General features: G+C 34.8%; 62 protein-coding genes (1 of these 62 cut by a window edge). 38 read left to right on the top strand and 24 right to left on the bottom strand.

Features of this window, described 5'->3' with window-relative positions:
• Positions 1–129 precede the first annotated feature (129 nt).
• The 12 genes from C1638_RS19835 to C1638_RS19780 all read left to right on the top strand — a co-directional run bounded on the left by C1638_RS19835 (position 130) and on the right by C1638_RS19780 (position 13,392).
• The gene (locus C1638_RS19835; protein WP_109623672.1) at positions 130–750 is read left to right on the top strand and encodes a DUF5715 family protein; all 621 of its coding nucleotides are present in this window, start codon (positions 130–132) and stop codon (positions 748–750) included.
• 63 nt (positions 751–813) lie between these two features.
• Positions 814–1,584 (top strand): hypothetical protein, encoded by a 771-nt coding sequence (locus C1638_RS19830; protein WP_228428228.1) that lies wholly within the window; start codon positions 814–816, stop codon positions 1,582–1,584.
• Between the two features lie 16 nt (positions 1,585–1,600).
• Positions 1,601–2,224 (top strand): hypothetical protein, encoded by a 624-nt coding sequence (locus tag C1638_RS19825; RefSeq protein ID WP_109623670.1) that lies wholly within the window; start codon positions 1,601–1,603, stop codon positions 2,222–2,224.
• 17 nt (positions 2,225–2,241) lie between these two features.
• Positions 2,242–3,006, top strand: coding sequence for a sensor histidine kinase (locus C1638_RS19820; protein WP_228428226.1), 765 nt, complete (start codon positions 2,242–2,244; stop codon positions 3,004–3,006).
• Positions 2,975–3,652: a response regulator transcription factor gene (locus tag C1638_RS19815; protein ID WP_109623669.1), complete on the top strand. Its 678-nt coding sequence runs from the start codon at positions 2,975–2,977 to the stop codon at positions 3,650–3,652. The genes C1638_RS19820 and C1638_RS19815 overlap by 32 nt, the downstream gene beginning before the upstream one ends.
• A 155-nt stretch (positions 3,653–3,807) precedes the next feature.
• Complete coding sequence (locus C1638_RS19810; RefSeq protein ID WP_109623694.1) at positions 3,808–5,154, top strand: phospholipase effector Tle1 domain-containing protein; 1,347 nt, start codon at positions 3,808–3,810, stop codon at positions 5,152–5,154.
• A 187-nt stretch (positions 5,155–5,341) separates the two neighbouring features.
• Positions 5,342–7,273, top strand: a complete 1,932-nt coding sequence (locus tag C1638_RS19805; protein ID WP_109623668.1) for an ABC-F family ATP-binding cassette domain-containing protein — start codon at positions 5,342–5,344, stop codon at positions 7,271–7,273.
• Positions 7,274–7,418: 145 nt separating this feature from the next.
• On the top strand, positions 7,419–7,775 hold the full coding sequence (locus tag C1638_RS19800; RefSeq protein ID WP_162926059.1) for a hypothetical protein: 357 nt from the start codon (positions 7,419–7,421) through the stop codon (positions 7,773–7,775).
• Positions 7,776–8,026: 251 nt separating this feature from the next.
• A complete protein-coding gene (locus C1638_RS19795; RefSeq protein ID WP_109623667.1) occupies positions 8,027–10,411 on the top strand; it encodes a TonB-dependent receptor in 2,385 nt (794 codons plus the stop codon).
• Between the two features lie 26 nt (positions 10,412–10,437).
• A complete protein-coding gene (locus C1638_RS19790) occupies positions 10,438–10,992 on the top strand; it encodes a hypothetical protein (protein WP_109623666.1) in 555 nt (184 codons plus the stop codon).
• 175 nt (positions 10,993–11,167) lie between these two features.
• The gene (locus tag C1638_RS19785) at positions 11,168–12,502 is read left to right on the top strand and encodes a trigger factor (RefSeq protein WP_109623665.1); all 1,335 of its coding nucleotides are present in this window, start codon (positions 11,168–11,170) and stop codon (positions 12,500–12,502) included.
• A gap of 203 nt (positions 12,503–12,705) precedes the next feature.
• A complete protein-coding gene (locus tag C1638_RS19780; RefSeq protein ID WP_109623664.1) occupies positions 12,706–13,392 on the top strand; it encodes a hypothetical protein in 687 nt (228 codons plus the stop codon).
• Positions 13,393–13,464: 72 nt separating this feature from the next.
• Here C1638_RS19780 and C1638_RS19775 read toward each other — a convergent pair whose 3' ends face one another.
• Both C1638_RS19775 and C1638_RS19770 read right to left on the bottom strand, forming a co-directional pair.
• Positions 13,465–14,049, bottom strand: coding sequence for a DUF3109 family protein (locus C1638_RS19775; protein WP_109623663.1), 585 nt, complete (start codon positions 14,047–14,049; stop codon positions 13,465–13,467).
• A 6-nt stretch (positions 14,050–14,055) separates the two neighbouring features.
• Positions 14,056–14,961 carry a DUF6427 family protein gene (locus tag C1638_RS19770; RefSeq protein ID WP_109623662.1) on the bottom strand — a complete coding sequence of 302 codons (906 nt, stop codon included), beginning with the start codon at positions 14,959–14,961 and terminating at the stop codon, positions 14,056–14,058.
• A gap of 42 nt (positions 14,962–15,003) precedes the next feature.
• On the opposite strand from C1638_RS19770, the gene C1638_RS19765 reads away from it, so the two are divergent.
• On the top strand, positions 15,004–15,237 hold the full coding sequence (locus tag C1638_RS19765) for a DUF6341 family protein (protein WP_109623661.1): 234 nt from the start codon (positions 15,004–15,006) through the stop codon (positions 15,235–15,237).
• An 83-nt stretch (positions 15,238–15,320) separates the two neighbouring features.
• Here the strand turns inward: C1638_RS19765 and C1638_RS19760 are convergent, their stop codons facing one another.
• The 5 genes from C1638_RS19760 to C1638_RS19740 all read right to left on the bottom strand — a co-directional run bounded on the left by C1638_RS19760 (position 15,321) and on the right by C1638_RS19740 (position 18,479).
• Positions 15,321–15,758, bottom strand: coding sequence for a universal stress protein (locus C1638_RS19760; RefSeq protein ID WP_109623660.1), 438 nt, complete (start codon positions 15,756–15,758; stop codon positions 15,321–15,323).
• Positions 15,759–15,817: 59 nt separating this feature from the next.
• Positions 15,818–16,423: a fumarylacetoacetate hydrolase family protein gene (locus C1638_RS19755; RefSeq protein WP_109623659.1), complete on the bottom strand. Its 606-nt coding sequence runs from the start codon at positions 16,421–16,423 to the stop codon at positions 15,818–15,820.
• A 93-nt stretch (positions 16,424–16,516) separates the two neighbouring features.
• Positions 16,517–16,915: a putative signal transducing protein gene (locus C1638_RS19750; protein WP_109623658.1), complete on the bottom strand. Its 399-nt coding sequence runs from the start codon at positions 16,913–16,915 to the stop codon at positions 16,517–16,519.
• A gap of 2 nt (positions 16,916–16,917) precedes the next feature.
• Entirely contained in the window at positions 16,918–17,682 is a 765-nt protein-coding gene (locus C1638_RS19745) for a 3'-5' exonuclease (RefSeq protein ID WP_109623657.1), read from the bottom strand.
• 83 nt (positions 17,683–17,765) lie between these two features.
• Positions 17,766–18,479, bottom strand: a complete 714-nt coding sequence (locus C1638_RS19740; protein ID WP_109623656.1) for a CDP-alcohol phosphatidyltransferase family protein — start codon at positions 18,477–18,479, stop codon at positions 17,766–17,768.
• A gap of 89 nt (positions 18,480–18,568) precedes the next feature.
• Here C1638_RS19740 and C1638_RS19735 point away from each other — a divergent pair, with 89 nt between their 5' ends.
• The 9 genes from C1638_RS19735 (at position 18,569) to C1638_RS19695 (ending at position 29,573) form a co-directional block, all read left to right on the top strand.
• Positions 18,569–20,497, top strand: a complete 1,929-nt coding sequence (locus tag C1638_RS19735; protein ID WP_109623655.1) for an LTA synthase family protein — start codon at positions 18,569–18,571, stop codon at positions 20,495–20,497.
• Positions 20,498–20,694: 197 nt separating this feature from the next.
• Positions 20,695–21,114, top strand: coding sequence for a DUF2147 domain-containing protein (locus tag C1638_RS19730; RefSeq protein WP_109623654.1), 420 nt, complete (start codon positions 20,695–20,697; stop codon positions 21,112–21,114).
• A 328-nt stretch (positions 21,115–21,442) separates the two neighbouring features.
• Positions 21,443–22,423 (top strand): pyruvate dehydrogenase complex E1 component subunit beta, encoded by a 981-nt coding sequence (locus C1638_RS19725; protein WP_109623653.1) that lies wholly within the window; start codon positions 21,443–21,445, stop codon positions 22,421–22,423.
• A gap of 114 nt (positions 22,424–22,537) precedes the next feature.
• Positions 22,538–24,532, top strand: a complete 1,995-nt coding sequence (locus C1638_RS19720) for a KUP/HAK/KT family potassium transporter (RefSeq protein ID WP_109623652.1) — start codon at positions 22,538–22,540, stop codon at positions 24,530–24,532.
• A 67-nt stretch (positions 24,533–24,599) separates the two neighbouring features.
• Positions 24,600–25,073 carry a Fur family transcriptional regulator gene (locus tag C1638_RS19715; protein ID WP_109623651.1) on the top strand — a complete coding sequence of 158 codons (474 nt, stop codon included), beginning with the start codon at positions 24,600–24,602 and terminating at the stop codon, positions 25,071–25,073.
• A 3-nt stretch (positions 25,074–25,076) separates the two neighbouring features.
• On the top strand, positions 25,077–26,819 hold the full coding sequence (locus C1638_RS19710) for an OstA-like protein (RefSeq protein WP_109623650.1): 1,743 nt from the start codon (positions 25,077–25,079) through the stop codon (positions 26,817–26,819).
• Positions 26,820–26,926: 107 nt separating this feature from the next.
• Positions 26,927–28,102, top strand: a complete 1,176-nt coding sequence (locus C1638_RS19705; protein WP_109623693.1) for an aspartate aminotransferase family protein — start codon at positions 26,927–26,929, stop codon at positions 28,100–28,102.
• A gap of 190 nt (positions 28,103–28,292) precedes the next feature.
• The gene (locus C1638_RS19700; RefSeq protein WP_076352676.1) at positions 28,293–28,679 is read left to right on the top strand and encodes an START-like domain-containing protein; all 387 of its coding nucleotides are present in this window, start codon (positions 28,293–28,295) and stop codon (positions 28,677–28,679) included.
• A gap of 78 nt (positions 28,680–28,757) precedes the next feature.
• Entirely contained in the window at positions 28,758–29,573 is an 816-nt protein-coding gene (locus C1638_RS19695) for an aminotransferase class IV (RefSeq protein WP_109623649.1), read from the top strand.
• 83 nt (positions 29,574–29,656) lie between these two features.
• Here the strand turns inward: C1638_RS19695 and C1638_RS19690 are convergent, their stop codons facing one another.
• Together C1638_RS19690 and C1638_RS19685 are read right to left on the bottom strand one after the other, a co-directional pair.
• The gene (locus C1638_RS19690; RefSeq protein ID WP_109623648.1) at positions 29,657–30,238 is read right to left on the bottom strand and encodes an N-acetylmuramoyl-L-alanine amidase family protein; all 582 of its coding nucleotides are present in this window, start codon (positions 30,236–30,238) and stop codon (positions 29,657–29,659) included.
• Positions 30,239–30,341: 103 nt separating this feature from the next.
• A complete protein-coding gene (locus C1638_RS19685; protein ID WP_076352673.1) occupies positions 30,342–30,890 on the bottom strand; it encodes a YqgE/AlgH family protein in 549 nt (182 codons plus the stop codon).
• A gap of 24 nt (positions 30,891–30,914) precedes the next feature.
• On the opposite strand from C1638_RS19685, the gene pdxH reads away from it, so the two are divergent.
• A complete protein-coding gene (gene pdxH, locus C1638_RS19680; RefSeq protein WP_109623647.1) occupies positions 30,915–31,556 on the top strand; it encodes a pyridoxamine 5'-phosphate oxidase in 642 nt (213 codons plus the stop codon).
• Between the two features lie 205 nt (positions 31,557–31,761).
• Here the strand turns inward: pdxH and C1638_RS19675 are convergent, their stop codons facing one another.
• Positions 31,762–32,052 carry an HU family DNA-binding protein gene (locus tag C1638_RS19675; protein ID WP_076352671.1) on the bottom strand — a complete coding sequence of 97 codons (291 nt, stop codon included), beginning with the start codon at positions 32,050–32,052 and terminating at the stop codon, positions 31,762–31,764.
• Positions 32,053–32,451: 399 nt separating this feature from the next.
• Here C1638_RS19675 and panD point away from each other — a divergent pair, with 399 nt between their 5' ends.
• From panD to C1638_RS19635, 8 genes are all read left to right on the top strand, one after another.
• Positions 32,452–32,802, top strand: coding sequence for an aspartate 1-decarboxylase (gene panD, locus C1638_RS19670; protein WP_029294648.1), 351 nt, complete (start codon positions 32,452–32,454; stop codon positions 32,800–32,802).
• A gap of 3 nt (positions 32,803–32,805) precedes the next feature.
• A complete protein-coding gene (locus tag C1638_RS19665; RefSeq protein WP_109623646.1) occupies positions 32,806–33,828 on the top strand; it encodes a lysylphosphatidylglycerol synthase transmembrane domain-containing protein in 1,023 nt (340 codons plus the stop codon).
• Between the two features lie 184 nt (positions 33,829–34,012).
• Positions 34,013–34,588 (top strand): TerD family protein, encoded by a 576-nt coding sequence (locus C1638_RS19660; protein WP_109623645.1) that lies wholly within the window; start codon positions 34,013–34,015, stop codon positions 34,586–34,588.
• 26 nt (positions 34,589–34,614) lie between these two features.
• Positions 34,615–35,289 carry a TerD family protein gene (locus C1638_RS19655; RefSeq protein ID WP_109623644.1) on the top strand — a complete coding sequence of 225 codons (675 nt, stop codon included), beginning with the start codon at positions 34,615–34,617 and terminating at the stop codon, positions 35,287–35,289.
• Positions 35,290–35,370: 81 nt separating this feature from the next.
• Positions 35,371–36,009 carry a vWA domain-containing protein gene (locus C1638_RS19650; RefSeq protein WP_109623643.1) on the top strand — a complete coding sequence of 213 codons (639 nt, stop codon included), beginning with the start codon at positions 35,371–35,373 and terminating at the stop codon, positions 36,007–36,009.
• Between the two features lie 18 nt (positions 36,010–36,027).
• Positions 36,028–37,071, top strand: a complete 1,044-nt coding sequence (locus C1638_RS19645; protein WP_109623642.1) for a TerY-C metal binding domain-containing protein — start codon at positions 36,028–36,030, stop codon at positions 37,069–37,071.
• Between the two features lie 11 nt (positions 37,072–37,082).
• Complete coding sequence (locus C1638_RS19640) at positions 37,083–38,351, top strand: PP2C family serine/threonine-protein phosphatase (protein WP_109623641.1); 1,269 nt, start codon at positions 37,083–37,085, stop codon at positions 38,349–38,351.
• A 5-nt stretch (positions 38,352–38,356) separates the two neighbouring features.
• The gene (locus C1638_RS19635) at positions 38,357–39,868 is read left to right on the top strand and encodes a helix-hairpin-helix domain-containing protein (protein ID WP_109623640.1); all 1,512 of its coding nucleotides are present in this window, start codon (positions 38,357–38,359) and stop codon (positions 39,866–39,868) included.
• Positions 39,869–39,906: 38 nt separating this feature from the next.
• Here the strand turns inward: C1638_RS19635 and C1638_RS19630 are convergent, their stop codons facing one another.
• The 5 genes from C1638_RS19630 to C1638_RS19610 form a co-directional block, all read right to left on the bottom strand.
• Positions 39,907–40,347, bottom strand: a complete 441-nt coding sequence (locus C1638_RS19630; RefSeq protein ID WP_109623639.1) for a GNAT family N-acetyltransferase — start codon at positions 40,345–40,347, stop codon at positions 39,907–39,909.
• 74 nt (positions 40,348–40,421) lie between these two features.
• Entirely contained in the window at positions 40,422–40,970 is a 549-nt protein-coding gene (locus tag C1638_RS19625; RefSeq protein WP_109623638.1) for a hypothetical protein, read from the bottom strand.
• A gap of 139 nt (positions 40,971–41,109) precedes the next feature.
• Positions 41,110–42,309, bottom strand: coding sequence for a tyrosine--tRNA ligase (gene tyrS, locus C1638_RS19620; RefSeq protein WP_109623637.1), 1,200 nt, complete (start codon positions 42,307–42,309; stop codon positions 41,110–41,112).
• Between the two features lie 384 nt (positions 42,310–42,693).
• A complete protein-coding gene (locus tag C1638_RS19615; protein WP_109623636.1) occupies positions 42,694–43,191 on the bottom strand; it encodes a GNAT family N-acetyltransferase in 498 nt (165 codons plus the stop codon).
• On the bottom strand, positions 43,169–43,789 hold the full coding sequence (locus C1638_RS19610) for a TetR/AcrR family transcriptional regulator (RefSeq protein ID WP_109623635.1): 621 nt from the start codon (positions 43,787–43,789) through the stop codon (positions 43,169–43,171). The genes C1638_RS19615 and C1638_RS19610 overlap by 23 nt, the downstream gene beginning before the upstream one ends.
• A gap of 99 nt (positions 43,790–43,888) precedes the next feature.
• On the opposite strand from C1638_RS19610, the gene C1638_RS22715 reads away from it, so the two are divergent.
• Both C1638_RS22715 and C1638_RS19605 read left to right on the top strand, forming a co-directional pair.
• A complete protein-coding gene (locus tag C1638_RS22715; RefSeq protein WP_262509813.1) occupies positions 43,889–44,023 on the top strand; it encodes a hypothetical protein in 135 nt (44 codons plus the stop codon).
• Positions 44,023–44,397 (top strand): hypothetical protein, encoded by a 375-nt coding sequence (locus C1638_RS19605; protein ID WP_109623634.1) that lies wholly within the window; start codon positions 44,023–44,025, stop codon positions 44,395–44,397. The genes C1638_RS22715 and C1638_RS19605 overlap by 1 nt, the downstream gene beginning before the upstream one ends.
• Positions 44,398–44,488: 91 nt before the next feature.
• Here C1638_RS19605 and C1638_RS19600 read toward each other — a convergent pair whose 3' ends face one another.
• Complete coding sequence (locus C1638_RS19600) at positions 44,489–46,861, bottom strand: TonB-dependent receptor domain-containing protein (RefSeq protein ID WP_109623633.1); 2,373 nt, start codon at positions 46,859–46,861, stop codon at positions 44,489–44,491.
• 129 nt (positions 46,862–46,990) lie between these two features.
• On the opposite strand from C1638_RS19600, the gene C1638_RS19595 reads away from it, so the two are divergent.
• Positions 46,991–47,566, top strand: coding sequence for a Crp/Fnr family transcriptional regulator (locus C1638_RS19595; RefSeq protein WP_109623692.1), 576 nt, complete (start codon positions 46,991–46,993; stop codon positions 47,564–47,566).
• A gap of 59 nt (positions 47,567–47,625) precedes the next feature.
• Positions 47,626–48,645, top strand: a complete 1,020-nt coding sequence (locus C1638_RS19590) for an NAD-dependent epimerase/dehydratase family protein (RefSeq protein WP_109623632.1) — start codon at positions 47,626–47,628, stop codon at positions 48,643–48,645.
• An 8-nt stretch (positions 48,646–48,653) separates the two neighbouring features.
• On the opposite strand, the gene C1638_RS19585 is transcribed toward C1638_RS19590, so the two are convergent.
• The 3 genes from C1638_RS19585 to C1638_RS19575 all read right to left on the bottom strand — a co-directional run bounded on the left by C1638_RS19585 (position 48,654) and on the right by C1638_RS19575 (position 50,484).
• Positions 48,654–49,268 (bottom strand): hypothetical protein, encoded by a 615-nt coding sequence (locus C1638_RS19585; RefSeq protein ID WP_076352654.1) that lies wholly within the window; start codon positions 49,266–49,268, stop codon positions 48,654–48,656.
• Between the two features lie 138 nt (positions 49,269–49,406).
• Entirely contained in the window at positions 49,407–49,784 is a 378-nt protein-coding gene (locus tag C1638_RS19580; protein ID WP_109623631.1) for a VOC family protein, read from the bottom strand.
• 34 nt (positions 49,785–49,818) lie between these two features.
• Complete coding sequence (locus C1638_RS19575; RefSeq protein WP_109623630.1) at positions 49,819–50,484, bottom strand: hypothetical protein; 666 nt, start codon at positions 50,482–50,484, stop codon at positions 49,819–49,821.
• Positions 50,485–50,600: 116 nt separating this feature from the next.
• Between C1638_RS19575 and C1638_RS19570 the strand changes: the two genes are divergently transcribed.
• A complete protein-coding gene (locus C1638_RS19570; RefSeq protein ID WP_109623629.1) occupies positions 50,601–51,164 on the top strand; it encodes a TetR/AcrR family transcriptional regulator in 564 nt (187 codons plus the stop codon).
• Positions 51,165–51,203: 39 nt separating this feature from the next.
• Positions 51,204–52,604, top strand: a complete 1,401-nt coding sequence (locus C1638_RS19565; protein WP_109623628.1) for an MFS transporter — start codon at positions 51,204–51,206, stop codon at positions 52,602–52,604.
• Between the two features lie 183 nt (positions 52,605–52,787).
• Here the strand turns inward: C1638_RS19565 and C1638_RS19555 are convergent, their stop codons facing one another.
• The 5 genes from C1638_RS19555 to C1638_RS19535 all read right to left on the bottom strand — a co-directional run bounded on the left by C1638_RS19555 (position 52,788) and on the right by C1638_RS19535 (position 56,991).
• Positions 52,788–53,519: a class I SAM-dependent methyltransferase gene (locus tag C1638_RS19555; protein WP_109623691.1), complete on the bottom strand. Its 732-nt coding sequence runs from the start codon at positions 53,517–53,519 to the stop codon at positions 52,788–52,790.
• Between the two features lie 147 nt (positions 53,520–53,666).
• The gene (locus tag C1638_RS19550) at positions 53,667–53,867 is read right to left on the bottom strand and encodes a YqaE/Pmp3 family membrane protein (RefSeq protein ID WP_076352648.1); all 201 of its coding nucleotides are present in this window, start codon (positions 53,865–53,867) and stop codon (positions 53,667–53,669) included.
• A gap of 189 nt (positions 53,868–54,056) precedes the next feature.
• Positions 54,057–54,473: an immunity protein PIM1 family protein gene (locus C1638_RS19545; RefSeq protein WP_109623627.1), complete on the bottom strand. Its 417-nt coding sequence runs from the start codon at positions 54,471–54,473 to the stop codon at positions 54,057–54,059.
• 86 nt (positions 54,474–54,559) lie between these two features.
• On the bottom strand, positions 54,560–54,943 hold the full coding sequence (locus tag C1638_RS19540; RefSeq protein ID WP_109623626.1) for a tetratricopeptide repeat protein: 384 nt from the start codon (positions 54,941–54,943) through the stop codon (positions 54,560–54,562).
• A 29-nt stretch (positions 54,944–54,972) separates the two neighbouring features.
• On the bottom strand, positions 54,973–56,991 hold the full coding sequence (locus C1638_RS19535) for a M3 family metallopeptidase (RefSeq protein ID WP_109623625.1): 2,019 nt from the start codon (positions 56,989–56,991) through the stop codon (positions 54,973–54,975).
• A 212-nt stretch (positions 56,992–57,203) separates the two neighbouring features.
• On the opposite strand from C1638_RS19535, the gene C1638_RS19530 reads away from it, so the two are divergent.
• Positions 57,204–57,341: the start of an SRPBCC family protein gene (locus C1638_RS19530; protein WP_109623624.1), read on the top strand. Its footprint extends 387 nt past the window's final position; the window shows 138 of its 525 coding nt (coding positions 1–138); its start codon is at positions 57,204–57,206; its stop codon lies off the right edge, out of view.

The raw sequence follows: 57,341 nt of genomic DNA, 5'->3' as shown, positions 1-57,341 counted from the left end.
AACAAAAATTATAAATTCAATAATTTGGTTTAAAGTTTGTTTGGGATTTATTTGAATACTATTAGAGTCATAGTTGAAAGATATAACATAAACGATTTATCTTTTGTTAGTAATTTAAAGCGGTGGTTAATGAGAAAGTTTCTTTGTGTGGTCTTCGTACCTTTTATTTATAGTTTACATTATTCGCAGGCAGCCAAAAAAGCTCTTCCCTGCTATGATCTTACGACTGTTCTGAAAGTGGAGCCTACTGCACTTTACAAACCCCATTTGGATGCTTCGAAGAGTTTTGGTGTCCAATTACTCAAAGATTCTAAAACAGTACAGAAATACATCAGTAAAGGGAAATTTCATAAAATAAAGAAATCAGGAAAAGGATATAATGTTCAAAAGCTTGATTATAGTAAAGGATATATGGTTTCCAAAGCAAAAACTACCCTGGAGAATATGGGGGCTAAATTCAGTAAAGCTACAAAAGGTGGAACATTTACTGTTTCATCCATTACAAGAACACTGGAGGACCAATGCAGACTAAGAAAAGTAAATTCCAACGCCTCGCTAGGGATTAGTTCTCATAATTATGGCAACTCCTTCGATATTTCTTATGTAAGGTTCAATAATATTCTCAAGTACAATCCGAAAATGGAAGTGGCGTTGGAGAAAGTTTTAAAGCATTATGCAAATGCTGGTAGAATTTATTACATAAAAGAAAAACAACAAAGCTGTTATCATATTACGGTGAAAAATTATTAGTTAAATTCCTACTTGCATAGCATGTTTAGTTTGTATAATTTTATACAACTAAAAACCATGCTTATGACAACATTAAACATTGTAGATTTCATGCTTTCTGTAGACGGGTGCAGAACTGCTACCGATGAATGGAACAAGTGCTGTTCTAATTTTCTTAGAATAAAAGATTTAATTCCTGCAAACTATGTTTTTAATATCTCTGACGGTCAGCTTAATTGGATGAGAAATTACAAGAACTATCCTGAATTTTGTGCAGCAATAGGTATTTATGAAAAGAAACTGATTTTGATCCTTTATCCTATGAATGATGATGGGAAAAGAATTGAAGAAAAGGAATATCCATGCAGTTATCTTATTGAACTGACCCATGATTTGAAACTTCAGGAAGTTCAGGAATATACGATTGTTAAAAATACCGTTCTTTCCAAAGGTTTTGAGAAAATAGAGAAAAACTCAGATATGGCATTCCCTGTATCCAATAAACCTATTCTTGAGCAAGATAAGGCGGTAGAAGCCATTGAAAGCTGGAGAGATTCAGGAATGGATTGGATTTACAAAGAATGTAAAGAATCTGAGGGAGAAGGAATTTTTAGGAAATTCTATGTTCCTACAGCAGATTTATGCCTGTCAGATGATGGCCTGTCAAAAATTACATGTTCTTTTGGGCTTAAGTACAATGATATTTATGGAAAAATGTTAACAACGCTTATCTTTATATCTTTCCATGAAAGCCTTCAAAATTCAGAACGTGTACAAATGACTACCAATACATACGATTGGGCAAAACCATGTCCGCCTATTTGCCGTATACCGGATGTAGGATGCGAATTTTAAAATAATATAGAAAGGAATGGCAGATCTTTATAAGACGATTTTATTCCTCAACTACGGGTTGCTTCTGGCTGTAATACTGTTGGGAGCTGTTAAATACCGCATATTAAATCATAAGGAAAAGCAATATTTTCATTGTATTGCTTTCCTTTTTTTTATTGAACTGCTGAATCTTGTGTTGCCGTATGTTTTCAAGCTTAATGATACATCATTTCTTTATCCGTTTTATATAGCCGGAGAGTTTTTCTTACTGACAAGTTTATTCATAAGAAAATTAGATTGGCCAAAATACCTTCTGGCTCTGGTAGGAACACTGGCTGTTGGGTTTATGATTTCAAAATACGGCTTCGATTATCCTGCGAATGCAGATATTGCTAAAGTGGTTTCCAATATTATCATTATTTGTCTTTCAGGATTTACCCTGATTGGTGAGATTAAAAGCGGAACCGCCCAGAACCGGTTCCTTTTTGTGGATGCCAGTATATTTTTCTACTATTCAGTGTCTGTATTTATTTTTATTGTTCAGCATCAGATCGCTAATCTTTCAGAAAACGATTATTATATCCTTTTTAGCACCAATAATATCCTATCCAGTATTTTGTACTGTTCACTTTTATATACATTCATCAAATTAAAGAAGTAACCTTAAATATTAACCTGTTGATCCTTATAATTGTTACCATAGCAATTATAGTGTCTTTTATTATGCTGGCTTACAGAGCTTTTATCAGCAGGATTATTAAAGAAAAAAATACCCAGCATGAGGCTGAAGTTCTTCATCAGAAGAAATTGGTACTGGAGAATATTAAAGCCCAGGAAGAAGAAAGAAAAAGAATTGCAGTCATGATTCATGATGATATTGGAAACAGGCTCAATATCCTTTCCTTATGGCTTAATAACCTTGATACCCAGGGTGATGAGGTGATAAAAAAAAATATTTATGGTCAAATGTCTTCCCTGATTGATGCTGCCAGAAGTATTTCTCATTCACTATATCCTGTTAATCTTGAATCAGTAGGACTGGTTTTATATGCAGAAGAACTGATTGCCAATCTTTCTCATAAAATTAATATTTCCCTGCAGGTAATGCCGGGATACGAAAAGAAAGATCTTTTTGTAGAAGTACAGTTGTACAGGATTATTCAGGAATTCACCACCAATGTAATTAAGCATTCTGATGCTACAGACCTGTGGATTTACATCAAAGATTATCCGCAAAATATGGCTGTTATTATTTCAGATAATGGGCAGGGATTTGAATATGAAGAGGTGAAAAAGGGAATGGGAATCAAGAATATTGAATCCAGAATCCAGTCTATGAATGCCGTTCACAAATGGAAAAAAACTTTTTTAAATAAAGGAAGTCGTTTAATTGTAAAAATTCCAAAATATCATGAGTTCCCAAATCAAAATAGCACTGATTGATGATGAACAGCTGATCCTTGAAGGGGTAAAAATGCTTTTGTCTAATGAAAAAAATATATCCGTTGGTCTTACCGCCGATAATGGTCCCGATTTTATAGAAGATCTGGGAAAACTTTCTGCATCAGAATTTCCTGATATTGCCCTCGTAGATGTTCAGATGAAGCCCATGAACGGATTTGAGCTGGTGGAAATCCTCAAGGAAAAATATCCGGATCTTAAAATTATTATTCTCTCATCCCATTACAAAACCTCCATTCTGGGGTATATGGTGAAGTTAGGAGTTTCTGCTTTCCTTCCCAAAAATTCAAATAAGAAAACATTTATAGATGCCATAACGATGGTTCATAAAAATGGAGTTTTCTTTACTGCTGAAGATCATCAGATGCTGTTTACCTATATGAACAGTACTGCCAAGAAAAATTCGCTTTTTGAAACAGAAGATGAACTGTCTGAAAGAGAAAAAGATGTTGTAAAACTGATCTGTCAGGAATTCACCAATAATGAAATAGGCGAAAAACTCTTTATAAGCCCAAGAACTGTGGAAAGTCACAGACAGCGTATCCTCGAAAAAATTGGAGCCAAAAACACAGTGGGAATCGTAATCTACGCCATTGTAAACAATATTTACTCTCTTGAAAAAATATAACCTCATTCCGTAGAAATACGGAATTTTTTATTTAGTAGTTTTCACTCTAGCTTACCCCATCTTTCTTCCGTTATTTTGAAATGTCTCTTTTAGGGATTTTAAGTAAAAAAAACATAAATGTACAGACAGGATCTGTATTAAAAATTATTAAAATAATGAATGGCAGTAGAGTGATTTCCGTCGGAATTTTTTTTGACGGTACAGGAAACAACGGAGTAAATGCTCTTTCATCCGATAAACCATTGAACAATAATGAAAGCTATCATGGTGCATTTACCAATATCTATAAATTATACAGATCATTTAACGGATATGAGAAAATATATATTGAAGGAATAGGAACCGTAACAGGAAAAGAAGATAGCAATTTTGCAATGGCAACATGTGCCAACCCGCCCTATGGAAATGGGTATTCTTCTGATGATAAACTTCAGAAAGCTCATGATTTTGTACAGAATATAATCAAAGAAGTGGGTTGTGAATATCACTTTTATTTATACGGATTCGGGAGAGGAGGAATGCTGGCAAGAACTTTTTGTAATCAATTCCTATCTCATTATTTCCATGGGAATATTAAGATAAAGTTCATGGGGATTTTTGATGCTGTAGAATCTAAGCCCTTTAATACTTACGATCTGAGTCTTTCTCATCGGGTAGAAAATGCACTTCACTTCTGTGCTGTGAACGAAAGTCGATTTTTCTTTCCGTTGACAGGCTTTTTTTGTGACTCAAGAGCGATGCGGGATCAAAGAATAGAAGGATATTCATCAGTTTGGAAAGAAATTTTTGTTCCCGGAGCCCATGCAGACGTTGGAGGAGGGTATTTGGAAGGACCGCAATCAGTATATATTTCTACGGATTTTTTAAATATTGATCAGCTGAAAGTCTATGTTGAAGACATCAGAAATGCAAAAACTGATGCCGGAGGTCACAAAATATGGAATGCTTTACTTTCAGAGTATAGAATTGAAGAAAGAAATATTTTATCTCAGGCGTATGTTTGCAGAGATAAAGTCTACAACGAACTTTCAAAAGTGTATGGAAAGCTTATGCTTGAAGAAACCAATAGAATAGCATCTGTTTTTAATCTGGAAATGTATTTTGAAGTAGATTATAACAGACACCCCTTGCTTGAAAGTTTTTATAAAGAATTGGGGACTTACATGAAAGATATTTCATTAGATAGAAAACCAATATACAATTATTATGGATTGGCAGACTATACTCATATTTCAGCCAATTTTGGACTGTATAGCAATAATCAGTCGGGACAGTCGGAATATGAAATTAATGTTGAACTTCTCAATAACGGATTGAATGTTTCAAGCAGTACCACAGTAGATCCGAACAGCCAGACAAGGCTTTCTGTTGAACTTCACTTGCCTGAAGATAATTTTGTGGCAGATTTTCTATACGGAACAAGTGTTCCCAATAATGATATTTGGGTTCGTTCCATTGTAAAAGCTCCTGCAATAAGAATATTAAATGAAATTAACCATTAGCAATTAGTACTTCTCAGTTTTAAATTTAGGTTATTGGGGACATCAGATAAGGTGTCCCTTTTGTTTTTAGAAAGAGTATAAAGATGTGATTAAAGCTCTCAATTTTTTATTTCTGGGCTATTCATTTCTTTTTCCGTATTTTTGCGCTCGAAAATTCATCATTCATTATTAACCATTAATTTAAAAAATGCTTTCGGTTCAAGGTTTAGGATTACACCATTCAGGAAATTATTTATTTCAAAATGTAAATTTCACCATTAAAAAGGATGATAAGGTAGGTCTCGTAGGAAAAAATGGTGCGGGAAAATCCACTTTATTGAAAATGCTGTCCAAAGAAATCAATTTCTTCGAAGGAGAAGTTGTGACTGAGGGAAGCGTTACAATTGGGTTTCTAAAACAGGATCTTGATTTTGTAAAAGGAAGAACGGTTTGGGCTGAAACAATGCAGGCTTTTGAGCAAATTAATGCTTGGAAAAATGAGCTAGAGGAAGTCAATCATCAAATGACCGTAAGAACCGACTACGAAAGTGATTCTTACACGGATTTGATTAATAAAATGACCGAACTGAATGATCTTTTAATGAACCATGATGCCTACAATCTTGAAGGCGATATGGAGAAAGTATTATTTGGTCTTGGATTTAAGGCTGATGATTTCCAAAAAATTACCGATGAATTTTCAGGAGGATGGAGAATGAGAATCGAATTGGCAAAATTACTTCTTCAAAAGAATGATATTATGCTTCTCGATGAGCCTACCAACCACTTGGATATGGAATCCATCATCTGGTTAGAGAACTTCTTGAAAGACTATCCCGGAGCAATTGTTCTCGTAAGTCACGATAAACAATTCATGACGGCGGTTTGTAACAGAACGTTTGATATCAACAATAAAAAAGTTGACGATTACAAAGCCAACTATACAAAATATCTTGTGATGCGAGAAGATCGCCGTGAAAAACTGATTCAGGCTAAAAAGAATCAGGATGCGGAGATCAAGCAGATGGAAGATAACATCAATAAATTCCGTGCAAGTGCTACAAAAGCTTCTTTCGCTCAATCATTGATTAAAAAATTAGACAAAATTGAACGTATCGAAGTTGATAACGAAGACGTTTCAAAATTCAATATTCGTTTCGTACAATCTATGGTTCCCGGAAAAATTATTTTTGAAGCAGAACATTTAGGGAAAGCTTACGGGAAAAAACAAATTTTTGATGATGTAGATTTCATCGTTCAAAGAGGAGATAGAATTGCTCTTTTAGGGCAAAACGGACAAGGGAAAACGACGCTTGCTAAGATTTTGGCAGGTGATATTCAGGATTATTCAGGTTCTTGGAATCTTGGACATAATGTAAACATCGGTTACTTTGCCCAAAATCAGGAAGAGGTTTTAACACCTAACAAAACTGTTTTAGAAGAAGCAGAAGATGCCGCTACAGAAGAAACAAGACCTAGAGTAAGAGATCTATTAGGATCTTTCCTATTTCAGGGAGATGCCGTTTCTAAGAAGACAAAAGTACTTTCCGGAGGAGAAAGAAACCGTTTGGCCCTTTGTAAACTATTACTTCGTCCTTTCAATACGTTGATTATGGATGAGCCTACCAACCACTTGGATATCCAATCTAAGGAGATTATTAAGTTGGCTTTACAGAATTTTGAAGGGACCTTGATCGTAATCTCTCACGACAGAGAATTCCTACAGGGACTTTGTGATAAAATCTATGAATTCCGTGATGGAAAGATGAAAGAATTCCTTGGTGACATTAATGAATATCTTGAATACAGACAAAAAGAAACAATTAGAGAGATTTCTGCAGAAAAAGCTAAACTTCATAAGGAAGATGTAAAAGTAGAGACTAAAAAAGTTGAAGAAAAACCGGTTGTGAGTAACAGCCAGGCATCTAATATTGTAAGTAAGGAGCAGAAAAATATTCAAAATAAAATCAAGAAAGTAGAAGAAAAAATTTCTGAACTTGAAACTAAAGTTGAAGAAATGGAAGCTTCCTTTGCTAAAGAAAACCCTTCAGATGAAACTTTAGAAAAGTATAATACTGCTAAAGAAGAGCTGGATGCTGCTTTGCAGGAATGGGAATACCTGGGAACTCAACTTGATTAAATCAATATATAAATGCTTCATAATTTTTATGAAGCATTTTTTTTGTAACAATAGATAAGTTGTTTCGACGTATTATCTGTAAATCATAAAAGTAATTTAATAGAAGTTTAGTCTGAAAATTAAATTATTTTCCTAATTTTGAAAAATGATTTTTAAAGAAAGCAGAAACTTAAAGAGTTTTATCTCCAGACTATTGTTTGGGGTGTACTTCCTCGCGCTGCTTTCTCAAAGCTTTCACCATCATGATTCTGTAGACTATTTTAAGGCTTTTAATCTTAAAAAGGTTGAAAATTCAATGACGAAAGCTGTTGCTAAAGAGAAAGCTGGCGACTGTCTGGCCTGCCACTTTTTGGTTACCGGACATACATTGGCTCCTGAAGAATTCAGCTTCACCTTTGAGCATTATACGCACGAAGTAAAGCAAATTATTGCCATTCAGGAAAAAATTTGGTCTCAGACCAAATTCACTTTTCAGCTTCGGGGACCGCCCGCAGTTGCATAATCAATCAATTCTTATTGGGTTTTATTGCTCTGAACTTTAGAGTTCAAAGTATATGTTCTAGGCTTAAAGTATAATATTTTAGGTCGCTGAAAGATAGTTGTTAGTTTATAATTGGAACAAAAACGCCCATTACTAGCTTCTGTCATTAATACATTTTACAATCTACATTGTACAATGAAATAAACCCATCCAACAAATTTTAACGAAAAAATGTACCCTCATTAAAGGGGTACGCAATCCATCTATTTACAATGAAATTGATATATTGCCTGCTACTGATCTTTTGTGGATCAGTATTCACGAGTGCACAACAAACTTACACCGTACAAGGAACCGTTCAGGATTTTCATGATAAAACCATGCTGGAAAATGCGGTGGTGAAAATCGGAAACCTTACAGTGAAAACAGATAAAAAAGGGAAATTTTCCTTTGATAAGATTCCTGCAGGGAAGTATACACTCATTGCCAAACATCCTGATTGCAATGATTATACTGAAAATATAGGAGTTGATCAGGATCTTCATATTACCATTACTCTAGAACACCATACAGGTGATATAGAAACCATTACTTTACACGGAAGTCATAAAAACAAAGGTTCCGTAGTAATGAAAACATTGGATAAAGCGGAACTTGAAAGGAATTCTACAGAAAATCTTGGAAATATCCTTTCCAAAATTTCGGGAGTTGCCGTGTTGAAGACAGGAAATAATATTACAAAACCTGTCATTCATGGTCTTTATGGAAGCCGTATTTCTATTATGAATAATGGAGTGAAGCTGGCTGAACAGGAATGGGGGGCAGAGCATGCTCCCAACGTAGATGTCAATGACTTCGAACATATAGATGTTATTAAAGGGGCATCCGCTTTGAAATACGGGAATGATGGAGTAGCGGGAGTCGTACTTCTTGAGCCTGCAATCCCACCAAAGAAAGATACTTTGATGGGAAATGTAAAGCTTTCAGGAATCTCTAACGGAAGAGGGGGTGAAATCTCAGCTAATGTGCTTAAATCCTGGGAGAATGAATGGTTTGTAAAAGCAGGCGGAAGCTATAAAAAGCTTGGTGATATTTATATTCCACATCATACTCTTCAGAATACCGGAGCAGAGGTGAATTCATTCAACTTTTCTTTCGGAAAGCACGGCTTTATGGAGGGGTTTGATGTTTCCTATAGCGGAATCAATCAGGATTTTGGAATTTATAAAGGAGCACATCTGGGAAACAGTTATGATATCTACAGGGCTATGAACTTCGGACAGCCTTATTTTTTGGATGATTTCAGCTATGACATCGGATATCCGAAACAGAATGTAGAACATCATATTGCTAAGTTTTCTGCCTATAAACGTTTCGCTGATTTTGGAAAAATTACTTTTCAATACAGTTTTCAGTTGAACAAACGTAAGGAATATGATATCAGAAAAGGAGATTTGAAAGACACTCCTTCTATGGATTTAAGACTGATTACCCATTCAGCAAGCCTTACTCATCTTATTGAACGTTCAAACTGGAGTCTGGAAAGTGGGATTTCAGCAGGTTTTCAAGATAACTATCCTAATCCGGCAACGGAGGTTAGACGTCTGATTCCGGATTATTACCGTTATGATGCAGGAGCTTTTTCTATCTTTAAATATACTTTCTCTCCAAAACTGAATGCAGAAGCGGGAGTGAGATATGATTTTAGCAGATATGATTCTTACAAATATTATGATGCTAAAGAGTGGAATGAAAAATATGCAAGTGCTTTTCCTCAGTTTTATATAAAGCAGAGTGGAAGCAGAGTGCTTTCCCGTCCTATTTTTGACTATCATAATTTTTCAGCAAATATTGGTTTGAATTATAAGCCTTCCAAAGATTTTGATGTTAAATTTAATTTTTCAAGAATGAGCAGAACCCCGAATCCGGCAGAACTATTTGCTGATGGACTTCACCATTCTGCAGCCATTATTGAAAAAGGAGATTTAAGAATTAAAAAGGAAGAAATTTATAATGCCAATCTCTCTCTTACAGGTCGTTTCGATGTTTTGAAAGGACTACAGGTGGAAGCTAATCCGTATATTATCTTTTCTGACAGCTTCATCAATCAAATGCCGATAGAGATCCAGAATACAAGTAGAGGAACCTTTGCCGTTTGGGCCTATCAGCAGGTAAAAGCCAGAATGTACGGGATAGATGCAGATGCGCAGCTTACTATTTCGGATAATCTAAAATGGACAACAAGTTTCAGTGCATTAAGAGGAGATGATTTAACAAAAAATGAACCTCTTATCCTAATGATGCCTATGAACCTTAGAAATTCATTGGAATTCAATCTGAATAAACCGTCTCACTTCTATATCAGACTGGAAAATGAAAATGTGTTCAAGCAGAACCGTTTCCCAATCAGAGATCAGCCTGTGCAGTTTATTGAGGATGGAGAACTGGTAACCAGAATAATAGATTACAGTACTCCTCCTGCCTCATTTTCAATATTTCACGCATCAATAGGTGCAGATCTATTCAAAAACATGAATCTGAATTTCAGAATCAATAATATTTTTAACAAAGAGTACAAGGAATATCTCAACAGATTGAGGTATTATATGCCGGAACCGGGAAGAAATTTTGTGGTTACTCTTAAATACAATTTCTAACAATTAATATTAAAAATTAAATTAAAATGAAAAAATTATTCAACATATCACTTTTATTATTTGCAGCTGTATTACTATTCTCATGTCGTAACGGGAACGATGATATCCCTGAAGATATCCATGAGCATGAAGAAATTGGAAAGGTTGTGGTAACTCTTACCAATAAAGCCAATGGCGAAATACAAACGGTAAATGTTATAGACGGCCAAACAGCGGATCACCTTCACCTTAATCAGGGAGCAACTTATGCTGTAGATGTTGATTTTCAAATTAAACATGACGATCATTATCACAGTGCTGAGGAAATTATAGAAGAAAAAGATATGCACTTTGTTGTTTATAAGTTCTCAGGAGCAGATGTAAAAGTAAAAAGAGCAGCTAATGATATCGTAAGAACTGACGGTAAAAAATTAGGACTTAAAACAGAATGGACTGTAGCTACTGCAGCAGCCGGTAAAGTAAACATTACACTGGTACATGGCCCTACTTCTGTAAATGACAATTCTCCATCTGCAGATAACCAATTGGGAAGCACTGTAGGGGGTGAAAGTGATGTAGATCTATTTATAGATTTTCATTAATTAAAAAGAAATCCTTTCAAAGAAAAGGACCTATATCTTTTCATATTAAATTTGGTAAACCACTGATTTTTTCAGTGGTTTTTTTATTTAACAACATTTGGCTGTATTAGTTGATTTTAAATGGGTATTTGTCATAAAAAATTCATATTTTTGCAACCTAAAATTTTAATCAATAATGAAGGTTACCGCACAAAACCATGATGATGTAAGTGCATTGCTTACAGTGACATTGGAAAAATCTGACTACAAAGAAAAAGTAGAAAAGCAGTTGATTAATTATGCTAAAAATGCGCAAGTTCCTGGATTCAGAAAAGGGAAAGTGCCTTTAAGTATGGTTAAAAAACAATATGAAGCAGGTATTGCATTTGAAGAAATCAACAAACAGGTTTCTGATGCTTTGAACAGCTATGTTAACGAAAACAAGTTAAGATTAGTTGGTCAGCCAGTTCCTCAGCCAGTAAACGAGTTCGATTACAACGCTGATCAGTTAGAAGTTGCTTTTGAAGTAGGATACGAGCCTGCATTTACTATAGATTTAGCTAAATATGAAGCTCCTCACTACAAAGTAGAAGCTTCTGAAAAAGAAATCACAAAGAGCATTGAAAACATGCAGAAGCGTTTCGCTGAGCAAGTTCCTCAAGATAAAATCACTAAAGATTCTTACATTGCTTTAGAAGTTTCTCAAGTAGTTGAAGAAGACGCTGAAGGAGAGCACCACCACCACCCAAAGAACGTTACTGTTACAGCTGACAACAAGGAGGCTTTCAAACTAGTAAAAGCTTTGAAAATGGATGGTTCTGTAAAAGTTACTAAGGAAACTCTTGCAGGTGATGAAGAACTAGCTAAAGAATTAGGATTCAGCAAAGAAGAAGTAGAGCACCTACACCACAATGAGGTAGAAGTAAAAGTAAAAGACTTCTATTCATTAAACTTAGCTGAACTTAACCAGGACTTATTCGACAAAGTATATGGAGAAGGAAACATTAAGTCTGAAGATGAGCTTAAAGAAAAAGTAAAAACTGAATTAGACGAGTACTTCCAACAAAATGCTGATGTTCACTTTGTGAATAAAGTATTGGAGCAAGTGACTGAAAAAGAAGAAGTAGCACTTCCTGAAACTTTCCTTGTAAAATGGTTAATGTTCTCTAACCAGAACATCCAGTCTGAAGAGCAGGCTAAAGAAATCCTTGAAGCTGAGAAAAACCAATTAAGATACCAGATTATCGAAGGAAAATTGATGACTGATAACGAAATTAACCTTGACTATGCTGATGTATTAGCACAAGCTGAGCAGTTAGTGAAAAATCAATTGGCTATCTACGGAATTCACCACCTAGGTGATGAGGAGGTTCAAAAATATGCTGTTGAAATGTTGAAAGACCAAGAGCAGGTAAGACAAATCTCTTCTGAAGTAGCTATGGCTAAATTGAAGGATGTTATCCTTGAAAAGTCTAGCAAAAAAGAAACTAAAATTTCTCACGACGAATTTTTAGAAGAACTTAAGAAATAATTATACACCGATATAAATATTTGAAAACCGTCAATTTTTTGACGGTTTTTTTTATTTTAATTAAGGAGGAACCCATCTCTCAATTTTATTTTTTCATATTCTTTACCAATTCAGCCTGTTATTCATTGCTTATCATTCATTTCTCATTATTTTAGGTATGTCATCCAATATTCCTATATTTACCCTTTAAACTTATTACATATATGAAAAAGATCATCATTCCATTTTTCTGTGTCGTACTTTTTTCTGTGCCGGCAGCAGCTCAGAAGAAAGATGCCGCTTCAGTTAAAACAGAGGCTGTAAGCTCAAAACTAACGGCTAAAGATGTATTGGATAATTATTTCAAGGCGTTGGGTGGAAAAGATAAATTAGAAGCTGTAAAATCCATGATTACTGATAACACAATGAGTGCTCAGGGAAAGGAAATTACAATGACAACAAGAAAGTTAGGAAATAAATTCAAGTCTGTACAGTCACTTATGGGGCAAAAGATGGTTCAGCTTTTTGACGGTGAAAAAGGATACTTTGACCAGTTTGGAAAAAAAATAGATATTCCCGCTGATAAGATTCCTGAATTGAAAAAAGGAAAACCGGTAGATGCATTAGCGTTTGAAGGAGCTGATTTTCAAAATGTAACTGTGGAAAAACTAGAGGGTAAAGATTACAATTTACTTTCTTCAGATAAAGGAAAATTTTATTTTGATGCAGCTACAGGTCTTTTGTATAAAACAATGGCAGGAGAGGGGAATATAACTGTAAAAAGTTATATGACAGTAGACGGATTGAAGTTTCCCGCTGAAGTAGAAGCTGAGGGAGGCGGACAAAAAGTAGAAATCAAGACTACTAAAATTGTTATTAATTCTGGAGTTACAGATGCGGATTTTAAATAGAAAATCTAGTACATTATAAATACAAAAGCCGGAAATATTCCGGCTTTTGTATTATCAAAGGTTTATAATTGATTATGAACCATATTCTTTCTTCCATTCATCAGCTGCTCCACTTAGAACTTCATAAAAGTCTTCTCCGTACTTTCTTATCAACGGTGTCTTTAAGAACTTGTAAACAGGTACCTGAAGTTCTTTTCCAAGAGTACAGGCATCGCTGCATACGTTCCATTCATGATAATTTAAGGCTGTAAATGCAGAATATTCTGTAACCCTGATAGGATAGAGGTGACATGAGATTGGTTTTTGCCAGTCTACAGCACCATCTTCATAGGCTTTTTCAATACCACATTTAGTAATTCCTTTTTCATCAAAAGTTACATAGGCACATTCGCGATTCTCCACCATAGGAGTAACATACATTCCGTCGTGTGGATCGGTGGTCCATGTTCCTTGTTCTTCAAGGGCTTTTACCCCTTCCTGGGTAAGATAGGGCTTTATTTTATCAAAAATACCGTCCAGTATTTCAAGCTCATCTTTATCCAAAGGAGCCCCTACATCTCCTTCCACACAACATGCCCCCTTACACTTGGTAAGGTTGCAAACAAATTCTTCGGAAAAGATTTCCTCAGAAATCAATTTATCGTCTATCTGAATCATAATTTTTTAAAATAAATCAAAAACTGTACCTGCTTTAAAGGCAAATAAACTTATAATAATAAGCCATAGGCAAGTCTCCTGCATCCAGTATTTAGGTAAAAATCTCATCATTCTGCTTAAGATAATACTGGATGGAAATGCTAAAAGAAGTAAATATTCGTAGCTTTTATTCATATACAGAATAATGGTGATAAGCTGGGCTGCAGAAAAAACCAGCAGAAAAGTATATTTATATCTGCTTATCGGGCTTTTCTTGTTATAGTTTTTAAAATGGTCATATACCGCATAGATGAGCATTATAACCACGGGGATCAAAGGTATAAGTTCAGTATAATCGGTTACGGGTTTCATTTTTCCAAATGGAAAATAATCGATATCCCATGAAGTAAACTGAACAAAATACATGACAGAAAAATAGCTGAATATGATCAGAATAATTCCTAAAAGAAACCTGAAAAGATTTAATCCTATTTTGGCAGAAGTTGCAATCACGTGGATAATTACAAAAAGAGCTAAAGGCCAGGTGGTAGGAAGAAAAATAAAGTTCAGGGCAATAATGGCACCTACTAATACATATGACTTTTTCCTTACGTCTTCATCTGCACTTGTAAGAAGAAGAATGAGAAAGGAATTGGTAAGCAATGAAACAGCTATTCCTATATCCAGATTTCCCGGATAAAGTCCGAAAATAAAAATGGTATATAGAAATAAAGGAAGATGTGTCTGATAATTAAGAGCAATACTGTGAAAACAAAAATATCCTAAAGCGATTCCCAGAAAAGTTATTCCGGCAATAATTGCTTCATAAGTGTTGAAATTCAGTATGTTAAATATTATTACTACTAAAAGAAGAAAACCAATATAAACAGGAATTGAAAAAATATTGCTTTCTTTTGAAAGTAATTTAAACATTTTTTATAAATTTGTACAAAGTTAATTTAAAAAAGGAAAATAATGACGTCTTTCTTTCTATTCTTAAGCAAAGTTTTCAAATGGACTTTCGGTTTCTTTGATTCTTTTGGAAATGTTTTAAACTGGATTCTATTTATAGTTTGCTGTGTAATGTTTACTTATTGGTGCTATGTACTGGTAGTTACACTAGGAGGCGATAAAGACAAAGACTATTATTCTCCAACGGAAGGTAAGAATCCTTACTACGATCCAAAAATCTACAAAAAAGAAGGTTAATTAATTGGTTATATAGTAAAAAACCGATCAAATAATTTATTTGATCGGTTTTTTTATTACTAACGATTAAAAATTTCTTTTGCTTAGTCGTGGATAGGAAGTACCAGAACAGGGACATTTGAACTTTTAGTAAGCCCTTTTGTTAAGCTTCCTACAAATACATCATAAATTCCACTTCTTCCATGAGATCCCATTACAATGTAATCAGCACTTTTTGCCTTGGCATATTCCAGAATAATATCTTTAGCAAGTCCTTGTTTTAAAAGATGCTCGCAATCGATATCATGAGCAATAATTCTTTGCTCAATTTTGTTGAGCTGCACCAGCTCTTCCCTGATTTCATTCGCTTCCACTTCCGGGAAATACTGAAATCCCATATCACCAATGGCAAAGCCAATATCTGAAGGTGCTACATGAATTAGGTAAATCTTACCATTAAGTTGTTTTGCAAATTTTATGGCACCATCTACCAGTTGGTCAGTTTTGTCCCCAAAATCTACGGGTAATACAATATTTATCATATCCTTTCATTTTGTTACCTAAAGATATGAAAAATTTGCCAGACTTTATGTTAAATAACTTATAATATTCGGATATCAAGGATTTTTTCATCTTCAAGATAAGCCTCAAGGATGTCGTTTTCATCTACTTTTCCAACCCCTTTTGGTGTTCCTGTATAAATAAGGTCACCCACTCTTAATGTAAAGTACTGAGAAGCAAAAGCAATGATATCATCAAAATGAAATAGCATATCCTTTGTATTACCATCCTGAACTTTCTCTTTATTCTTTAAAAGAGAAAAAGATAGGTTTTCCAGATTGTAGTTTTCTTTCTTAAAGAAGTTTCCTACCACTGCAGAGCCATCAAAGCCCTTAGCAAGCTCCCAAGGAAGTCCCTTAGACTTCAGGTCACTTTGAAGATCTCTGGCCGTAAAATCGATTCCCAGGCTGATTTCTTCGTAATGCTTATGGGCTGTTTCCTTTTGAATATATTTTCCGCCTTTTGAAACTTTCAAAACTACTTCCAGTTCATAGTGGATGTCATTTGAAAATTCAGGAATATAAAAATCACTTCCCTTTAAAACCGCAGTATCCGGCTTCATAAAAATAACAGGGTTCTCCGGAATTTCGTTTCCTAATTCTTTAGCGTGTTCGCTGTAATTTCTTCCTATGCAGATGATTTTCATAATTCTTTTTTATTTATTTTCTTCGAACCACATTGAAAGGAGCGAAGCATTTTTTATTTTATGGTACAACTGAAATATATAATCCTGTATGTTTTAATGGGTAAATTCATTTCCACAATAATAACATATAAATTTATGACTCGTTAAAAACGATATTCCAAAAAAACTGGTTGCCTTATCATCTCTGTAAATGTGATTGGAGCCACATTCTGGACATAGAAAATCAAATTCCGGATCTTCAATGGTATGCTCTACCTCTAATGAATACTGTTCATTATCCTTATAATCCTGAAGAACCTGAGTGGCCTTTTCCAGATCTTCTTCAAAAACCTGAAGCTGGATTCCGCCCACAGCCTGTGATAGCAGCCAGTCTGATTGGATAAGCTGTTCATTGGCTATAAAACTATTAATGCCGTTTTCAGCCAATATTTGTTTATCCCTATTGGCTTCAAGGGCAGTTTCATAAAACTTAAAACGAATCAGATCAGACATGATTAAAATTTACTTGACAGTTGAATTTTTGTAAAAACTTTCTTGGTGTATAAAGGAAAATCAGCATTTTGAAGCCATCCGTAATATCCAAGATCCTTTTGGAAGACAGCCTTTACCCCTTGTCCTTTATACTTTCCGAAGTTGAAAACTTCCTCCATTTTTTCATTGTAACCAATAAATCCGGCAAGGTCTGCATTCTTGTTATGGAATGTAAATTCGCTTAATGGAGCAACTTCATTCGGAATATCATCGTATTTTCCTACCTGAGCATCTAAAACCTCAAATGTTGCCATTACATCAGCTTCTGCAGAGTGTGCATTTTCAAGGGTTTTCCCACAATAGAACTGGTATGCAGCTCCAAGGTTTCTCGGTTCCTTTTTATGGAAGATCGTTTGTGCATCTACCAGTTTGAATTTACTAAGATCAAAATCCATTCCTACTCTTAATAACTCTTCAGCCAAAAGCGGAACATCAAATCTGTTGGAGTTGAAACCTCCAAGGTCAGTGCCGGCAATCATTTCCATGACTTTAGAAGCAATATCTCTAAATGTAGGAGCGTCTTTTACATCCTCATCATAAATTCCGTGAATTTCACTGCTCTCTTTTGGAATAAGCATTTCCGGGTTAACACGCCATGTTTTGCTTTCTCTGGATGCATCAGGATTTACCTTTAGGATACAAATCTCAACGATTCTGTCTTTTCCGATGTTGGTTCCTGTAGTTTCCAGGTCAAAAATACAAAGCGGTTTATGGAGTTTTAAGTTCATGTTGATAATTAATAATTTGAAAATGTGTTAATTTTAAAAGGAGGTATACATTTGTTTTGTATCCTCATATAAGTTTTTAACTTTTATTTTAGTTGTCCTTGAAAAACAAGCGATACTAATATATAATAAATGACAAGCATTGGAATTCCTACAACTTGGAAGAAAGCCAGAATTGCAATTCCACCAACCAGCAATATTACTTTTGGATAATTGTCTTTCAGTTGCTTGGATTTGAATTTCATCGCCATCATCTTTATTGGACTGATCAGAAGCCATGAAGTAAGAAGCGTTAGTAAAATCAGTAGCAATTCATTATCAAACAAAAAGCTGAAAGATCCAGTTTCCTTAAAGGCATAATATAATCCGAACAATAATACGGTATTGGTAGGAGTATTTAATCCTTTGAAATAATATCTCTGTTCCTCATCAAGATTAAAAATAGCAAGTCTTAAACAAGAGAAAGTGGTTACCAGTAATCCTATATATTTGATTTCAAATGGAAAATGAAAACCAAGAAGCTCAGTTCCAAATGGTTCAAGGGCTTTATACATAGTAAGTCCCGGGATCAATCCAAAGCTTACCATATCCGCAAGAGAATCAAGCTGAAGCCCCAAATTGGAGTTTGACTTTACGGCTCTGGCTACAAATCCGTCAAAGAAATCAAAGATGGAGGAGAGGATAAGGCATATTGCCGTTGTCTGATAGTCTCCTAAAATAAGATGTATTGCACCCACACAGCCTGCAAATAAATTAGCCAGGGTCAAGGCATTGGCCAGATTATTCTTTATAAAATCCATAACCACAAAATTACAGTTTTTAAAAATTCTAACTCAAAATAATCTGCACTAAAAAATGCAATAAAGTGATTTTGGTGTAAATTTGCCCCATGAAATTTTTAAAAGGATTTAGAAAACAGGAAGTTCTGGCATTGCTTTACAGAATTTTTTTAGCCTATGCTTTTTATCAGATTGCAAGACTTTTATTTTGGTTTTTTAATAAAGACCTGATCAAGGTAGATTCTGTTTCAGACTATCTGAAGCTTGCCTATCATGGTACAGCATTTGATACCACGGCAATTTTGTACGTTAATGCATTATTTATACTGCTCAGTCTTCTTCCGCTGGTTATCAATACAAAAAAAGTATTTCAGAAAGTTCTTTTCTGGCTTTATTTTATCACAAACGGACTGGCATATGCCATGAATTTTGGGGATTTTATTTATTACAAATTCTCTCAGGCCAGATTGACGTCTGCTGTATTTCAGGTAGCAGAACATGAATCCAACGTGTCTCAGACACTGATGATCTCAATCGGGCAACATCCTTTTGTCCTGATTTGGTTTGTTATTTTAATGGGATTGTGGGTTTTCCTTTATAAAAGAGTAAAAGTTGAAGAGGCAAAGCCTGCTAGATTATTACCCTATTTTCTTTCTTCCATCGTTACTTTATGTATTACTGCAGTGTTGGTTGTAGGGGGAATCAGAGGAGATTTCAAGCATAGTACAAGGCCTATTAATATGGTAGATGCTACGCGTTTTGTAGCAAATCCGCTACAAGGAAATATGGTTCTTAACAGTACTTTCTCATTTTTTAGAACTTTAAATACAAACAATTTTAAGGAAGTTCATTTTGTGGACGAAAAGTATATTGAAGACAATGTACAGCCTTATAAAGTATACGACAGAAAGGTGGAAAACCGGCCCAATATTGTTATTTTTATTGTAGAATCATTTGGTAGAGAGTATTCCGGAGCTTTTAATAAGGACAAAAATATTAAAGATTATGTTTCTTATACTCCGTTTATGGATAGTCTGGCTACCCAGAGTCTTATTTTCCCTAATACATTTGCAAACGGTAGACAGTCCATTCATGGGATGAGCAGTGTATTGGCGGGAATTCCGAGTCTTACGGATGCTTTTACAGGATCACCATATTCCAATCAGAAAATACAGTCAATTGTTTCTGTGTGTAACGATCTTGGTTATGATACCTCCTTTTATCATGGTGCACCCAATGGATCTATGGGCTTCCTTGGGTTTGGAAATATTTTAGGGTTTAAACATTATTTTGGAAAAACAGAATACAATCACGATGAGGATTTTGACGGAATGTGGGCAATCTGGGATGAACCGTTCTTACAGTATTTTGCTAAAAATGTAGGAAAGAAACAACCTTTCATGACAACCGTATTCACAGCTTCTTCCCATCATCCTTTTAAGATTCCTGAAAAATATAAAGGAAAATTCAAAAAAGGACCCCTGGAAATGCATGAGCCAATACAGTATACTGATTATGCCATTAAAAAATATTTTGAAACGGCTAAAAAACAACCATGGTTTAATAATACCATCTTTGTTTTTACCGGAGATCATACCAACCAGATTTATTATCCTGAATATGAAAAGGCAATGAACCGTTTTGCTGTCCCGTTAGTTTTCTATTCTCCAAATCCTGAATATAAGCTTAAAGGAGAAAATCAGGAAATAGCTCAGCAAATAGATATTTATCCTACATTGGCTGATCTTATTGGTTACAATAAACCTATCAGAAGCTGGGGTAGAAGTTTGGTAAGTGATAAAAAGTATACGCCTATTATGATGAATTCGGATGGAAATACGGAACAGTTTATCATTGGGAACTACATTTACCGCTTTGATGGAAAAGAAATTATAGGGGTATATGATAAAACTGATCTAGGTTTTGAAAAGAATCTGATAGGCCAACTTAAAACTCCTGAAGTGGAAAAAGGGAAGCAGATCGCTAAGGCCTGGTATCAGGATTATATGAATAGAGTGATTAATAGAAAACTGTATTAGGCTAAAACAATAAAGAGAAAGGGTGTGAAAGGCCAATAAATCTGATCTGAAAATTTTACAGTTTTACCATTTTACCTTTTCGCTATTTTACCTCTTTATGCTTTGTATAATAAAAGTTTTTGTTTGTTGAAAATTAATTTATATTTTTATCAATACGTAGATAAGAATATTATATTAAAATTAAAACGATAAGAAATATGAAAAAATTAATGTTAACATTTGCACTTTCTTTATTTGGTGTACTTACGTTTGCACAGATAGAAGGCAAATGGAAGACGATAGATGATGAAACAAAGCAAGCGAAGTCTATTGTAGAGATTTTCAAAAAATCAGATGGGAAATACTATGGTAAAGTTTCCCAATTGTTGATAAAACCTGCTGATCCTAATTGTTCATCTTGTAAAGATGACAGAAAAGGTAAGCCAATTCTAGGATTGGAGATCATCAGAGGATTGAAAAAAGAAGGCGATGAGTTTACCGGAGGAACTATTACAGATCCAAAAACTGGTAAAACTTACAAATGTACTGTTACAAAAAGCGGAGATAAGCTAAATGTAAGAGGCTATCTGGGATTATCATTATTAGGTAGAACCCAAGTTTGGGAGAGAACTAATTAATATAAGTTTAAACAGAATTTTAAGACGGCATTTCAGAAATGAAATGTCGTTTTATTTTTTTTTGGAAAAAGCTATAGCGAAAATCTTAGTTCTAATAAATGATATCTTCACTTTAAACATAATAAAGAGAGAGGAAAAATTGCGGACAACAGAATCTATTAAAAATTTTGTATGATCTTAGAAAAAATGCCAAAGAACGGGGCTGTCAGGAGGAAAAACCTTTTTAAATAAAATTAATATTAAGACTTACCATTCAAATGAGATGCCTTTTTTGTTATGTTAGTAATAAAAAAACACTATTTTTGTAGTCTAAATTTTTCAAATAAATATGGCAGAATATACTTTTCGTGAGGTAATTGCACAAGCAATGAGCGAGGAAATGCGTAAAGACGAATCCATCTTTTTAATGGGGGAGGAAGTTGCAGAATACAATGGTGCGTATAAAGCTTCAAAAGGAATGTTGGATGAATTTGGTTCTAAAAGAGTAATCGATACACCCATTGCTGAACTTGGTTTTACAGGAATTGCTGTAGGGGCTGCGATGAATGGTAACAGACCAATTGTAGAGTATATGACGTTCAATTTCTCATTGGTAGGTATTGATCAGATTATCAATAACGCAGCGAAAATCCGTCAAATGAGCGGAGGTCAGTGGAACTGTCCTATCGTTTTCAGAGGACCTACTGCTTCTGCAGGACAATTGGGAGCTACACACTCTCAGGCTTTCGAAAACTGGTTTGCAAATGTTCCAGGTCTTAAAGTAATCGTTCCTTCGAACCCTTACGATGCAAAAGGATTGTTGAAAACAGCTATTCAGGATAATGACCCAATTATTTTCATGGAATCTGAGCAGATGTATGGTGATAAAATGGAAATTCCTGAGGAAGAATATTACTTACCAATAGGAAAAGCAGAAATTAAGAAAGAAGGAACAGACGTTACTTTGGTTTCTTTCGGTAAAATCATGAAGTTGGCTATTCAGGCTGCTGAAGATATGGCTAAAGAAGGAATCTCTGTAGAAGTTATCGATCTTAGAACAATTCGTCCATTGGATTTTGATACTATTTTAGAATCTGTAAAGAAAACAAATAGATTAGTTATCTTAGAAGAAGCTTGGCCATTTGGTTCAATATCTTCTGAAATTACATACATGGTACAGCAAAAAGCATTCGATTATTTAGATGCTCCAATCAAGAGAATCACCACTCCTGATGCGCCTGCACCTTATTCTGCAGCATTGTTTGCAGAATGGTTCCCTAAGCTTGAAAAAGTAAAAGAGGAAATTAAAAAAGCGATGTACGTTAAATAGTAATAGAGAAAAACTTCCGAAAGGAAGTTTTTTCATTTATTATATTCATGAAGAAAAATTCTTTGGGTCATAAATTTAATATAAATTTGCGCGTTTAAAAATAAATAAGCTGACATGGCAGACGTTACAGAAGATGGTTATCATTTTGACATTAAAAAACTTTCTTTTATTGGAGTTTTAGTATCTCTCGGGATTGTTTTCGGAGATATAGGTACATCACCGCTTTACGTAATGAAAGCAATTGTGAATGCAAGATCTGAGGGGAGTAATATGCCTTTCAATGAATATATAGAAGGCGCTCTTTCTTGTATTATCTGGACACTTACTCTTCAGACTACTATAAAATATGTGATCATTGCTTTAAGAGCTGATAACAAAGGAGAAGGAGGTATTTTAGCATTGTTTTCCTTGGTTAGAAACCTCAAAAAGGGATGGTTGTATCTTATTGCGATTGTAGGAGCAGCAGCACTTATTGCGGATGGTGTGATAACTCCATCACTTACCGTAATGTCTGCCATTGAAGGTCTTGAGATCTATAATCCTCATACACCTGTGGTCCCTATTACTATTGGAATTCTAATTGCAATTTTTGTGGTACAGCAGTTTGGAACCAGTTTTATCGGGAAATTCTTTGGCCCTGTAATGGTTGTCTGGTTTTTAGTGCTGGGTGGTTTAGGAGTACTTCACTTGAGTGAAAATTTTGAAATTCTAAGGTCTTTTAATCCTTACTATGCCTACAAACTTATTGCAAATTCTCCTAGTGCAATTGTTATTCTTGGAGCTGTTTTTCTTTGTACAACAGGGGCAGAAGCGCTTTACTCAGATTTAGGGCACTGTGGGGCTAAAAATATAAGAGTAAGCTGGGCATTTGTTAAGGTTATGCTTATTTTAAACTATCTTGGACAAGGGGCTTGGCTTTTAACCAATCACAATAAACCTGGCTTTTCTGTAGTAAACCCTTTCTTTGGAATCATGGAAGAATGGATGATTATCCCAGGAGTAATTTTAGCAACAGCAGCTGCAATTATTGCAAGTCAGGCATTGATTACAGGCTCTTTTACCATTTTCTCAGAAGCAATGTCTCTAAACCTATGGCCTAATCAAAAAATTGATTATCCTTCTGGTGTTAAAGGACAAATGTATATTCCTAGAATCAATTGGGGACTTTTAATTTTATGTATTATTGTTGTTCTTCATTTTAGAGAATCAGGAAAAATGGAAGCCGCATACGGACTTTCTATTACGGTCACGATGTTAATGACAACAGTACTGTTGGTTTTCTGGCTATTGAAACACAGAGTAAGTAAAATACTGATCCTATTTTTTGCCCTAGTCTATATGGCTATTGAATTAGGTTTCTTCAGCGCAAATATTATTAAATTCATGGAAGGTGGATGGATTACGGTTGTATTAGCCGGATCTATTGGGATTTCTATGTATGCATGGTACAACGGTAGATTAATAAAAACAAGATTTATTCAGTTTGTAAAAATAGATAAGTACATTTCTATTCTTAAAGATATGAAGCTGGATGAGACCATTCCAAAATATGCTACCAATCTGGCTTACCTGAGCAGAGCAAAAAGAAATGATGAAGTAGAATCAAAAATTATCTATTCCATTATCAAAAAGCAGCCTAAAAGAGCAGATCATTATTTCATTCTAAGTATTGTTAATCAGGAAGATCCATACACATTCAGATATACTGTGGATGAGATTCTGCCAGGAACGGTTTATAAAATAAACTTCCTTTTAGGATTTAAAGTAGATAGAAGAATAAATGATTATTTCAATATGGTCTTGAAAGATCTTATGGCTGACGGAACCATTCCGTCAAGAAGCAGTCATCCATCATTAAGAGCACACAATATACCGCCGGATCTGAAGTATGTAATCATAGATAATACATATATCAACGATATCCTTTTAACTGTTAAACAGAAGATTACCCTGAATATTTATAACTTTGTGAAGTATATTGGAAGTGATGACTTTAAGGCTTGGGGAGTCTCTTCTCACAACGTAGAAGTAGAATCTGCACCTATCACAGAACTTACAGTATATGATAACAAGATTGAACAGTCCGGTTACTTCCGTCATAACTCTTAAGCTCAGGAACATTTAACCATACTATCTATTTAAATAAAAATCGATAAATTTGTAGATAATTTTTTTAATGGATACAATACAAAAAGAAAAAAATATAGCTTTAATCAAGGATGTTTTAAGAAACTACTTATTAGAAAAAGGGTTTAGAAACACTCCTGAAAGATATACGATATTAGAAGAGATTTATAATATGGATCATCACTTTAATGTAGATGATCTGTATCTTCTGATGATGCAGAAAAAATATCACGTTTCTAAGGCTACCATTTACAATACTATTGAAATTTTCCTTGATGCAGGTCTTATCCGTAAGCATCAGTTTGGAGAAAAGACCTTGACTTCTTCTTCCTATGAAAAGTCTTATTTTGATAAGCAGCATGACCACTTAGTGATCTACAAAAAAGACTCTGATAAAGAGATTGAAGAAATTATTGAATTCTGTGACCCAAGAATCCAAGGAATCAAAGAAGCCATTGAAGAAGCATTTGGCGTAAATATTGATTCTCATTCGCTGTATTTTTATGGCACTAAGAATGACTAATTAATGAGAAAAATCCTTTTTCTGTTACTCTTTATTTCTACGCTCAGCTTTGCGCAGGAGAAAACTCCGGTGAAGAGGGATCCTTATTTGCAGACTCCATCATCGGCCCAACCCAAGCAGCTGAAACCTGAAAATAAAGTAAAAATCATCCATGCAGATGAGATGAGTAAAAACCCTGAAAAATATGAGGGGAATCAATATCTTACAGGGAATGTTCAGATTGAACATCAAGGTTCTGTTCTTACAGCAGATGAAGTTATCATATACAATGAAGAAAATTTTGTAAAAGCCATAGGTAATACAAAACTTCAGAATGCTGATGGCTCAGTAATCACTGCCGGTGAGATGGAATATGATGGTAATACCCAAAAAGGTGTTGCCCGAAAAGATGTTGTCCTTACAGATCCTAAGCAAACCATTAAAACAGATATTCTATATTATGATAAGCTTAATAATCAAGCCTATTTTAATACAGGTGGTACCATTTCAGACAGCCAGGGAAATGTAATGTATACAAAATCTGCAACGTATTTCCTGACTACCAAAATGATCGATTTTGTGGGAAATGTGAAAATTGATAACGCTCAATATATCATTGAAGGAGCTAATATCAAGCAGAATCAAAATACGAAAGTTGCCGAGTTTTTCGGACCTACAACCATTACCAACCGTGCCAATCCAAAAAATAGAGTATATACCGAAAGAGGAACTTATAGAATGGAAACTAAGGAAGCTTTCCTTAACAAAAATTCCAAGATATTTTATAACGATAAAATCCTTACCGGTGATGATATGTACTACAATCAGCTTTCAGGGTTTGGAAAAGCTACAGGAAATGTGACTTTGGACGACCCTAAGGAAAGGAGGTACATAAAAGGAGGTTATGGAGAGATTTTCGAAAAGAAAGACTCTTCAATGATGACAAAAAATCCATATGCTGTAAAGATCATGGAAAAAGATTCCATTTACTTTGCCTCAGAAAAAATTATCTCCTACCAAAAACCGGATTCATCAGATATCAAAATAAAGAAAAGCTACCTAAGAGCCTATAAAAAGGCAAGAATCTATAAGTCTAATGCACAGGGAAGAGCAGACTCTATCGCGTTCAATGAGACAGATGGTATTATGCATATGTATACAAATCCAATTCTATGGAGTGGTGAAAAGCAGGTAACCGGAGATAAAGTAGAAGCTTATTTTAATACAAAAACCGAAGATTTAGACTCATTAAAAGTCATTGGAAATGCCTTTGCCATCAGTAAGGTAGATTCCCTAACCCTGAAAGACGAATTCAATCAGGTGAAAGGAAAGTTTATGACGGTCTACTGTGAGAATAATGATATAAAAGAAGCAAGGGTAGTAGGAAATGCACAGGCAATTGCCTATGTAGATGATGTGGATAAAGAGACCAAAAAGCCAGAAAGAATCGGAATAACACTTTCTGCCTGTGGAATTATTGGTGCCTTATTTGAAGAAAGAGGATTGCAGATCATCTCTTGTAGTATTGGAGCAACTTCAGACACCTATCCTATGAGTAGAATAGAACCTGCAAGAAGAAAGTTCCCAGATTTTAACTGGAATACAAAAGACAGGATCAGGAAATGGCAGGATATATTGGTAGACAGTCCAAATTATGAAGAAATTAAGTATTCCTCGGACAATGAACTCTTTGATAAAGCCCAGAAAGCAATAGATGACGAAAAAGCAAAAGAAGAGGCTAAGAAACCGAAAAGAGTAAGAAAATAATATAGAACCGCTTTATTTATTAAGGCGGTTTTTTTATTCCCCCATCAATAATTTCGGCATTTGCTGAATCTTTTATAGCTTTGCTGAAATTTTTTGAGACGATGGAAATGCATAAAGATTTTTTTACATATCAGGCACAAACCACCCAATTTGCGGCAGGTTTTGAAGTTGAAAAAGCAGAGGGAAGCTATATTTATGGTACAGACGGAAAGAAATATCTTGACTTTGTAGCAGGAGTTTCTGCCAATACTCTGGGACATTCACATCCTAAAATTGTCAATGCTATTAAAGAACAGGCGGACAAATATCTTCATGTAATGGTCTATGGAGAATATGCACAGGATAAGCCTATAGCACTATGTAAATTGCTTGCAGAAGCCACACCGGAACCATTAGAAGTAACTTATCTTGTAAACAGTGGAGCAGAAGCTATTGACGGAAGCTTAAAACTGGCAAAACGATACACAGGAAGAGAAGAAATAATCTCCTTCAAAGACTCTTACCACGGAAATACACACGGAGCTTTAAGTGTTTCAGGAAATGAAGCCCATAAAAGAGAATTCCGTCCGCTATTGCCGATGGTCTCATTCATTGAATTCAATAATGAAAAGGATTTTGATAAGATCACAGAGAAAACAGCTTGCGTCATTCTGGAAACCATTCAGGGGGCAGCAGGATTTCTTGTTCCTGATAATGACTATCTGATCAAGTTGAAAAAAAGATGTGAAGAGGTTGGAGCGCTTTTAATCCTCGATGAAATTCAGCCGGGGTTCGGAAGAACCGGAAAATTATTCTCATTTGAGCACTTTGGAATAGTTCCTGATATTTTGGTGATGGGAAAAGGAATGGGTGGCGGAGTTCCTGTGGGAGCTTTCATGAGTTCCAGAAAAATTATGGAAACATTATCTCATTCCCCTAAACTTGGGCACATTACTACTTTTGGTGGAAACCCACTCATTGCGGCAGCCAGTTATGCTACCTTAAAAGAAGTCCTGGACAGTGGCTTAATGAATGAAGTGGCTGAAAAAGAGAAATTATTCAGAGAACTTTTGGTGCACCCAAAGATTAAAAATATTAACGGTAAAGGTTTAATGCTTGCTGTAAATCTTGGATCTCCAGAATATACCTTGGGCGTAGCTAAAAAATGCATGGAAAAAGGACTTATTGTATTCTGGCAACTATACAGAAATGAGTACCTGAGAATATCCCCACCTCTTACATTATCCAAAGAAGAAATCAAAGAGGGATGTCAGATTATTCTTGATATACTAAATGAAAACTAAAGATAAAATCTCTCTGTTTCGGAGAGATTTTTTTTATGCCTTACATTATACCATTATCTCTTAAAACTTAACATAATACAGATTTGATTCCGGTGATAAATATCATGCTGATTCTATAAAAAAGTAATTGTTTTTTTGCGTAATAAAAAAATTAATTTATATATTGCGGGACGATAAAAACAAAGATTATATGGCGAAACATAAAGTCCATTACGAATTCCCAATGCACTGTTTATCAGAGATTTTATATGAATATCTGGCAACGGGCGAGGGGTTATCTGAATGGTTTGCGGATGAGGTAATAGAAAAAGGCGATGACTTCTTTTTTAGCTGGGGTGGAGGACCTGCAGAAAAGGCCACATTAATCAGATATAAGCCTGAAGGTTTCGTGCGTTACAGATGGGAAGAAGATGAGGGAACTAAAAACTTCTTTGAAATGACAATCACAATAGATGATATTACAGAAGATTTAGCATTAAATATTACTGATTTCTGTGAAGAAGGTGATGAAGAAGAAAACGCAATGTATTGGGAAAATCTTATTGAGAACCTTAGAATAAAGTTAGGTGCTGCATAAGGCAGGATCGTATTAAATGATAAAACTGATGAACGATTTATCGTTCATTATTTTTTTGTAAATAAATCAGATCAAAAATTGGAAAATCAATATTTTACATCAGACGCATTAAATGTAAAGAATAGAGCCTTTCTTTGGGGCGATGCAGTAAAAGTTTCTTTCTTTATAAAAAATGGAGAATTAATCATGGATGAAGAATGCTATTTCTTCCTGATGGCTTCCATGAGAAAGATGAGAATGAACATTCCTCTTACTTATACGCTGGAATTTTTTCAGTCACTTTTTCAAAAGGATATTATTGATGGTAAAGGAATAAAGAACGGAATTATCAATTTCCAGGTCTTTAGAAATAACGATGAGTTAACCCTTGCAAAATCTTCAGTTTCCTATTTTTATGAAATCGTGGAAATGGAAGATGTATTGGCTGTTCATTCAAGAGCATTGGAACTTGATCTTATTAAGGAAATCAATGTGAATAACAACCTTTTGAGCAATATCAGGGTACATTGTCCGGAAAATATCTATGGAGGAATTTATGCGCAGGAAAACGATCTTGATGATGTGATTCTTTTGAATCCCAATAAAAGAATTGCGCGTACCACTAGTGGAAACCTTCTTTTTCTTGACGGAAATATCATTAAGGTTCCAAAGCAGACTGAAGGAGCTTACATTTCTCCACTGATGGAGAATTTTGTTACTTTTTTACATAAAAATAACCTTGCAGATATTCAGGAACACGAGATTATTGCATTTGAATCTCAGAAAGCAGAAGAAATTTTGATGATTTCTGATGAGAAAGGCATATTTTCTGTAGGTAAAATAAGAAATAAAACCTTTGAAACTTCCCGATTCTCAGAATTGGTAGAAGGCTGGAAAAAGAGTTTTAATCAATAAAATTGACAAACCCGGTAAACAACGAAGTTCTTAAAGTCCTTTACCGGGTTTTATTCTGATTATATCAGAATTTGTTATGTATTTTAATATTCGTTGAAAACTTCAATGAATTTCTGTGCGATTTCCTTTTGCCCTTTTTCGCTGGTTATATAATTTCTGTCAGAAGAATTATTAATAAATCCCAGCTCAACCAATACAGCCGGAGCTTTGGTTTCTCTTAAAATATGAAGATTGCGTTCTTCAATTTTACGGGCATTGAATTTTTGAGATATTTTTTCAGCCAATATTTTTGAAGCTTCAGTTTTTTGAACAAAAACTTCAGTTCCCTGCTCAGATGTTTCCTTTTGAGGAGACCTATTGACGTGAAGTGAAATGACCATTTTCGGGCTCAGTTTGTTGATTTGGGCAGTCCTTTCAGAAAGACTAGGATAAGTATCCGAGCTTCTTGTTAAAATCACCTCATACTTCTCCTGATCCTTATTCAGCTTTTGAATTTCCGTAGCAATACTTAATGAAATATCTTTTTCGGAGAAATTACCATATACTGCTCCTAAGTCATTTCCTCCGTGGCCGGCATCTATGACAATATATTTCTTGTTAAGAGGTGCAAATGATAAAAATGTAGTCGAAAAGATTGATAAAGCAAGTAATGTACTACCTTTCATTTCTGTGATTTTGGTTTTTCAAAGAACGGAAAAAGTTTCTTTAAAATTGGTTAACAGAATCTTAAAATTTGTTAATTGTGTTCTGAAACTGAAAAAGTTACTATTAATTCAGAGAAATGTCTTCAGGTGAATTGGCCCAAAGGAGGAATTCACCACCAAGGTTCTGCATAATGGATTTCCATAATGTTTGATCGTTGGGAAGAGTGTAATCCAAATTATAAACATCTACTACAGTCCACATCTTTCTTTGAACCTCACTATCCAACTGGTTGGGAGACCATCCGGAATATCCTGAGAATATTTTTATATTCTGAATATCCAGCACATTACCCAATACGGCATTTATGATGCGTTCAATGTCTTCTGTAAGATAATATTCATCATTAATTTCAGTGTAAATCTCAGTAATCCTTTCGCCTTTTACAATGAAGAATACTTTTTCGTTTTCTACAGGCCCTCCATCATATACTTCAATTTTGAAATCGAAGAATTCCTTGAACTTACTACTCATTTGGCTGTTCTTCTTATTCAATATCAAACCAAATGCACCGCTTTCATTATGTTCAATAACCAATACCACCGATCTTGAAAAAAGATCGCCGGAAATGTCAGGTGTCGAGATTAATATTTTACCTTTGTATGAGTGATTCATACTCAAATTTAATAAAAAATATTTATGGAAAACCTGCACGACAAAAGAAAAGTGTACGAGAAATCCCAACTTATTGAAAGTGAGATAAAACAAAATCCAATTGAGCAGTTTAGAAACTGGTTTTTGGAGGCTAGCGAAAGCTCTGTGATCTCTGAAGCCAATGCCATGGCGGTTTCTACAGTAGAAGAAGACGGATGTCCGAGAACAAGAATGGTTCTATTGAAAGCCTATACTCATGAAGGATTTATTTTCTATACCAATTATAACAGCAGAAAAGGAAAAGCTATAGAAAGTAACCACAAAGCTTGTTTGCACTTCTTTTGGCCTAATCTGGAAAGACAGATTATTATCAAGGCTAATTTAGAGAAAATTGCAGAAAATCTGAGTGATGGTTATTTTCATTCAAGGCCGAAAGGAAGCCAGTTGGGAGCAATGGTTTCTCCACAAAGCCAAATTATTCCAAACAGAGAGTTTTTGGAAGAAAAGCTAAAGGATCTGGAAAAAGAATATGAAAATACCGAAGTTCCAAGACCATCTAATTGGGGAGGGTATCTGGCAAGGCCCTATGAGATTGAGTTCTGGCAGGGAAGACCTAATCGTCTTCATGATAGGATTATTTATGAATTAGACGATCTGGATTGGAAGATTTCAAGATTGGCTCCCTAATGAGGGGTTATAAGCCTATAATGAGAGGTTAAAAAGATTGCTATAGGGTCAAGTTCATTTGAGGGCTTACTACGCGCTTTAACCAATCTTAATAAAGGCATAGTATTAATAAAAGCAGGCTAAATAAAGCCTGCTTATTTTTTTTCTATTAAAAACAAAAGGCTGTTTCTAAGAAACAGCCTTTGAATTTTTGTAATCTGAATGATTATTTTTTCTTAACACCAGAAACTGCATTTGATAAATCAGCTCCAGCCTTAAATTTAGCAACTTTTTTAGCAGCGATTTTGATTGGCTTTTTAGTTGCAGGGTTAATACCTTGTCTAGCTGCTCTCTCAGCTACTGAGAAAGTACCGAAACCTACTAAAGAAACTTTTCCGTCTTTTTTCTTTAATGTAGAAGTTACGTTAGAAATGAAAGACTCTAAAGCAGCCTTTGCTGCAACTTTAGTGATACCTGCATCTTTTGCGATTGCGTCGATTAATTCAGACTTGTTCATAATTTTTAATATTAAAGTTAGTTCGTAATTATAGCAAATATAATACTATTTTCTAATTGTGCAATTTTTTTATTAAAACTTATACAATTTTTTTACTTTTCAGTGAAAACAGTTAAAATATGATAATTCGGGTTTTCACGAAAAATCTACGTTACGGGTTACTAAAATCGTGCCAAATGCTTATGTTTATTGACTTTAGCAAAAAGTTAATATTATTTCCTGTATTTATTAAATCCTAAATTGAGTGTAAAGTATTAATGTTTTTAAGAATATAATTATTAATTCTATAAGTAAAAGTCACATTTCTTGTGTTTTATAAAATTAATTACCTGTGTTTATGGGAGTTTTTTAATGATAGTGAAGGTCTGTTTTATTAATTTTTATTAATAAATTTGCAACATGCTAATAGAAGTTTTCAAATCCAAGATTCATAGGGTAAGAGTTACAGCCTCTGACCTTAATTATATAGGAAGTATAACGATCGATGAAGATCTTATAGAAGCTGCCGGTTTGGTAGTGGGAGAAAGGGTTTATATCGTGAATGTGAATAACGGGGAACGTTTTGATACATATGTTATCAAAGGAAAAAGGAAATCAGGAGAAGTATGCCTGAATGGGCCTGCGGCAAGAAAGGTACAAAGAGATGATATTATTATCATTATTGCCTATGCACAGATGACACCTGAAGAAGCAAAAGATTTCCAGCCGAAGATCGTTTTCCCGGACGAAAAAACAAACCTTCTAACCTAGTTCATGGAGAAAACAAAAAATAATCCATTAAAATCAGTACTCACAATAGTAATATCGCTTGCTTTTGCAGGCTTTTTTTTATGGCTTGCCTTAAAAGGGCTTGATTTTAAAGTGATTCAGCAGTCATTGGCGAAAGCGAACTACCTTTGGGTGTTGTTCGCATCAGTATTTGGCCTTTTAGCCTACTGGTTTAGGGCCATTCGTTGGAATCTAATGTTGGAACCGATGGGGCACCAGATCTCAAATTCCAATTCACTTTGGTCCATATCATTTGGATATTTAATGAATCTTACGATTCCCAGAAGTGGGGAACTGGCAAGAGCTACCGCTTTGTATGGGGTAGAAAAGGTGCCTGTAGATAAGTCATTCGGAACCATTATTCTAGAAAGGGTGGTGGATTTGTTATGCATGCTTGGATTCTTAGGGCTTACCTTATTATTTAAATATGAGGCAATTTTGTCTTTCTATCAAAATTCTGGGGTGACTATTAATCCGAACAAAATTTTGCTTGTCTTTTTGATATTGATTGGGGGTACAGTTGCATTTTTTGTCTTTAAAAAGAAATTATCAGGTGTTCCTTTTTTAGGTAAAATCGTAAATTTTATAGACGGAATATTCCAGGGGTTGACTACCATTTTCAAATTAAAGCAAAAAGGGAAGTTTATATTATACACATTAGGAATCTGGATTTCCTATTATTTTGCAGCCTATCTTGTTTGTTTTGCTCTTCCTGAAACATCAGGGTTTACAATGGCAGACGGATTCTTTATTATTGTTGTGGGAACACTGGGAATGATTATTCCTGCGAGTGGAGGAATTGGCGCCTATAATCTGGCGATGAAGTATGGTTTTATGGCTCTTTTTATCTCCGTAGGAAAAAGCGCAGATCTTGGAGGAGAAATGGGACTTACTTATTCCTTTATTTCTTTACCACTTCAGATTGTGATTATGCTGGTGATGGGGCTTATCTCTATTCCTATGCTGGCTAAAGCAAGAAATACAGCTGTTGCCGATAAAGATTTCTAAGAATTAATTCAATAACAATATTTTTATAAAGGTTCAATTTTTTAATTGAGCCTTTTTTATGTAGTTATCGAAGATAAAGATTGATTATAATTGAGGTATACCTGTTATTTTTCATAAATAAATTTGGTCAATTCATAAATCACTTCTATCTTAATGCAAAAAATAATTCATAACATAAAACACTATGGCAATTAATCTACAGAAAGGACAAAAAATCGAGATCGGATTGACAAAAATGACAATTGGGCTTGGTTGGGATCCTAATGAAGGGACAGGCTACGATTTCGATCTTGATGCATCGGCAATTATGATTGATTCTGACAGAAAATTAGTAAGCGAAGAATATTTTGTTTTTTATAATAACCTAACATCTCCGGATGGGGCTCTTACCCATACAGGAGATGATCCAAATGGTAAAAACAGTGATGGGGATGATGATGAAGCTATTGTTATTGACCTTGATAAAGTAGATCCAAGGGTAGAAGAGATCCTTTTTGTGGTAACCATAGAGGATTTTGAAAGAAGAAGACAAAATTTCGGACAGGTGAGAAACTCATATATAAGAGTGGTAGACAATGGTTCGAACCAGGAGATTGCAAAGTATGAACTGGATGAAGACTTCTCTATTGAAACAGGAGTTGAATTTGGAAGACTCTATAAAAGAAACGGAAGCTGGAAATTTGAAGCTTCAGGAATAGGATATAGAGCAGACCTTGGATTCTTCCTTGAAAAATACTATAAGGGACAAATTATCAAATAATCATCAAAATACACAAAACTATAGCTATGGCAATTAATTTACAGAAAGGTCAAACAATTGATTTAAGGAAAAACGACCGTGGAGAAAGTGTTTATGACCTTTCAAAAGTAACGATAGGTTTAGGATGGGATGTAAGAAAACAAGGAGGTTTCTTGGGCAAACTATTCAGTAAGGAGGCGGAATATGATCTTGATGCAGTGGCATTTCTTTTAGATGGTAGCGGAAAGGTTGCCAATCTTGGAAGAACGGTTCAGACCAATGATGGAAGACAAATGGGACTTTATCAAGGTGATGTGGTTTTCTTTAATTCTATGCAGCATCCAAGTGGAAATGTATGGTTGACCGGTGATAACAGAACCGGTGCAGGAGATGGTGATGATGAGCAAATCATTGTAAAGCTTGATCAATTGGATCAAAGCTATCAGAAAATTGTATTTCTTGTAACTATTTATCAGGGAAGAACCAATAACCAGCACTTTGGAATGATTGAAAATGCATTTATCCGTGCGGTAGATGCTACAGGAAAGGAAATTACAAAGTACAGCCTTTCCGGAGACTCTAGCATGAACGGAATGTGTGCCATGGTTTTTGCAGAGGCTTATCGTCATAATGGTGATTGGAAATTCCGTGCTGTGGGAGAACCTCATAATACGGATAACTTCATCGATATCCTGAGACAGCAGTACTCATATTCAAACTAGACTTTAACTTTTTATTCAACATATAAGCCGGCAGAGAAGTCTTCAACTTTTTCTGCTGGCTTCAGAATTAATAATTGTCTTATGAACAGAAGATTATTAGCCTATTTTTTACTGGATACTTCCGGTTCCATGAATGGAGAACCTATTCAGGCTCTGAATAATGGATTTAACGGGTTGATCAGTATGCTTCGTGCAGATCCACAGGCTATGGACAGCCTTCATTTAAGTGTTATTACTTTCGATAGGGAAGTGAAAAATATCATTCCGCTAATTGCCCTTGCTAATTTTTACCCTATGGAGATTACCTGTCCGGATAGTGGGCCTACCCATACTGGTGCAGCATTGGAGATGGTGTCAGAATTAGTACAGAAAGATCTTGTAAAAGGTTCCGGGGATGAAAAAGGAGACTGGCAGCCACTTCTTTTTATATTTACTGATGGAAAACCGTCGGATATTCAGAAGTATAGACAGATGATTCCTGCAATCCGAGGTCTTGAATTTGGTGCAATCGTAGGTTGTGCGGCGGGGCCTAAAGCAGATGAACAGTATCTTAAAGAGTTGACGGATCATGTGGTAAAACTGGATACTACGGATGCCATTACATTATCTTCCTTTTTCAGATGGGTGAGTTCTTCCATTACACAAGGAGGAAATTCACAGCATACAGGAGAACATATAACACTTCCTCCGCCACCAACGGAGCTTACTATTATTATTTAAAAAATTGTCTTTACAGATATGAGAAGACTTCCAATTTATTTCTTAATCGATGTCTCCGAATCTATGGTAGGAGATCCTATTGAACAGGTACAGGAGGGAATTTCCAATATTATCAGGGAATTGAAAAAAGACCCTTACTCATTGGAAACAGTTTATATTTCTGTGGTAGGTTTTGCAGGAGAGGCTGAGGTTATTACGCCGCTTCAGGATATTATTAGTTTTTATCCACCGAGAATTCCAATTGGAAGCGGTACATCATTATCCCAAGGTTTGATTAAAATCATGGACTGCATAGATAGGGATATCATAAAAACAACCTATGAAAGAAAAGGTGACTGGAAACCCATTGTTTTCCTGTTTACTGACGGTGTGCCAACCGATGATGCCACCAAGGCCATTGAAAGATGGAACAATAAGTACAGCGGAAAGGCCAATACCATTGCTGTATCCATAGGAGAAAATACAAACTATAAGCTTTTGGGATCTCTGGCTGATAATGTTCTATTATTCAATAATACTGATGAAAATTCTTACAGAGAGTTTTTTAAATGGGTAACAGATTCCATTAAAACCACTAGTCAAAGTGTAACCGAAGCCAATAAAGAAGGCATTAATCTTTCCAAGATAGATTCTGTAATCCTTGAAAAGGTGGATCCACAGATGGAACAAAGGTTTCCCGATAATAATTTTGTTGTTTTGAATGGTAAATGTTCAGAAACAGAAAAGCTGTATCTGATGAAGTTTAAAAAGACATTCGCAGAATCCAGCATACCGGGAATGTCTACCAGATACTACAGATTGGACGGAGCTTATAAAATTGATGAAAAAGCATACTACAGACTTTCCTCTAATCAAAGAAGTAACCTGAAAATTTCAATAGAAGAACTTCAGGGAGGAACTTCGTGTCCCCATTGTGCAAATCCAATTGCACTAGCCACCTGTTCTTGCGGCGGAATTCATTGTCTGCAGGGTGAAGGGTATAATAAATGTCCTTGGTGTGGCACTTCAGATTATTACGGATTCTCCGGTGAAGGATTTGATATCAACAGAACTTTGGGATAATCATACCGATCATGAAAATACCTTCATTTTACTTTGGAACCCGAAAAAAGGTTATGGAAAAAGCCAGTATCTATCAAGAAAAAGAAGAATTTAAAGAAGCTCATTGGATATTAAAAAATGCCAATGCAGGGAAACCTTATGAATTCAGTTTTGAGATGGCAGATTTTCCGAATATAAGAATTAAAAATATCGGAAACCTTGAAGAAACCGGGCTTACATTTGAAAATAACAGAATCTACGGGATTCCCATGACCAATAATTTGTACCATTTGGATCTGGAATTTTTCCACACTGAGGATCATGATACTATTGATCATAAAAGAGTGCAATTACTTGTGAATGTTGATCCGAAAGATTTGTGGAAGAATATTCCGAGTGATAAAACTGCTGATTTTTATAAAGAAGATGAGGTTTCTTTAAAAGGAAAATTTTTAGACAAAAAAATTGTTGTTGCATCCAAAAGAGGTCGTTCCCATGCACATGAAGGAAAATTCAGGGAAGATGATTTTGCAGTGAATGAACTTCCTGCAGACTGGAATATTATTTCTGTTTCGGATGGAGCTGGTTCCGCAAAAGCAGCGAGAGAAGGTTCAAGGATTGCTGCTGTTTCGATAAACGATTTTTTTAGTTCCCTGGAAATTTTAGATAAAATTGAAAAGAATATTCAACTCATTTATTCATCCGAGCATTCAGAAACAGAACAAAATGAGTCCTGGCAGCAAGTCGTAAGGCTTCTGTATGAAGGTGTTTTGTCTGTTCATAACACTCTGGAAAAAAAGGCGGTAGAAAATAATTTCTCCATTAATGATCTGCATGCAACCTTAATTTTTGCATTGGCTAAGAAATTCAGTTTCGGGTATGTTATCCTTACTTTTGGAGTAGGAGATTGTCCGATAAATCTTATTAATCCAGACTTTTCCGAAGTGAAACTTTTGAATCCGATGGATGTAGGAGAGTTTAGTGGTGGGACTCGTTTTATTACCATGAAAGAAATTTTCAACGATCATATTGCTTCCCGTTTCAGAATAACATGTGTGAAAGATTTTTCACATCTTGTTCTTATGACAGACGGTATTTATGATCCTAAATTTCTTACCGAAAATAAGTTAGAGAATACCGAAAGCTGGACAACATTTTTCAACGATCTGAATGGAGATAATGAAGATCATGCAAAGGTTGATTTCATCAACGATGCAGAGATTGATCAGCAACTATTGAACTGGACTGATTTCTGGAGCAGAGGAAATCATGATGACCGTACACTGGCAATAATTTATTAATAAACATGAAAAATACTATCAGGGTTACTTCTGTTCTGGATGCAGCCAAATCCTATGAATATGTTGATGAAAAGCCAATTCAGGGTGGGGTGAAAGATGTTTACTTCTCTCCAGACAGAGATTATGTAGTAGCTTTTTACAGAAATCCATTGGACGAGGGGCAGAAAGAGAGGATCATGAGGATTGTTTCTACCTATCTTCAAAGTATTCAGAATGGAAATGCTTCAGATTATTTTCTGAATGAAATATTCAGATGGCCCTATGATATTGTTGAGAAAAATAAACTCACAGGAATTGTAGTTCCCATCTATAGTCAGAAGTTTTTCTTTGCTAAAGGCTATATAGGTTCAGATAATATTCAGGGAGAGGATAAAGTAGGGAAGTGGTATACAGCACCGATGTTTCGTAATCCACAATACCCACTAAGACTTGATCAGTCAGAATTAGGTGATTGGCTGAGTTATTTTCAGATTGCCATTAATATCAGTAGAGGAGTCAAAAAACTACATCAGATGGGGCTTGCTCATTCTGATCTGTCTTACAATAATATCTTGGTGGATCCGGTGACAAAATCAGCCTGCATCATTGATATAGACGGGCTTGTTGTTCCAAAATTATTCCCTCCAGAAGTAATTGGTACAGCAGATTTCATCGCTCCCGAAGTTTTAAAGACCAAACACTTGAAACTTCAGGACCCCGAAAGACATTTACCCAACCAAAAAACAGATCTACACGCTCTTGCAGTACTGATCTATATGTATCTGCTCAGAAGACATCCCTTACGTGGCGGGAAAATCTGGGATTTAGATTCTGAAAAAGATGAAATTTTATCAATGGGTGAAAAAGCAATGTTCATAGAGCACCCGAATGATTCAACCAATTATGTGAAAGCTGACCATCTTAGAAAATGGGATGCATTCTGGGGTGATCCTCAAAAGATCTCTTATACGGTAGCAGGCCCATACATTGCAGATTTATTCAGAAAAACATTTGTGGACGGATTGCATGACCCCATCAGACGTCCTACTGCCAATGAATGGGAAACGGCTCTGTTGAAGACTGTAGATCTGATCCAGCCATGTCACAATTCCGAATGTACAGAAAAATGGTATGTATTTGATAACACCAGCAGCCCGAAGTGCCCTTTCTGCGGAACGCCACATCAAGGAACATTACCTGTTCTGGATCTCTATTTTAGGTTTGATGATGAGGTATGGAAACCGGAAAATCACAGATTAATGGTCTATCATAATCAATATTTATTCAAGTGGCATGTTTCCAGAAAGGTGATACGAAACGAAAATCTAACCATGCAGGATAAGATGCCGGTAGGATATTTTACATTCCATCAGGGAAAATGGGTGTTGGTGAATCAAAGCCTATCCGGAATGAAAGACATCACGGAACAAAAGGAAATTCCTACGGGTTCTATGGTGGAACTTACTGATGGTAAAAAAATCTTGTTGTCTGCTGAAGAAGGAGGCAGGTTGATCTATGTGACCATGGCTAATCAATAACTCTATTGTAGAAGTTGAATGGGATAAGAATTTATATTTTAAATTGGAGAGAGTTCCATGAAGTAAGAATGCTCATCTTCGCTTATAATTTTGAACCCTAAACTTGAATAGAGATGTTGCGCCTTATTGGTTTTTAACACGCTTAATGAAACAATATTTTTCACCAATGAAGCCTCTTTCAGAATATCTGTAAGAATTAGTCTTCCCAATCCTTTTCCTTGCTGGCTGGGATCAATCTGAAGCTGCAGAACTTCCGTTTCAGAGTTAGTCTTGTTTATTTTTAATAATCCCACTGGTTCATTATCCAGAAGAATAATATTTGCTTTTTCAAATTCGTGAAGAACTCTTTTAAGCGTTGTATCATCATCTGTAGGAAGATCGGCTTCAGCATAATGCGGAACCATGGTTTTCATTCTAAGATCAAGAAGATAATCAAGATCGTTTTCTGTAGCTTTTCTATAGGTAATTGAGGTATTCATATTGTTTTAAATTCCAATTTTAGACCATATTTTAATGTAATGATGTGAAATTTGTTTGCTCCCTGCAATTTTATTTAATCAAAAATAATACTTCTTTGTTGAAGATAGGCCTCATCAATATTTTCTTTTTCAAAACGGTCAGCATACATAGTAACCTTTATAAACTCTTCATCATGGTAAAGTCCGCCCAAAAACAATTCATTGCCTATTACTTTTATCTGAATAGTAAGAGCATCGAGAATGATCTCCTCAGTTTGTAAAGTTTTGATATTAAAAATGAATAATCTCTGATAATGTTTATCCTTGTATTTAATGATCAGGTAGTTTTCATAAAAATATAAAGAACCATCCCGAAACGATGGCTGCTCTAGGGTATTAACAGGAAGCTTCCAGGTAATAATTTTCCTTTCCTCTAATCTGACACGAACCTGTTCTTTTCCGGCTTCATTATACTGCCACCAGGCAATAACTCCATCATTATTAATGGCTGTTTGATGAATGTTTATAGAATTTTCTGTACCCGAATGATCTGTCCAGACAATGTGCTGCTTATTCAGCTCGGTTTTAATGTTGTCCAGAAGCAGTTCATCATCAATCAGGTTCAGAATATCGGCTTGCGTCATTACGATCTATTTACTGAAGCGAAGATATTGATTTAAGCTGATTCAAAAAATAAAAGTCCAGGATTATAAGTGGAAAAAGAATGCTGGAAATATCATTAAATTAATCATTGTTGACGACTTCCAACATTCCGTTTCTCCTTTACACCAGTTCAAAAAAAGTCCTTTTTCCAATTTTTATCTTAATTTCCTTTAAAAGTTCAATTTCCTGATCAGGTTCTGTCATTTTTATGCTGTTCATTTGAACTCCACCACTTATGATGAGTCTTCGTACGGCAGATTTGCTGAGGTCTTTTTTTAATTGATGACAAAGCTCCACTAAGGTTGTTTTATGTTGAACATGATGTAGAGTATCTATGGAAATAGGCTCAAACGCTTTCTCCTCAAAATTCTTATTCTGAAACTGATTATTGAAAAACAGTTCTGCATTTTCTCCGGCTGTTTCATCATGGTATTGACGAATAATATTTTTTGCAATCAGTTTCTTGATGTTCATTGGGTTTTCATCATTCTCTAGTCTAGATTTTAAGCTTATTTTTTCTTCAACGGATAAATCTGTTGCCAGATCAATGAACTCTTCAATCAAGGCATCCGGAATAGACATTGTTTTTCCAAACATATCATTAGGCTCATCTGTTAATCCGATGATATTATTCAGAGATTTACTCATTTTTTCTTTTCCGTCCAAGCCTTTTAGCAATGGCATACACATCACAATCTGGGCAGGCATCTGATGCACCTCCTGTAGCTGTCTTCCCATTGTACAATTGAAAAGTTGATCCGTACCACCCATTTCAATATCACATTCAATTTTTACAGAATCAAACCCCTGAAGAATAGGGTATACCAGTTCATGCATTGCAATAGGGGTATTCTCTGTGAACCTTTTGTTGAAGTCATTTCTGTGCATCAGTTGGGCTACTGTAACCTTTGACATCAGCTGGATCACCTCGGAAAAAGAAAGAGCATCCAGCCAGTCAGAATTGAATACAATTTTTGTTTTTTCAACATCAATTACCTTTGAAAGCTGGTTGATGTAGGTCTGTGCATTGTGTTGTACATCTTCTGCGCTTAAAGGTTTTCTTGCCTTGTTCTTTCCTGTTGGATCACCAATTCTTGCTGTAAAACTTCCCACAACAATAATAATCTGGTGTCCCAGATCCTGAAATTGCTTTAGTTTTTTGAGTACAACGGCATGGCCCAAATGCAGATCGGGAGCAGTAGGGTCAAAGCCTAGTTTAATGGATAATTTTCTGTTTTCTCTTTGGGCCTGATTTAATTTTTCTTCCAACCCGTTTTCCGGAAGGATGATGGCCACATTTTCTTGTAATGTATTAATCATTTTGAAATATTTTTGAAATGAAAAAGCCCGGACAGGTACTGTCCGGGCTCTATATAGATTGAGATTATTGTAATTATTGAATCACAGATATAGAAAATCTTCCCGAACGATAGCTCGGAGAGTAATACTCACTGAAAAAAGGAAGACGCAATATGCTGTTTAAATGTTTCATTAGATTGTAAATATAACAGGTTTTCCTGTAAATCCAATATTTAAACCATTAAGATGCATTGTATAGGTTATAACAAGATCTGTTTTTATAAAAAAACTTAACCGTCTACTAATCTTAATGGTTTAAAATAGAGGTTCAAAACAATTTTACTTGTCATTCCTGAAGCTAATTCTATGCCATAAATTGACCAGAATGATCATATATGTTTTTTATCATAAAATCAGTTTCTTTTCCATTTTATAATTGGTGAGATCAATCCCTTTTACATTCACTGTTTGCTCTCTGATGACCTCAAAACCTACTCTTTCAAAAAAAGATTTTGCTGTTTTGCTGACGTCTGCTGTCAGATGTTTTTTATTTTGTCTTACTGCTTCCTTTTCGATCAGATGATAGAGCTGGGAAGCAATTCCCTGATGTTGATAATCTTTGTGTACAAAAAGTAAATCGATATAATCTCCTTTCTCAAGGGTACAGAAACCAACAATTTGATGGTTGTATACTGCCACTAAAATAAATTGGCCACCAATTACTTTCTCCCATCTTTCCTTATTTTCTGCACCGGATTTCCACACCTCAAGCTGATCATGAGTGTAATCATTTTTACAGATACTGCTAATGGTCTCCCGAAAAAGGAGAAGCATTTCATTCAGATCGTTTTTATTTCCGTTTCTAATGGATATTTTGGAGTTATTTGATGTATTGCTGTTCATAAAGTGTTTGTTGGTCCTTATTAAGTAAAGGATAAAAGAGGTTCATCTGTAAAAGCGTATAATGCTGAATGGCTGCTTTTTTATTAAGCTTCGAGATTAATCGGTTGTGGGTAAGCCAATTGTCTGCTATAATAAAGATCTGTTCTGTAAGACAATCTACAATAAAACTGGGAATATCTTTTTGGAAAATATTATTCTTCTGAAAACCAGAAAAAATTACTTGAAACTCTTCTTTTCTATTGAAATTAATCTGTTCATAGTTAGATTTTACCTCAGGAATTTTGTTTAAAATATCTACAAAATTGATGAAAATAAATCGATAGGAATAAAAAATTTCGCAGGTGGAAAAGGTGAAAGCATAAAGATCCTCCAATGTTGTCATCTCCATTTTTTTCATCCTATTCAGCAGCTCATCCATTTTCAGGGTAAGTTCGGCAAAAAGAATCTTGATAATATCTTCAGAATGCTTGAAATGATAATGTAGATTTCCGGGACTAATGCTAAGCTCTGTCGCAATATGCCTCGTGGTGATATTGTTGTATCCCTTTTCATTAAAGAGTTCCAAGGCTTTAGACAATATTTTTTCTTTTGTGTTCATAATCCAAATATAAGAATATAAGAGCTGTGTTAAATCATATTTTCAAAATTAGAACAATTGTTCTAATTTAATATCTTTGTAGCATCAAATCGTATTGCAATGGAAGGAAAACAAAAATTTGATTACGACGCAGCACCAAAGAATGAAAAAAAGAATGAAACAGATCTACAGGATATAGTGGCAAAAGTTCTGCAGATTATCATCGGATTTATTATGGCTGTTTTACACATGTAATGAAAAAGAGAATTTCGTATTGGTTTTTATTAGGAGTGGCTGTTTGGATTATCATCATCCAGCTAAGACAGAATAGTATTTATATTCCTGTCATTAATGATCATTTCACAGATTTTATCACTGTTCCCATGTATTGTTATCTGATTGAATATATCATGAACTCCCTGCTGAGGTTTCGGTGGAAGCCTTATCTAAAATTTGTTTTGACCTCAGTTGTATATCTGTCCTTTTTGTTTGAAATCCTTTGTCCAAAGCTGTCGAAGCTTTTTACAGGAGATATTTTTGATGTATTGGCGTATTTTACAGGAGGGATGATATATTATATTTTTAAGATCAAGCTATCTCATATAAAAAAACAAACTTTTAAATTTTAATAAAAAAGGCCGGCAGAACCTTATATGAAGGAACTGCCGGCCGGGGTTATAGTTTCTATCCTGTTTTTATATTGAATTCAATTGCTGAAATTTAATTGTTGCCTCCACCTGCTCTGTTGGATTCTTCAAATTTCACCTGCTTAGTAGCCCCTTTCACATTATTATTCCCGAATTTATAGGTAAGAGAAAGATGTATATTCCTTGTAATTCCTTTGTATTGGTAATCTATATTGTAGGTTGGATAATATTCTATTCCTTTTTCACGGTTGGTATTCAGAATATCATTGAGATAAAGATTTATAAGAAGCTTTTTATCCATAAGGCTTAGCTTCATTCCCGTATACAATTGGGCGTTGGTATAATAATAAGTATTTCCGTTTCTGTTAGGAAGACTTCCCCACAGGCCAAGCATTAGGGTTACTGTTTTTTCTTTATTAAGGAAAAAGTTGTTATCAATGTTAATGTTGGCACTGTAGCCTGCCGGTGTAGATACAATGGCAGGATCATAGGATTTTGATTTTGCATAAAAACCATTTACAAAAACGTTGGACTCCAGCCATTTCAATTTGTTGTAGTTGTAACTGATGTTGATTCCCGCCTGATCTTCATTATAAAAGTTCTTGGCAACTGTATATCTGTAATTGTCATCCACCATTTGAATCCTGTCCCAGTTGTCTTTATTATAATTGTAGTATAAGGTGACATTGAAGTTGTTATTTAAGACATATCCAAGTTCAAAATTATCGGAAAACGAGGGCAATAAATAAGGATTTCCGGTAGTATATTCATAATTTGAGATGAAGTATTTAAATGGATTCAGGTTGCCAAAATACGGGCGTGAAATTCTACGTGAATAATTCAATGAAAATGAATGATTCTCGTTAGGTTTATAACTTAAATAGGCTGTAGGGAAAAACTTACCATACTTGATGTTTGCAGAAGTATCATCATTCATAGAAACTCCTTCCAGTGTTGTGTATTCGTAGCGAAGTCCGGCTTTTGCATCCCACTTGTCATTAATTTTAAAATTGGTGGAAAAGTAAGCGGCATAGTTTTCTTCATTATACAGGAATGTATTGGTTTTATCCATGTTAAGATTATATTGTCCGTTTTTAATATCAAAGAAATTAAATTCAGAATCATTTTTAATCTTCGTATACTTTACTCCTGACTCTGTTTTGATTTTGCCAAAAGTTTTTTCAAGATCAGCCTGCCCAGAGTAGATTCTGTATTTGCTGATAGGATTAGCCATTGTGTAAACTGTTTCAGGACTAAGGGTATTTGAGAAGTTCTTTCCATTGGAATTGTTAAGCATCATATTGGCCGTCAGATTCAATTTACCGCCCATACTGTCTATCTTTGCTTCATAAAATGCCGTTGCATTGTGCACATCCCTGCTGTTTCTATTGCTGAAATTGGAAACAATATTTACCAAACCTTTATCATTGAATCTGGTTGAGGTATTTTCACTCCTTTCCCAAGGATTGCTGTGTGAATAATTATAGTTGAATCCCGCAACGTTTTTATCATTGATCTTGTATTCAGCCTTTATATTTCCGCTTTTGTATTTGTAATTATTGAGGTTATCACTGTCTCTGTTCCAAAAATTATTGTTTGTAGTACCTACCATATTACTGTAAGTATTGTATTGCCAATAGTTATCTCCAACGGACAGATTAGTGCTTAAAGAAAGTTTTTCTCCCTGATAATTAAAAGTAGCTCCACTTCTGGCAGAAACCGTTGGCTTCCCCCAAAAATAATTTCCGGAAGTCTGGATAGAACCATTCCAGCCAAGGTTGGCGTTCTTTTTCAAAATAATATTAATCAGTCCACTTTTTCCTTCAGCATCATACTTTGCAGGTGGAGTGGTGATCACCTCAATTTTAAGAATATCATCAGAACGAAGGGTCTTCAGATAGTTGATAAGTTCCTGCCCATTCAGGTTCAGTAATCTGTCATTAATCATAACAGCAACGTTGCTTTTCCCGGCAATGCTTATTGCTTCATCACTGGTTTTTACCATGGGTGTTTTGGCTAAAGCTTCTATTGCGTCAATTCCTTGGGAAGCAACAGAATTTTCCACATTGAAGACTAAACGATCTACTTTTCTTTCAAATAATTTTTTCTTTACAGTAACTGTTACCCCTTCTACTTTCTGTACAACAGGTTCATCCTGAATCTGAATATCTTTTTTAGCATTCCCCTTTACTGTAATATTTTCACTATTGGTTTTTACTCCATCTTTTATAACTTCAAGTAAGTAATTTCCGTTTTCTTTTAGAGGAATTTTAAAAGCTCCCTTTTCGTCTGTAATAGCAGAAAATTTAGCATTGTCTTTTGTGATCAGTACTTCAGTTTCAGAGGCCGGTTTATTGGCCTTGTCGGTAACGGTTCCCTCAACACTTTGAGCATAAATAAAAGAAGTGGAGATAAGACTTATAAGAAGAATAATCCTTCGGTTCATGTTTCGTTTTTTATACAAGACAATTAAAAATTGCAGGATATTACATACCCTCGTGAAAAAAATGTTTTGGAAACCAGTACTGATTTTTCTTTTGACTACTTTTGTAATACACGTAAAATATTCAGTTCAATGCATGACAAGCTGTTACAGTATATTGGTTCCGATCATAATTTTAGTCAGGAAGAAACAGAAGCTGTCAAACGGTATTTTGAGCCGGTGAAGTTTTCCAGAAATACAATAATTGAAGAAGCAGGAAAAATACCCGGTTACCTTTATTATATTGTTTCAGGGTATCTCAGGCTGTTTTATACAGATCAGAATGGAAATGAAGTAACCACTCACATCAACTGCCCACCCGGTTTTTTTACATCTTATTCCCATTTTATCAATGAGACAATATCTGAAGATTATGTAGAATGCGTTACAGACTGTGAACTATTAAGGATTACTAAGAAAAACCTGGATAATCTGGTCAGGGAAAGCCAGTCGATGAAAGACTTTAGTATTTCTGTTTTCCAGCAGTCAATTGCTTACAATGAAAATCGTTCCAGAGAACTGTCCGTTCTGAATGCAGAAGAACGTTATCTTAAACTTATAAAAGATTATCCTGAGATTATTCAGAATGTTCCCATTCAGTATATTGCTTCTTTTTTGGGAATGAAACCGGAAAGCCTGAGTAGAATCAGAAGAAAAATAATTAACTAACAAAAGTCAAGTAGTTTCGAAGACAGGAGGATGAACTTTGCTGCATTAAAATCAATGCAATGACAAAGAATAATTTAAGCCTCGTTTCAGGAGCTAATGGACATTTGGGAAATAATCTGGTCAGATTTTTATTGAAACAAGGCATTCCGGTGCGGGCAACAGTACGGAATATTCATAATAAAAAACCTTTTGAAAACCTAGACTGTGATTTGGTACAGGCAGATATTACAGATAAAAAGTCCTTTGTAAAAGCGCTGAAAGGGGTAGAGACATTTTATGCAGTAGGAGCTTCTTTTAAACTATGGGCTAAGGACCCTAAAAAAGAGATCTACGATGTGAATATTAATGGTACCCGAAATACAATTGAAGCAGCGGCTGAAGCAGGAGTGAAGAAGATTGTTTATGTAAGCTCTATTGCTGCGTTAGATTATTCCAGCTTACCAACCAAAGAAAGTAATGGATATAATCCTGATCGTAGGGATATGTATTATAATTCTAAAAATGATGGTGAAAAACTAGCTTTTGAATGGGCCAAAAAGCTTGGAGTAGAACTTGTTTCAGTGATGCCATCAGCTATGATAGGAAGTGAGGCTTCTTTACCGTTAAATGTTTCCTATGGAGTCCTGAAGCTTATTTTGAATAAGAAAATTCCGGTAGATACTAAAATTACCCTAAACTGGATAGATGTAAAAGATGTTGCTGAAGGATGTTATCTGGCTGCCCAAAAAGGACGTGCAGGAGAACGATATATCTTGGCTAATGAAAAATGCATGACTATTACGGATACTACTATTTTAGCCAATAAACTTTATCCGGAACTTAAATTAAATGTTCCCAACTCTGTTCCCAAAGGAATTCTGTTTGCTATTGCAGGCATGATGGAATTCACTGCAAAGTTAAGTGGAAAAGCTCCGGTACTGACCAGAAAAGATATTGCCATGTTTTCAGGATTACAGCAGAATTTTGATATTTCAAAGGCTAGAAATGAGCTCGGTTTTAATCCTAAAAATCCTGAACAGGCAGTAAAAGAAGCACTAGATTATCTGATGAATAATCCTGAACTTTTAAAAGAGATGTAGACATTGAATTAAAGCTGGATAATGGAGCCTTTATAAAACTTGGTTAAATCGTACAAATCACTGAAATAATGTTGCAGATTCGCACTATCATTTTTTTCAAAACTTTCTAATTTTGATTGTTTTTCGGCAAGTACATATAAAGATTCATAATCAGATTTCAGATAGTCATACAGAATGTTTTCTTTACCCTGTTCCTTGTTAATTATTTCTGTTAAAAAGATTCCGTAGACCAGAAACTGATTAAAATTCTGGGCATTGACAATATAATTAAGATCTTGCTGGAAGAGTTTTTCGTAATTGGAAAGAATCTGCAGAAAGTTTTCCACATGATTGGTAGATGGAATTTCATAAAAAAGATCTATACCGTGGATGAACAACTGAGTTTTTATTTCCTCATCATCAGAATGATACATTTTGCTGAACCAGGAAAAAATACTTAATAGTTCTTCCTTGGTAAGCTCTTCTACAGAGTCTTTTACCTTATCCTTAATGATTTCAAGGTTGGCTTTTCCATTAGGTTGCAGAAAAGTTAGGATATTTTCTTCTTCACGGCAGAGCTTATTGTACAAGTTAATTTTGGCAATATTAGGATTGGTTTTGATGAAATAAAGTTCTTCTGCCATGTCTATTGACCAAATAATTTTTATAAAATGGTATTTAAAGATACAAAATATGCAGAAACTTCCTCTAAAAAGTATTATGTATTGAATGGAAAGGAAAATTAAAGATTTTAAAAGTTTTTAATTCTAACTTTCATTGAGTTAAAGAGTTTGATGTAAAGCAATTCTGTTTCCCTCAGAATCTTCAAATTCAGCCACTGCAAAACCATATTTCTCATCAATTTTCTTTGGATAGAGTATCTTTCCTCCGTGCTGAATTACCCGGTGTAAAGTGGCCTCGATATTTCCTGTTTTAAAGTAAATAATAACACCGTTTTTTGATGGTTTATAGACATCTCCCTTGGCTAAAGCACCCGTTATACCACTGTTCTTTTCTTCGAAAGGAAATAAAGCCATTTCATAATGATCAATAATCTCCTTATCAAAACTAAAATTAAAAACAGCAGAATAGAATGTTTCGGCGCGTTCCAGATCATTAACGGGAATCTCAAAATAAACAACAGGATTAGTATTACTCATAATTTTCGTAGGAATGGTTTTCTGCGACTGATTACTATTTTTTAAATGACGGAAGTTCCTTTATAACCGGTTGAAATACCATTTCTGCAGCTATTTTCTTAATCAGGGATCTTGCTATGGAAAGAGGATGTTCCGGAAATTCATGGTCATATTTTTCCAGTTCAGACTTATTCATGGGAGTTCCTTGTTTAAAGTCCGGATCATAGGGGTCTTCAAACCAATTAATGATGTTTTCCTCACCTATTTCTACCTCGCCGGTCTCCATTAATCTGTTCAGAATAACTGCATCTCTCATTCCCGTAACACCAATTTCATTGGCCTGAATTTTCACAACGTAGCTGCAATTTTCAAACGGAATAGTTATCGATGCGATATAAACCATCCCTGTTTCCTGTTGAGGAATTTTAATAATAGTTTTTACCGTGGGAATATCATGAATATGAAGAATGTCTGTTTCTACGGTACCACCATTGGAAGATGCTGCAATATTTCTGTAAAATTTTTTCAGGTAATCCAGATCTTTTACGGTAGGAAGATCAGGTTCTTTATCAAAAAAGTGCAGAACGATAAGGGCCGACTGCTGTGGATTGACCCATCTTATGGCATCTCCGTCTTCAGATAATTTATTCCATCCCTGATCAGGAATAGTTATAGAGTGAATATTAGCTTTATTTTTTTTCTTGTTAAATAAGTTGAACATGGCTTGTCTTTTACTGGTTAAAGATTTTTTATCCTAATTTAAAAATACAATTTTTCATTAATCTAAAAATAGATAGACTTATCTATTTTTTGTGTAGATTTGTAAAAATTTTTGGAATGAAAAAAGAAAAAGTTCACGACAGAATCCTTAGGGTAGCATCAGACCTCTTTTATAAGCAAGGATATAATTCTACGGGAATCAATCAGATTATTGCTGAGGCTGATATTGCGATAGGCTCTTTGTACAATCATTTTTCATCCAAAAATGATCTTCTTCAGGCCTATTTGATTAAAGAAGAAAAAAACTGGTTTGAGGGGTTTGAGAATAGTATTTCCAATATTCAGGAACCAAAGGAAAAAATCATTGCTTTGATTGATTTTCGAAAAAAATTACAGCAATCTTCCAGGTTTGCAGGATGTCACTTCATCAAGATTATCTCTGAAATAGGGGATGGAAATCCTATAGTTTCTGATTTTGTAAAAACACACAAGGATAAGCAAAAAGAAATGATCCGTATCATCATAAAAGAATACAGTGATAAGCACCAGTTGAGAGATGCTGGCTTAATGGCAGATCATATTTTCCTGTTAATAGAAGGAGCTGTAGTAAGCTCTACAATTACTAAAATAAATGATTCTTTCGATCAGGTGAAAAAAATGATTAAGGGCTTACTTCCTTAATTTTTTTTAATATTAAAAAATAGATATATCTATATAAAAATGAAACATAACTATCTGAAATTAATTGTTATACTTTTTGGACAACTGCTAACTATAATGGATATATTTATCATTAACGTATCCATTCCGTCTATACAACAGAGTATTCATGCTTCCAATGGGGAAATGCAGTTTATCATAGCAGCATATCTTATTGGCTTTGCTTCCTTTCTGATTACCGGCGGGAGGTTAGGAGACTTATATGGCCGGAAAAGAATTTTTATTATCGGGTTGATATTTTTTATGGTAAGTTCTATAGCTTGTGGGATTTCATCAGGAGCTGTTCAGCTCATTATTTCACGATTTATACAGGGCATTAGCGCTGCAATGATGTCACCACAGGTACTTTCCATGATACAGACTCTATTTCCGAAGCATGAAGAACGGACAAAAGCAATGGGATGGTACGGAATTACGATCGGAATAGGAACTATTTTGGGGCAGTTTTTAGGGGGGTATTTTTCATCATTAACGTTATTTGAAGAGTCTTGGAGACTTATTTTTCTAATCAATATTCCTATTTGTCTTATTGCTGTTTTTTATAGTTTAAAACAATTGGATGAGTCAAAAATGGAGGTCAGACAATCTTTTGATATTTGGGGGGTAATCATATTGACTGTTGGACTCTTTGGTGCTACATATGCTTTGACGGCTTCCGAAAAAGAAGGGATTACTATTCAAAATATAATACTGGTTGCTGTTTCTGTCTGTATTTTAATTTACTTCATAAAAAATCAGAAAAATAAGCTGAAGAAAAGAAAGTCATACTTAATTGATTTTGAATTGTTTCAATATAAAAATTTTAATCTGGGAATTATAGCGGTTTCTTTCTTTTTTATTATGCTCGATTCCTATTTTTATATTCTTTCTCTTTTTTTTCAGGACGGATTAAAGATGAGTCCACTGAGTGCAGGGGAAGTGATTGTTTTTCAGGGATTAGGATTTATACTGGCCTCAGTTTTTTCCATAAAATTAATTTTAAAATATGGGAAAAGAGCATTGATCGTAGGGTTGGGCTTTATTATAGTGATTCTTTTTCTTCAGATTATATTTTTCAGAATTCAAGCACACTTTTATCTTTTATGTGTACTGCTGTTCTTACATGGAGTAGGGGTAGGTTCCATCATTCCTTCACTAGCGAATATTGCTTTATCAGGAATGTCGGAAAAACTAATGGGAAATGCATCAGGTGTTTATAATACATTTCAACAGATTGCTGCTATCATTGGCATTGTAGCCATTGGAAGTGTTTTTTATTATTTTCTGGGAGAAAAACCTTTAGTACAAGATTATCATAAAGCTTTTTCAATAGCTGTGTTGATTAATGTTTTTTGTTTAATTATTGTCATAACTGCTGTTGTTAAGGTGCCGGATTATGTTCTTCCTAAGAGAAAAATATAATGTAGAAGGTTTCTTATTTTATGGCTTTCTTATCCATAGGTAAACTCTTCACCGCTGTTCAGCTTATATTTTTGAAATGCTTTTTGAATTTCTTCAGACTTCAATAGGATATTTTGGTTTAATGTCTGTTGCCACTTCAACATATAGTATACACCTGTTTTCAAACATTAGAAAAGAGTTATTTTATTTTTCTACAGAGATCAATAGCATCATCGGTCTGCGAAGTTCATCTTTCATTTCCGGAATTTCTTTTAGCATTTCCGGGCTAGGTTCAGGCTCAATAATTTCCCTGATTTTGAAACCATGCTTTAATAAAGTATTCAAATAAGAGGTTAAAGTTCTGTGGTATTTGATAACATTTTCTCCCAAAAATGTAGTATTTCTTTTACCCTCGATAAAATATCGATCCACGGGCCAACTTGTTTTATCACCATTTTTATCATACACCCAGTCCTGAGTTCCCTCAGCCGTAAATACAGGATGCTCCACTGAGAAGACAAAGTGTCCTCCTGAAGTTAGCCATTGATAAATATTTTGAGCAATCGCATCAAAGGATGCTACATAATGCAAGGTCAGAGAACTTAAAACAAGATCAAACTGCTCGGCAGGGTAGCTAATATCTTCTAAGGCTTTTCTTTCATATTGAACCCCTTCAAGGGTATTGATTTCTCTTGCCTTAGCCAGCATTTTTTCCGAAAGATCTATTCCAATGACGGATTTTGCACCATTTTCTATTGCATAACGACAGTGCCATCCAAATCCACAGCCAAGATCAAGGATATTTTTTCCTGTAAAATCAGGTAACATATTTTTCAGGGCATGCCATTCTCCGGCTCCTTCCAATCCCAGCTGGGACCGAAGCATTTTTTCGTACTGGTCAAAAAAAGACGGATTATCATATTTATTTTCTTTCATAGGATGAGGAGATTTGAAGTTGTTTTTAATATTGGATTTCAATAATAAAGGAAGATAAAATTACAACTATAAACTGAAAAACTTTTAAAAACAAAAAATCCTTTATGTGAATAAAGGATTGATAAATTTTTATAATCAAAAGTAGCTTTACCTTTGATTTTGGCGCATAGCACGAATTAATTCTTTATTTCGGTTATCGGCTCTTTCATTGTTTAAAGATAAAACAGCCCAAATTGCAGCGGGAAGCCAGCCTATTAAAGTAATCTGTAAGATCAGACAAATGATTCCGGTAAGTACCTTTCCTCGGATAATAAAAGAGAGAAAGGGAAGTAAAATGGCTAGTAACATGGTTTAAAGATTTTAAAAATTGAATAAATTATTATTTTAAAGATATTGATTTTCAGTTGATCGATGTCATTAACTGTGCATAATTTTTGAATATTCTTACTCCCATTATTCCTTGCAAATCCTAGGCCTCTCTTTACAGCTTAAAGATAAAAATGAATAGAATAATGAATCTCTTTCAGCTTTCTCTGCTTATTGAAGTAATTCTTTCATTGTTTTATCCGTCTGCATAAGGAGATTTCCCTGCGGAATTTTGTGATGAAGATAAGTGAAAAGTAAATTAGTTACCCATTTGTTTTCAAGGTTGTGAAGACAATAAGAAGAAATTAATTCAAAATCATCAGAAATATAGGCTGGTAAACTTGTTGTCTGAGTAATTCTGAATATCATTACAAAAATATTCTTTCGAATATCAGCAATCTTATCTTCTATTTCTTGACCAACTGTTCTTTCACCAATGGCGTGATAGGCTTCCATCCATGGATCTAAAAATTCAGGTGACTCTCTGTTATCCAATATTTCATCAATCTTTTCAGAATCGATATGAGTAAGAGCAGCTTTTAAAGTCTCTTTAAAAGCTGCTTCTAGTTTATTTAATTTTTCTGTCATAATTTAAAGGTAAACTCTATGAAAATTCTTTTCAATAAATACCCCACTTTAGGTTTAGTTCCTCTAAAATTTTGATACAATTTGTTTTAATGAGATTGGGGATCAAAATAAGCTTTAAAAGTAAGAGGATTCTCAATTTTATCTTCAGCTTCTTCTAGATATTCTAAATATTCTGCCTGATGCTTCTCCATGTAAATCATAACAATTGCCAGATTTACAAACAGGTTTTTATCTTCCGATCCTAGGCTTAAAGCTTTTTTTAAATAATGCAAAGCTTTCTCATTTTCTCCCATATCAGAATAAATTGCACCAATGTTGATGAGCGCGGAAGTATTCTCGGGTTCAATAAGTAAAATTTCATCCAATTCTTTAATTAAAAGATCGTTTAAAGTATCCCAATGATCTTCATTCTGCCACCTTTTCGCTTGAAGTTTTTTAACGTTTTCAAGTCTTTGCGATATACTATTCATTTGTTATTGAAGTGTATTTTATTTTTTTCCTATCCAAATGCTCTCTTCAACAAACTCTCCACTTTTGGCTCACTGCCTCTGAAATTCTTGTATAGCTCCATTGGATCCTTAGTTCCTCCTGAAGAAAGGAGTACTTTATACTTAGCTGCAATCTCAGGATTAAAGATTCCGTTTTCCTTAAAATATTGGAAAGCATCAGCATCCAGAACTTCCGCCCATTTGTAAGAGTAATATCCCGCAGAATATCCACCCTGGAAAATATGTGAAAAACTTGGACTCATTGCCGTTTCCGGATTGGTAGGATAAAGCGCTGTAGCCTTGGTATATTTATCTTCAAACGCTTTCACACTTTCATTGTCAAGTTCTGCCACTTTTGTATGATAGTTCATATCCAGAAGCCCAAAACTGATTTGTCTTAATGTCTGATAGCCTTCCATAAAGTTTTTGGACTGCTCAATTTTTTCAATTTTTTCGTCAGGAAGTACATCTCCTGTTTTATAATGTTTGGCAAAAGTTTTCAGGAACTCTGGTTCGTAGCAGAAGTTTTCTAAAAACTGAGAAGGCAGTTCCACAAAATCCCATTTTACAGAAGTTCCCGAAAGATTTGGATATTGAGTATCCGCCATCATTCCGTGAAGAGCATGTCCAAATTCATGGAACAAAGTGGTCACTTCCTGGAAAGTTAATAAACTAGGAGTATCCTTGGTAGGTTTGCTGAAATTACAAACGATTGAGATATGTGGACGAGAATTTTCACCATTTTGCTTGTACTGATTCTTGTAACTGGTCATCCATGCTCCGGCTCTTTTCCCTTTTCTTGGGAAATAATCAACATATAATAAAGATTTGTAAGTTCCGTTCTCTTTTACCTCATATACTTTTACATCTTCATGGTATTTCGGAATGTCATTTCTTTCCTCAAAAGTCAATCCGAACAGTTTTCCGGATAATCCGAAAACAGCATCCTGCACTTGATCCAATGGGAAGTATGGTTTCAATTCCTCATCATTAAAGTCGTACTTTTCCTTACGAAGTTTCTCAGCATAAAAAGCGTGGTCGTAGCCTTGTGCTTCCTCAATTCCGTCAGCTTTGGCTAAAGATTTTAATTCTTCAATTTCTTTAGCAGCGTAAGGTTTTGCCTTGGTCAAAAGCTCATTCAAAAAGTCAAAAACCTTTACCGGAGATTTTGCCATTCTTTCTTCAAGAACAAAGTCTGCATAATCTTTATATCCTAAAAGTTCAGCTTTCTGTTGTTTTAAATTGAGAAGTTCTTTAATAAGATTTTGATTGTCAAATTCTCCGCCATCAAAAGATTTTTTACCGTTAGCCAAAGCCAGTTCCTTTCTCAGGTCACGATTTTCAGCATAGGTCATGAACGGGATATAGCTTGGATATTGCAAGGTAACTACCCAGCCCTCAAGATTTCTCTCTTTAGCTTCTTCTGCGTATTGCTCGATGATAGCCTCAGGAATTCCTGCTAATTGTTCTTTATTGGTAATATGTTTAAAATAAGCATTGGTAGAAGCCAGTACATTTTGTCCGAATTGCAGGGATTTTAAAGAAAGATCCATGCTGATTTTCTTAAGTTTTTCCTTGTCTTCCTCATTCAATAGCGCTCCGCTTCTTACAAAACCCTTGTAGGTTTCATTTAAAAGCATCGCCTGCTCTTCATTAAGATTATATTTTTCCTTTTCATCATATACTTTTTTGATTTTATTGAAAAGGGCTTCATTTTGAGAGATTTTAGAAGAATATTCCGTTAAAATTGGAGAAACTTCCTGAGCAATCTGTTGAAGTTGATCACTGGTTTCTGCAGAATTTAAATTGAAAAATATATTGGAAGCTACATCCAATTGCTCCCCTGAATACGCTAATGCTTCGATAATATTTTCAAAAGTTGGAGCGTCAGAATTGTTAACAATAGCATTGATTTCTTCTTCAGATTTTTGAATTAATTCTTTAAAAGCAGGAAGATAATCTTCATTTTTAATGTCACCGAATGGTGCTGAATGATATGGAGTGTTAAATTTTTCTGTTAAAATATTCATTTTTCGATTTTTAGTTAAAGTAAATGTAATGATTCATCAAAGAATCATAGCTGAAATGCACAAAAATAATGCCCGGATACCAAGTTATGACAAAAATGCATTAACTTTAAATAATCTTGTCATATGGAAAGAGCGGGTGATGTCGGAATATTTAATTTTGAGAACAGATTCAGTAATCATATTTAAAATAAATAACCTTAAATATATAGACTATGAAAACACTCTTAAAGATTATAGGCATAATCATTCTGTTGATTATTGCCTACGCTGTAATCGCTATTCTGGCTTTCAGTAAAGATTATCATTATGAAAAATCCGTTGTCATCAATGCTCCAAAGGAAAAGGTATGG

It is taken from the genome of Chryseobacterium oncorhynchi, from assembly GCF_002899895.1.
GTDB classification, from domain to species: Bacteria; Bacteroidota; Bacteroidia; order Flavobacteriales; family Weeksellaceae; genus Chryseobacterium; species Chryseobacterium oncorhynchi.
Note: the sequence above shows the minus strand (reverse complement) of the source record. Positions and strands in the feature narration are given on the sequence as shown.

Coding starts and splice junctions, on each gene's coding strand:
- C1638_RS19785 (WP_109623665.1), top strand. CDS start 11,168: ATGAAGGTTACCGCACAAAACCATGATGATGTAAGTGCATTGCTTACA.
- C1638_RS19555 (WP_109623691.1), bottom strand. CDS start 53,519: ATGAAAGAAAATAAATATGATAATCCGTCTTTTTTTGACCAGTACGAA.
- C1638_RS19755 (WP_109623659.1), bottom strand. CDS start 16,423: ATGAAAATCATCTGCATAGGAAGAAATTACAGCGAACACGCTAAAGAA.
- C1638_RS19630 (WP_109623639.1), bottom strand. CDS start 40,347: ATGAATACCTCAATTACCTATAGAAAAGCTACAGAAAACGATCTTGAT.
- C1638_RS19610 (WP_109623635.1), bottom strand. CDS start 43,789: ATGAACACAAAAGAAAAAATATTGTCTAAAGCCTTGGAACTCTTTAAT.
- C1638_RS19640 (WP_109623641.1), top strand. CDS start 37,083: ATGAAAATACCTTCATTTTACTTTGGAACCCGAAAAAAGGTTATGGAA.
- C1638_RS19790 (WP_109623666.1), top strand. CDS start 10,438: ATGAAAAAATTATTCAACATATCACTTTTATTATTTGCAGCTGTATTA.
- C1638_RS19685 (WP_076352673.1), bottom strand. CDS start 30,890: ATGAATCACTCATACAAAGGTAAAATATTAATCTCGACACCTGACATT.
- C1638_RS22715 (WP_262509813.1), top strand. CDS start 43,889: ATGGAAGGAAAACAAAAATTTGATTACGACGCAGCACCAAAGAATGAA.
- C1638_RS19575 (WP_109623630.1), bottom strand. CDS start 50,484: ATGTTCAACTTATTTAACAAGAAAAAAAATAAAGCTAATATTCACTCT.
- C1638_RS19795 (WP_109623667.1), top strand. CDS start 8,027: ATGAAATTGATATATTGCCTGCTACTGATCTTTTGTGGATCAGTATTC.
- C1638_RS19760 (WP_109623660.1), bottom strand. CDS start 15,758: ATGATAAATATTGTATTACCCGTAGATTTTGGGGACAAAACTGACCAA.
- C1638_RS19635 (WP_109623640.1), top strand. CDS start 38,357: ATGAAAAATACTATCAGGGTTACTTCTGTTCTGGATGCAGCCAAATCC.
- C1638_RS19585 (WP_076352654.1), bottom strand. CDS start 49,268: ATGGCAGAAGAACTTTATTTCATCAAAACCAATCCTAATATTGCCAAA.
- C1638_RS19770 (WP_109623662.1), bottom strand. CDS start 14,961: ATGTTTAAATTACTTTCAAAAGAAAGCAATATTTTTTCAATTCCTGTT.
- C1638_RS19660 (WP_109623645.1), top strand. CDS start 34,013: ATGGCAATTAATCTACAGAAAGGACAAAAAATCGAGATCGGATTGACA.
- C1638_RS19600 (WP_109623633.1), bottom strand. CDS start 46,861: ATGAACCGAAGGATTATTCTTCTTATAAGTCTTATCTCCACTTCTTTT.
- C1638_RS19675 (WP_076352671.1), bottom strand. CDS start 32,052: ATGAACAAGTCTGAATTAATCGACGCAATCGCAAAAGATGCAGGTATC.
- C1638_RS19545 (WP_109623627.1), bottom strand. CDS start 54,473: ATGACAGAAAAATTAAATAAACTAGAAGCAGCTTTTAAAGAGACTTTA.
- C1638_RS19705 (WP_109623693.1), top strand. CDS start 26,927: ATGCATAAAGATTTTTTTACATATCAGGCACAAACCACCCAATTTGCG.
- C1638_RS19605 (WP_109623634.1), top strand. CDS start 44,023: ATGAAAAAGAGAATTTCGTATTGGTTTTTATTAGGAGTGGCTGTTTGG.
- C1638_RS19645 (WP_109623642.1), top strand. CDS start 36,028: ATGAGAAGACTTCCAATTTATTTCTTAATCGATGTCTCCGAATCTATG.
- C1638_RS19615 (WP_109623636.1), bottom strand. CDS start 43,191: ATGAACAGCAATACATCAAATAACTCCAAAATATCCATTAGAAACGGA.
- C1638_RS19690 (WP_109623648.1), bottom strand. CDS start 30,238: ATGAAAGGTAGTACATTACTTGCTTTATCAATCTTTTCGACTACATTT.
- C1638_RS19715 (WP_109623651.1), top strand. CDS start 24,600: ATGGATACAATACAAAAAGAAAAAAATATAGCTTTAATCAAGGATGTT.
- C1638_RS19810 (WP_109623694.1), top strand. CDS start 3,808: ATGAATGGCAGTAGAGTGATTTCCGTCGGAATTTTTTTTGACGGTACA.
- C1638_RS19720 (WP_109623652.1), top strand. CDS start 22,538: ATGGCAGACGTTACAGAAGATGGTTATCATTTTGACATTAAAAAACTT.
- C1638_RS19750 (WP_109623658.1), bottom strand. CDS start 16,915: ATGTCTGATCTGATTCGTTTTAAGTTTTATGAAACTGCCCTTGAAGCC.
- C1638_RS19595 (WP_109623692.1), top strand. CDS start 46,991: ATGCATGACAAGCTGTTACAGTATATTGGTTCCGATCATAATTTTAGT.
- C1638_RS19765 (WP_109623661.1), top strand. CDS start 15,004: ATGACGTCTTTCTTTCTATTCTTAAGCAAAGTTTTCAAATGGACTTTC.
- C1638_RS19655 (WP_109623644.1), top strand. CDS start 34,615: ATGGCAATTAATTTACAGAAAGGTCAAACAATTGATTTAAGGAAAAAC.
- C1638_RS19550 (WP_076352648.1), bottom strand. CDS start 53,867: ATGTTACTAGCCATTTTACTTCCCTTTCTCTCTTTTATTATCCGAGGA.
- C1638_RS19710 (WP_109623650.1), top strand. CDS start 25,077: ATGAGAAAAATCCTTTTTCTGTTACTCTTTATTTCTACGCTCAGCTTT.
- C1638_RS19580 (WP_109623631.1), bottom strand. CDS start 49,784: ATGAGTAATACTAATCCTGTTGTTTATTTTGAGATTCCCGTTAATGAT.
- C1638_RS19780 (WP_109623664.1), top strand. CDS start 12,706: ATGAAAAAGATCATCATTCCATTTTTCTGTGTCGTACTTTTTTCTGTG.
- C1638_RS19570 (WP_109623629.1), top strand. CDS start 50,601: ATGAAAAAAGAAAAAGTTCACGACAGAATCCTTAGGGTAGCATCAGAC.
- C1638_RS19700 (WP_076352676.1), top strand. CDS start 28,293: ATGGCGAAACATAAAGTCCATTACGAATTCCCAATGCACTGTTTATCA.
- C1638_RS19650 (WP_109623643.1), top strand. CDS start 35,371: ATGAACAGAAGATTATTAGCCTATTTTTTACTGGATACTTCCGGTTCC.
- C1638_RS19775 (WP_109623663.1), bottom strand. CDS start 14,049: ATGATTCAGATAGACGATAAATTGATTTCTGAGGAAATCTTTTCCGAA.
- C1638_RS19800 (WP_162926059.1), top strand. CDS start 7,419: ATGATTTTTAAAGAAAGCAGAAACTTAAAGAGTTTTATCTCCAGACTA.
- C1638_RS19745 (WP_109623657.1), bottom strand. CDS start 17,682: ATGAACTTAAAACTCCATAAACCGCTTTGTATTTTTGACCTGGAAACT.
- C1638_RS19740 (WP_109623656.1), bottom strand. CDS start 18,479: ATGGATTTTATAAAGAATAATCTGGCCAATGCCTTGACCCTGGCTAAT.
- C1638_RS19540 (WP_109623626.1), bottom strand. CDS start 54,943: ATGAATAGTATATCGCAAAGACTTGAAAACGTTAAAAAACTTCAAGCG.
- C1638_RS19805 (WP_109623668.1), top strand. CDS start 5,342: ATGCTTTCGGTTCAAGGTTTAGGATTACACCATTCAGGAAATTATTTA.
- C1638_RS19565 (WP_109623628.1), top strand. CDS start 51,204: ATGAAACATAACTATCTGAAATTAATTGTTATACTTTTTGGACAACTG.
- C1638_RS19590 (WP_109623632.1), top strand. CDS start 47,626: ATGACAAAGAATAATTTAAGCCTCGTTTCAGGAGCTAATGGACATTTG.
- panD (WP_029294648.1), top strand. CDS start 32,452: ATGCTAATAGAAGTTTTCAAATCCAAGATTCATAGGGTAAGAGTTACA.
- C1638_RS19725 (WP_109623653.1), top strand. CDS start 21,443: ATGGCAGAATATACTTTTCGTGAGGTAATTGCACAAGCAATGAGCGAG.
- C1638_RS19730 (WP_109623654.1), top strand. CDS start 20,695: ATGAAAAAATTAATGTTAACATTTGCACTTTCTTTATTTGGTGTACTT.
- tyrS (WP_109623637.1), bottom strand. CDS start 42,309: ATGATTAATACATTACAAGAAAATGTGGCCATCATCCTTCCGGAAAAC.
- C1638_RS19625 (WP_109623638.1), bottom strand. CDS start 40,970: ATGACGCAAGCCGATATTCTGAACCTGATTGATGATGAACTGCTTCTG.
- C1638_RS19665 (WP_109623646.1), top strand. CDS start 32,806: ATGGAGAAAACAAAAAATAATCCATTAAAATCAGTACTCACAATAGTA.
- C1638_RS19535 (WP_109623625.1), bottom strand. CDS start 56,991: ATGAATATTTTAACAGAAAAATTTAACACTCCATATCATTCAGCACCA.
- C1638_RS19815 (WP_109623669.1), top strand. CDS start 2,975: ATGAGTTCCCAAATCAAAATAGCACTGATTGATGATGAACAGCTGATC.
- C1638_RS19825 (WP_109623670.1), top strand. CDS start 1,601: ATGGCAGATCTTTATAAGACGATTTTATTCCTCAACTACGGGTTGCTT.
- C1638_RS19830 (WP_228428228.1), top strand. CDS start 814: ATGACAACATTAAACATTGTAGATTTCATGCTTTCTGTAGACGGGTGC.
- C1638_RS19735 (WP_109623655.1), top strand. CDS start 18,569: ATGAAATTTTTAAAAGGATTTAGAAAACAGGAAGTTCTGGCATTGCTT.
- pdxH (WP_109623647.1), top strand. CDS start 30,915: ATGGAAAACCTGCACGACAAAAGAAAAGTGTACGAGAAATCCCAACTT.
- C1638_RS19835 (WP_109623672.1), top strand. CDS start 130: ATGAGAAAGTTTCTTTGTGTGGTCTTCGTACCTTTTATTTATAGTTTA.